Genomic DNA, 57671 nt, shown 5'->3' with positions numbered 1-57671 from the left:
CCATTTTTCGGAATCAATGACACCAGTTGTATCAAACTCATCAGACCAAACCAATTTTGTGAAATTTGTATTAATTTCTGGTTCATCCTCTTTTTTAGAAACTTTTAGCTGAAAATCGTCTATATACGCAACAACTTTATCATTATTGTTTTCACCATTTACTTGTATTAAAACTCTATTAAAATCGGTTCTTTCGGTTGGATTTTTAGAACTTGCATCTAAATTTTTAAAATTATCATTCTTAAAATCAAAACTAATTTCTTGCCAAGCATCTAAAGTTATTAGTTTAATTATTTCTGATTGAGTAGACCAAGGTGCCGCAATAGTATTGTTTTGTAACTTTAATGAAACCTGATTGGTTTGATTACCCGTAATTCCTGATGATGGAACATAAATTTTGATTAAAAAAGTACTTTTTGTTGATAAATCGAAATTTGTAGCAACATCAAATCGAACATTTGCATATTGCCCACCTGTGTCATTATATTTTAAAACTTTTGATGAAGAATTGATTCCTGTTTGATACGGATTTGAAAATGGAACTTCAAAATTACATTCATCTCCTACCCAAGTATTTACTGTAATATTTCCTTCAAAATCATCATCTACATTTTGAGAAAAACTTGTGAAATAAAAAATTGATACTAAAAGAAATACATAATTTTTCATAAACTTAAAAGTGATATCTTTAGACATCAAAGAAAACAAATCCTTTATCCTGCTCCAAAATTAACACCTATACATAAACAATACACGCAAAAAAAAGTCTCTGAAAAAACTCAGAGACTGTAATCTTTTTTATAAATAAATTAGACCTATTTATTGTCTTGCAAAGCAAAAACCTGACGTAATAAAGCTGTATTTCGTAATCCCACTTTTTCACGAATTCCTTTTTCTTCTATCTCTATCATCGTAAAAACTCCTTTTAAAGCTTGGTTGGTAACATACTGTGTTAAATCTGGGTTTACTTTCTTTACAAAAGGAATAGAATTGTATTTAGAAATTAAATTACTCCAAATTTTATCTGCTCCTACTTTAGCAAATGAGTTTTTTATAACTGGGCTAAAACTATTATACAAAGCAGTATTTGTTTTTCCTTGCAAATAAGAAGTTGCCGCATTTTGATCTCCTAAAAGAATATTTTTAGCATCCGTAAAAGTGATCTCTTTTACAGCATTTACAAAAATTGGTGTTGCCGTTTTTACAGCATCTTCTGCTGCTCTGTTTAAAACTTTTATTCCTTCATCGGCTAAATTACTTAAACCTATTTTGCGTAAACCTTTATCTACAGCTTGTAATTCTTGAGGTAACAAAATTTTAACCAACTGATTTCTATAAAATCCATCTTTTGATGTTAATTTAGAAACCTGATTTTTTATACCATTGTCTAAAGCTTGTCGTAAACCATTACCAATTTGTTCTTGACTTAAAACGCCTCCACTTGGTAAATTATTAACAACTTTTTGCAATTCAGCACATCCAGCAAACTGAATTGCCACAACTAAAACTAAAATTCTTTTTATCATTTTTATATTTTATCTATTTATTTAGAAACTTATTTACACTAAAAGTCACTTTATTTTTTTAAACGAATCTGTTTTTTTATCATAACCGTAAGGACAATGTTTACAGCCACTTTTACAACAATATCCTCTTTTTAAATGATACTTTTCTGTAAAAACTCTATAGCCTTGTTCATTAAAATAAAAATCTTCCTTTTCTAAAGGAATTCTTTGATTATACATCTTGCAAAAGTATTATTTTAATCCATAAAAAAAGCGTTCTTATAGAACGCTTTTAAATTTTATTTTTCTTGACCTGGAGGAAATCTTGAAATTATTTCTTTTACAAACTCTTTAATTCTAGCCTCTTTTTTTGCCCTATTCTGAAGCTTTAAAGCTCCTGAGCCAATTCCTTGCCAAACCAATTCTTTTTTTTGTTTGTCTATAAAATCTATAAATAAAGTTCCTTGTGTGTATTGACTAACGTTAATATTGTTATTCATTCCTCCCCACCAAGGATTCCAGCCCCAACCCCAGCCAAAACCTACATTAGCTTGGTTTACATTTACCTTTTGTCTTGATTTTGTAAAAATACCCACAAGCATATCAGGATTGTTAGATTTTGTAAATCCTTTAGCTAACAATTCTGTTTCTATGGCTCTTAAAATTCTTTTTTTATCTAAATCAGAAATTTCTGCTTTGTCTATTTCTGGTTTGTAAAAAGCAAATGTTTTATACTTGTTAAAATCAACTTTAGTATCATAATCAGTAACAACTTTTACAGTACTACAAGATGATAAAACTACAATACTTAATAATAGAAGGATACTTTTTTTCATAATGATAAGTTTTAAATTATTGAATTTATCAAAGCATCATCAACTAAATTAGGAAGTGTAACTTTTAAACTTTTTTCTGATTTCATTGCTCTTTTTATTGCAAAAATAGCTTCATCATTTCTTGCCCAACTTCTTCTTGAAATTCCGTTATTTACATCCCAAAAAAGCATTGATTCTAAACGCTTTGATGCTGCTTTAGTACCATCAAGAAGTATGCCAAATCCGCCATTAATAACTTCACCCCAACCAACGCCACCTCCATTATGAATAGAAACCCAAGTGGCGCCTCTAAAACTATCTCCAATAACATTTTGTATTGCCATATCTGCAGTGTAACGCGAACCATCGTAAATATTAGAAGTCTCTCTGTAAGGTGAATCTGTACCAGAAACATCATGATGATCTCTACCTAAAACAACTGCTCCAATTTTTCCTTTTTTAATGGCTTTGTTAAATGCTTTGGCAATTTTTATACGTCCCTCTGCATCTGCATAAAGTATTCTTGCTTGAGAACCCACAACCAATTTATTTTCTTGTGCGCCTTTTATCCATTGAATATTATCAGCCATTTGTTGCTGAATTTCTTTTGGAGAATTCTTTTTAATTTTCTCTAAAACTTTACAAGCAATAGCGTCTGTTTTTGCTAAATCTTCTGGTTTTCCTGAAGTACAAACCCATCTAAATGGACCAAAACCATAATCAAAACACATAGGCCCCATAATATCTTGCACATAACTTGGGTACTTAAATTCTCTTCCTAAAGTTGGATTTGGATTCATAACATCTGCTCCTGCTCTACTGGCTTCTAACAAAAATGCGTTTCCGTAGTCAAAGAAATACGTTCCTTTTTCGGTGTGTTTATTAATTGCTTTGGCGTGTCTTCTTAATGTTTTTTGAACTTCTTCTTTAAATTTCTTCGGATTTTCTGCCATCATTTCATTAGCATCATCAAAAGAAATATCAACCGGATAATAACCTCCTGCCCAAGGATTGTGCAATGATGTTTGATCTGATCCTAAATCTATATGAATATTCGCTTCATCAAACTTTTCCCATACTTCTACAATATTTCCTAAATAAGCAATTGATACAACTTCTTTATTTTCTTTTGCAACTTTTACACGTGCAACCAATTCGTCTAAATCCGTTATTTTTTCATCAATCCAACCTTGCTCTAAACGAATTTGTGTAATCTTCGGATTTACTTCTGCACAGACAGTAATACAACCTGCAATATTACCAGCTTTTGGTTGCGCACCAGACATTCCGCCTAAACCTGCCGTAACAAATAAGTTACCTTTTGGCTCTTTATTTATTTTCCTAAAACCGTTTAAAACAGTAATGGTGGTTCCGTGTACAATTCCCTGTGGGCCAATGTACATATAACTTCCAGCAGTCATTTGTCCGTATTGAGAAACTCCCAAAGCATTCATTTTTTCCCAATCGTCTGGTTTTGAATAATTCGGAATTACCATTCCGTTGGTAACCACAACTCTTGGTGCGTTTTTGTTGGATGGAAATAATCCCATTGGATGTCCAGAATACATCACCAAAGTTTGTTTATTTGTCATTTCAGACAAATATTTCATAGTTAGTAAATATTGTGCCCAATTTTGAAAAACAGCGCCATTGCCACCATAAGTTATTAATTCGTGTGGATGTTGCGCCACAGCATCATCTAAATTATTTTGAATCATTAACATAATAGATTTTGCTTGTTCAGATTTTCCTGGATACTCAGCAATATCTCTCGCTTTCATTGTATAATCTGGGCGAAAACGATACATATAAATACGACCAAATTTGTCTAATTCTTCAGTAAATTCGGGTAATAATTCTGCGTGATGTTTTTTATCAAAATAACGTAACGCATTTTTTAAAGCTAATTTCTTCTCTTCAGTAGTTAATATTTCTTTTCTTTTTGGAGCGTGATTTACTGATGCATCATACTCTTTTATATTTGGAAGTTTGGTAGGAATACCTTGGCATATTTGTTCTTTAAATGTCATTTTTAGGTGTTTTTGTTTTTTAGATATCACAATTTGTGATAAAAAAGTTTTACTTAATTGCACTAAAAAAAATGAAAAACTATGGATAGCGAATATCTGCTCTATGGTATTGAGCTTCAATTCTCTTTTTATATTTTAAGCAAACAAAATCCATTTTAATGAAGTTTTTACAAATATATTTATTTTGGGGTGATTATTGTTTACTTTTAAATAATGATTTTTATTTCTAAATATATTGTTCCAAAAGGCTTTACAGGAATCACTTTATTTCCTTTTATTTTTCTAAAAAGAAAAGATTTAAAAGAAGATAAGAACCTCATTAACCACGAAAAAATTCATTTAAAACAACAACTAGAACTTTTAATTGTATTTTTTTACCTTTTTTATGGCTTAGAATGGTTAATAAAATATGTAAAGTACAAAAATGGATATCTTGCTTATAAAAACTTAAGTTTTGAACGAGAAGCATATCAAAATGAAAAAGATTATAGATATTTAAAATCTAGAAAAATTTGGGCTTTTATTAAATATTTATAATTTTTAAAGATTTCTTATTTATTTTGAGAAATTCGTAAATTGCACATCTAAAATTAAACATTTATTACGAATGGAACAAATAACTCCTTATAAACCTAAACATAAAGTACGCATTGTAACTGCTGCATCATTATTTGATGGTCATGATGCTGCTATCAATATTATGCGTAGAATTATTCAATCTACAGGAGTTGAAGTCATACATTTAGGTCATGATAGATCTGTAGAAGAGGTGGTTAATTGTGCCATACAAGAAGATGTAAATGCCATTGCAATGACTTCTTATCAAGGAGGCCATAATGAGTATTTTAAATATATGTACGATTTGTTAAAAGAAAAAGGTGCAAGTCATATCAAGATTTTTGGTGGTGGTGGTGGTGTAATTCTTCCTGAAGAAATTAAAGATTTGATGGATTATGGAATTACTCGAATTTATTCTCCTGATGATGGAAGAGAATTGGGTTTGCAAGGAATGATAAATGACCTTGTTAAAAAATCGGAAAGCCCATCTTTAATCCTTCCCAAAGAGAAGGGAAAAGCCTCCCTTAATCCCTCCAAAGGAGAGAAGCACTCTGCAGGAAAAGTTTGCAATGAAGATGGAGATTGGTTACTAGATTTAGGAAAAGAAAAAGTTTTAGAAAATTTAAAAAACAAAGATATCAATACCATTGCAAGATTAATTTCTCTAGCAGAAAATAACCACAAAGATTTTCAGCAACTTTTCCCACAAGAGTATTTCTCCCCTTTGGGGAAATTAAAAGGAGATTCTCCTGTTTTAGGAATTACAGGAACAGGTGGTGCAGGAAAATCTTCTTTGGTTGATGAATTAGTTCGCAGGTTTTTAATCGATTTTCCAAACAAAACTGTTGGAATCATTTCTGTGGATCCATCCAAAAGAAAAACGGGTGGCGCATTATTAGGCGATCGTATTCGTATGAACTCCATCAATAATGAACGTGTTTATATGCGTTCTTTAGCAACGCGTCAATCTAATTTAGCCTTATCAAAATATGTAAATGAAGCTGTACAAGTTTTAAAAGCTGCTGAGTTTGATTTAATTATTTTAGAAACTTCTGGTATTGGACAATCTGATACAGAAATTATTGAGCATTCTGATACTTCTTTGTATGTAATGACTCCAGAATTTGGAGCTGCAACGCAGTTAGAAAAAATCGATATGTTAGATTTTGCAGATTTAGTTGCTATTAATAAATTTGATAAAAGAGGTGCTTTAGATGCAGTAAGAGATGTAAAAAAACAATATATGCGTAACAATAATTTGTGGCATATTCATCAAGATGATTTGCCAGTTTATGGCACAATTGCATCGCAATTTAACGATCCTGGAATGAATACTTTGTACAAAAGTATTATGGATAAGTTGGTTGAAAAAACCAATGCAGATTTAAAATCCTCAATGGAAATTACCAAAGAAATGTCTGAAAAGATATTTGTAATTCCGCCCAATAGAGTGCGTTATTTATCTGAAATAGCTGAAGACAATAGAGCTTACAATAAAAATGTAGACCAACAAGTTGTTGTTGCTCAAAAATTATACGGTATTTATCAAACTATTTTATCTATTCTAAATGTCACGTTGAGCGCAGTCGAGACGTCTTTCCTTTCTAAAAACGGAATTGACCAAGATGAGATTCTGAAACAAGTTCAGAATGACGAACAAGAGTTTGTTAAGCTTTTAATCACTCAATTTGATAAAGTAAAACTAAATCTTGACAACCATAATTGGGAAGTTATTCTAAATTGGCAAGAAAAAGTTCAGAAATACAAAAACCCAATTTACAAGTTTAAAGTACGTGATAAAGAAATTAATATAAAAACGCATTCTGAATCACTTTCACACACACAAATACCTAAAGTTGCGTTGCCAAAATACCAAGCTTGGGGAGATTTATTAAGATGGAATTTACAAGAAAATGTTCCTGGAGAATTTCCTTACGCAGCAGGTTTATATCCGTTTAAAAGAACTGGTGAGGATCCTACAAGAATGTTTGCTGGCGAAGGCGGACCTGAAAGAACAAACCGTAGATTTCATTATGTGAGTTTAGGAATGGACGCAAAACGACTTTCTACTGCTTTTGATTCTGTTACTTTATACGGAAATGACCCTGGACACAGACCTGATATTTATGGTAAAATTGGAAATGCAGGCGTTTCTATTTGTTGTTTAGATGATGCTAAAAAATTGTATTCGGGTTTCGATTTAAGTCACTCAATGACCTCTGTTTCTATGACCATAAATGGACCTGCACCAATGTTGTTAGGTTTTTTTATGAATGCTGCCATTGATCAGAATTGTGAGAAATACATCAAAGAAAATAAACTTGAAAAACTGGTTGAAGCGAAATTCAAAGAAGTATACGATGCTAAAGGTTTAGAAAGACCTGTTTATCAAGGAAAATTACCTGAAGGAAATGATGGTTTAGGCTTGATGTTATTGGGTTTAACGGGTGATTTAGTTTTACCTTCTGAGGTTTATCAACAAATAAAAAAAGACACTTTAGCGCAAGTTAGAGGAACCGTACAAGCAGATATTTTAAAAGAAGACCAAGCACAAAATACCTGTATTTTTTCTACGGAATTTGCGCTTCGTTTAATGGGTGATGTACAAGAATATTTTATAGAAAAACAAGTTCGTAATTTTTATTCAGTTTCTATTTCTGGATATCATATTGCAGAAGCTGGCGCAAATCCAATTACACAATTGGCATTAACATTGTCTAACGGGTTTACCTATGTTGAGTATTATTTAAGTCGCGGAATGGACATCAACAAATTTGGTCCTAACTTGTCATTCTTTTTCTCTAACGGAATTGACCCAGAATATTCAGTAATTGGTAGAGTTGCTCGTAAAATTTGGGCAAAAGCAATGAAAAATAAATACGGGGCAAATTCTAGAGCACAAATGTTAAAATATCATATTCAGACTTCGGGTCGTTCTTTACACGCGCAAGAGATTGATTTTAATGACATTAGAACAACATTGCAAGCTTTATACGCAATTAACGATAATTGTAATTCTTTACATACAAATGCCTATGATGAAGCCATAACAACACCAACTGAAGAATCTGTAAGAAGAGCCATGGCAATTCAATTAATCATCAACAAAGAATTAGGATTGACAAAGAATGAAAACCCAATTCAAGGTGCTTTTATTATAGAAGAATTAACAGATTTAGTGGAAGAAGCTGTTTTACAAGAATTTGATAGAATTACAGAACGTGGAGGCGTTTTAGGAGCTATGGAAACAATGTATCAGCGTTCTAAAATACAAGAAGAAAGTTTGTATTATGAGACTTTAAAACACAATGGAGATTTTCCTATTATTGGTGTAAATACGTTTTTGAGTTCTAAGGGTTCACCTACAGTTCAACCAGCAGAAATTATTCGTGCAACTGAAGATGAGAAGCAATTCCAGATTCAAACCAAAGAATTATTAAACAAAGTAAATCCGAATAAAGTTGTGGAACAAATCGCAATTTTGCAAGAAGCTGCCATTCAAAATAAAAATTTATTTGACAAGTTAATGGAAGCTACTAAAGTCTGTTCTTTAGGACAAATTACAGAAGCTTTGTTTAAAGTTGGAGGGCAATACAGACGAAATATGTAAGCAGAGAACCAATACTACTTTTTAGCGTTATTGCGTGAATCGCTTATTCCAAACTTAATTTAGAATCCATTATAAATAATAAAAATTCACACATTCTGTGTGAATTTTATTTTATTCTAAAGTTTTAATAAACCTTGTACAAAGTTTTTCCTGTCTTTAAATAATTAATCGCGTGATTAATAGATCTTAATTTTGCTTCTTGTAATGTTTTAGTAAAATTAAATAAGAAAACAGATTTTTCTCCTATAGAAACAAATTCTAAAATTTCTAACTTCTTTTTTATATCGTAAACCACAACTTTTACATTAACAATACAAAACTCTACAGAAGTTGTTTGCATTCCTCCAAATCCATTAGGTCCAGAAGCAGAATGTCTAGTTTCTATTCTATTTGTAATTTCGAAATCTGTAAAATAGATGATATAATCTGCAGCGTTTTTATTTATTGATGAAAACTCTTTATTAACAACATCTAACTTAACATCAGAAAAGATATTGTTACTTTTTAATTCTTCAGAAAATTTCTTTACATAACTCTCTGCAAAGATTTTATTAGTTTCAAAATTCTTTTTAAAAGTTTTAGTAAACTCAAGAACTTTAACATTATCTGATGCTATTATTTTAACTTTTTTAGCGGTAGGATTCAAAATATTTTCTTTCTTTTGAATATTCTGAACATAGTGTTTTGAAACTTGACAAGACGCAAGGCTAAAGCCAACAAGTAGTAATAAAACTATTTTTTTCATAATTCTTTTTTATAGTACAAAAGTAATAAAATCTTCAATTTATTACCTTATTTTTTGATTTAAAAAGTCTACTAAAAAACAAAACATTAAGATCTAAAAATCAATTAAAAACAGAATCTTAGAATCAACTAAAATTAGAAAAAAAAGCATTTATTTGTTTACTTTAATTTGGGTTTCACCAGGAAATACTGGAGGAACAAACATATCCCCCATCAAAACAATTCCTATTAGAAAAGAATTAAAAAAATATTTTTAATAGTTGATGCATCTTTTTTAATAACTTTATGTCTTATAAGTGAACATTAAAACAAACAAAATGGAAAATAAAAATTTAGAATGCACTTGTAATTGCGAAGGCTGCAAAACTGGAGATTGTAAAAATTGTACTTGCGAGAACTGTTCTTGCTCAAATTGTAATTGTTAACTAATTGTCACCTTGAGCGCAGTCGAAAGGTTGTATAGTTCTCTACTGCGCTCGAACTGACGTTAAAAGAAACTTAATCAAGTTACGTTTTTCGAATTATAAACAACTCTCAATGACCACAAAACAAGTTTGGACTTCTTACTCTGAAGATTTAAAACGATTTATCATCAGCAAAGTAAAAGATGTTACGATTGCTGATGATATTTTACAAGATACTTTTATCAAAATTCACACAAAACTTCATACTTTAAAAGACATCACTAAACTAAAATCTTGGTGTTTTACAGTAGCCAGAAATTCAATTTTAGATTACTGGAAAGCTACTAACAAAACTTTTGAAATTGCCAATTTTGAAAAAGAAACCACATTCATAGAAAATAAACATACAGAACAAGATTGCTTAAGAGGAATTTTAAAAAGTCTTCCAAAAAAATATAGAAATCCACTGTTTTTATCTGATATAAAAGGTTTAAAACAACAAGAAGTTGCCAATCAATTAAAGCAAAGTTTGCCAACTACTAAATCTCAAATTCAACGTGCAAGAAAACTAATTGCTCAAGGTTTTATGGATTGCTGCGGATTTGTATTGAATAAAGAGGGAAACTTGGTTGGCGAAATTAAAGAAAAAGACGATTGCAAAATTTGTAGTTAATTTTCTTTTGTCATTCCTGTAAAAACAGAAATCATTCTACATTTATTTATTTACTTTTACTTTACAAATAAAGTAGATTAATGAGCATTTTTAAACACTTTAAATTCAAAATAAATCTAAAAGCAATTTATTGTCCTAAATGCGGAAAAGAGCAACCAAAAGTTAGAAAACCAAAAGGTTGGACAGAAATTCTTTTTGGAGGAGCAACTTGCAAAAAATGTGGATGTAAAATGGATAGATTTGGGAATGAAAGAAAAAAATAAAAAATTGATTAGCAAAGAATTAGAAGACTTTTACAACAAAGCCTCTGAAGAAACCAGACTCGAAAAAGGTATGGGTGTTTTTGAATTTGAAAGAATTAAAGAGCTCATTAATCAACATATTTCTAAACCAAATTCAACAATTATTGATATTGGTGGTGGCACAGGAAAATATGCTGAATGGCTTTCTAAAAAAGGACATAAAGTTCATTTAATTGAGCCCGTTTTAAAACATATAAAACTCGCAGAAAAAAGAGCCAAGAAATTAAAAAACCCTTTTTCTGTTACTGTTGGTGAAGCTACAAAATTACCTTACAAAAACAATTCTGCAGACTTGGTAATTTTACACGGCCCTTTATATCACTTGCAAAAAAGAGAAGACAGAGTTGCCGCTATTTTAGAAGCAAAAAGAGTTTTAAAAAAAGATGGAATTATTTTAGGCTTCGCAATTAATTACACAGCTTCTACTCTAGTTGGTTTAATGAATGGAATGATTCACGCAAACTCCTTTTTTGAGATGTGTAAAGAAGAATTGACTACAGGAATTCACAATGCACCAAAAGATTTTCCTTTTTTATTAGCGGATGCTTTTTACCACAAACCTCAACAATTAAAAGAAGAATTTTTAGAACAAGATCTACAATTTATAAATTTGTTTGCCGTAGAAAGTATCATTTGGTTAGACAATGAATATTTTGCCAATATGTTAGATAAAAAGAAATCGAAAACTTTAAAAGAGTTGCAAAAACTAACTCAAAATGATGCCTATTTATTGCCTTTTAGTCCTCATATGATGATTGCTGTTAAGAAGTAATTTAGTTTGTTTTTAAATTTATTTTCTGATAATTCTGATAACTTCGCTAACTGCGGATAAAAACATTTAAACATTGAATACGCTTGATAACATTAACCAAAGTAACAAACTATCTCCTCTTTTTAGCTCTACTCGCTTTCTTCTTCCTCCTGTTAAAAGGCACAGCATCATCAAAAGTATTCTTTGTTTTTTTGGCTTGTTTATTCTTTTTCCAAGAATTATTTTCGGGCAATAATTTTTGTAACAAATCTTGTCTTCCAACTTTGTTTAAAGTATTTCGAATCCAATCTTTGTTTTCCTTTTTGTACCAAAAGAAAAAACGATGTTGGTCTTCACGTTCTCTTTTTGTTTTCGGAGTTTTGGTAGGTTTTAATGTATAAGGATGATAACCTGAATAATAAATAACGGTAGCTACCGTCATTGGCGTAGGCGTAAAACCTTGCACTTGCTCTAACTGAAAGCCCATATCTTTGGTTTCGGCTGCTAGATTTGCCATATCTTCTACTTCACTTGCTGGGTGACTAGAAATAAAATACGGAATTAATTGTAGGTTTAATCTTTTCTTAATATTGATCTTGTCAAAACGCTTTTTAAATAAGTGAAAATATTTAAAAGAAGGTTTACGCATCAACTTTAAAACAGGATCAGAAGTATGTTCTGGCGCAACTTTTAATCGGCCCGAAACGTGTTTTGTCATTACTTCCTCTGTATAAGCATCCAACTCTTTTGGGTCGGCATTTTTATTGAATTCAGGCACTAACATATCGTGTCTAATTCCGCTTCCAATAAAAGATTTTTTAATTTTCGGATGTTTATCTACAGCTTGATATAATTCTGTTAACGGTTTGTGCGAAGTATCTAAATTAGAACAAATTACTGGCGAAATACAACTAGGAGCCACACATTTGTCGCAAATAGATTGTATCTTTCCTTTCATCTGATACATATTTGCAGAAGGTCCACCAATATCAGATAAATAGCCTTTAAAATCGGGCATATTTGCCACTTTATCCACTTCTCTTAAAACCGATTCTTTACTGCGACTTGCAATAAATTTACCTTGATGCGCAGAAATGGTACAAAAGCTACATCCACCAAAACATCCTCTATGAATATTGATAGAGAATTTAATCATTTCAAACGCAGGTATGGGACCACGTTTATTATATTTTGGGTGTGGTAAACGTGTAAAAGGCAAATCGAAAGAACCATCAATTTCTTTTTCTGTCATTGTTGGATAAGGTGGATTTATCACTAAAGTATTCTCAGAAATTCCTTGTAAAACTCTACGCGCTTTTAATTTATTAGATTCCTGTTCTATTACTTTAAAGTTTGCAGCAAATGTTTTTTTATCATCTAAACAAGCTTCGTGAGAATTAATAGTTACATCATCCCAATCATTTACAACTGGAAGCTTCTCTAGTTTCTCATTAATTAAAACTGCAGTCTGCTTAATATTTTTTAAACTCGAAAAAGGCACTCCTTTTTGCAATAACTCTACAATTTCTCGCAAAGGTTGTTCTCCCATTCCATAAACTAACATATCTGCTTTCGAAGTTTCTAAAATTGAAGGTAATAACTTGTCTGACCAATAATCATAATGTGTTACACGCCTTAAAGAAGCTTCAATTCCGCCAATTAAAACAGGGATTTCAGGAAACTTTTCTTTTAAAATTTTCGAATACACAGAGGTTGCATAATCGGGTCTAAAACCTTTATCACCATTTGGTGTGTAGGCGTCTTTATCACGTCTTCTTTTACTAGCAGTATAATTAGAAACCATAGGATCCATACAGCCACCAGTAACTGCAAAAAACAAACGAGGTTTTCCTAATTTTTCAAAGTCTTGTAAATTATCATTTACATTAGGCTGAGGCACAATAGCAACCCGCAAACCATAACTTTCTAAAATTCGTCCAATTACAGCAGGTCCAAAAGAAGGATGATCTACATATGCATCTCCACTAAACAAAATAACATCTAATTGTTCCCAACCACGAATTTTTACCTCTCGGTTTGTAGTTGGTAACCAATCTGTTAATTGATGTTTTTTCGTTTCTTGCATAGTTTGCAAAAGTACGAGAATTTTAATTGAATAAAATAGTATTCTTTTTATCATCTTTAGATAGACATTCTACAGCAATAATCATCAATAAAACAATCTTATTATTTATCTTTTATTTATAAATTCTATAATAGCCAAAATTCATTTTAATACAACATCCTTTTTAATAACTCTTTTTTGTTTTGTAGATTTATCGAATACTAACCCAATCTATATATGAAAAAATATTTAGCGTTTATGATCCTTGGTTTTTTGGCTTTAACCGCCTGTAAACCATCCAAAGAAAAAGAAAATACTTATGTAGCTGATAACTATACAAAACAAGAAGTTTATATTACAATGCGAGATGGTGTAAAATTACATACAACAATCTACTCTCCAAAAGACACAAAAGAAAAATATCCAATCTTAATGCAAAGAACACCTTATAGTTCTAGCCCTTATGGAAAAGGGAAAATGAAAACCAAAATTGCACCCAATAAACATTTAATGAAAGATGGCTATATTGTAGTATATCAAGATGTTCGTGGACGCTGGATGAGTGAAGGTATTTATGACAATATGCGTGCATACAAACCCAATAAAAAAGAAAATGAATCTGATGAAGTTTCTGATACTTATGACACCATAGATTGGTTGGTAAAAAATGTAAAAAACAACAATGGTAGAGTAGGTACTTGGGGAATTTCTTATCCTGGGTATTATGCAACTGTTTCTACAATTAATGCGCATCCTGCTTTAAAAGCAGCTTCTCCACAAGCTTGTATTGGCGATTTTTTCTTTGATGATTTTCATCATAATGGTGCTTTTTTATTGAGTTATTTTAGAGCAATTTCTTTGTTCGGCACTTACAAAGACACACCAACTGATTCTGCTTGGTATTCTTTTCCGAAAATGAACACACAAGATCAATATCAGTTTTTCTTAGACAAAGGTCCTTTAAAAAACTTAAACGAATATTTTCAGTATGATAAATTAGATGTAAAATCACCAAACAAAAAGAATAAAATTGATGACTTTTTCTGGAAAGAAATTGTTGAGCATCCTAATTACGATTCCGTTTGGAAAAGTAAAGGAATTATACAACATTTAGATAAAGTTCCTTCTAATGTTGCAACTATGATTGTTGGTGGTTGGTTTGATGCTGAAGATTTATATGGGCCTTTAGAAACCTATAAAGCCATAGAAAAACATCAACCAAAAAACTATAACACATTGGTTTTTGGTCCTTGGGATCATGGACGTTGGGCTAGTACAGAAGTTAGAAATGCTGTGGGTAATTATTATTTTGGAGATTCTATTTCAGTAAAGTTTCAAAAAAAAATAGAGAATAATTTCTTTCATCATTTTTTAAAAGGAAGTGGAAATCACCACACAAATATACCAGAAGCTTATGTGTATGATTCTGGTAAAAAAGAATGGAAATCGTACAATGCTTGGCCACCAAAAAATGTAGTGAAAGAAAATTGGTTTTTATCTGATAATCAAGAATTAACATCAGAAAAAAAAATAACCAAAGAAATAAAATTTATTAGTGATATAAAACGTCCTGTTCCTTATTCTGAAGATATTAAAACCGTTTTTACGCCAAGAAAATATATGACAGATGACCAACGTTTTGCTGCAAGGAGACCTGATGTTTTGGTTTTTGAAACAGATATTTTAACAGAAGATTATACTTTGGCTGGAGACATTTTAGCCAAATTAAAAGTAGCAACTACAGGAACTGCATCAGATTGGATTGTAAAAGTTATTGATGTGCATCCTGCAGATATAGAAGAAAACAATGACAAACTTCAAAATCATTTAAAAATGAGCAATTATCATTTAATGGTTAGAAGTGAAGTTATGCGTGGACGTTTTAGAAATAGTTTTGAACATCCAGAACCATTTATTCCTAATAAAAAAACAGATGTAAACATAAAGTTACAAGACGTTTTTCATACGTTTAAAAAAGGACACAAGCTACAAATTCAAATACAAAGCACTTGGTTTCCTTTGATAGATTTAAACCCGCAAACCTATGTAGATAATATTTATAAAGCTGACAAAAAAGACTTTAAAACACAAACGCATACCGTTTTTACAAATTCTAGTATAGAATTTTCTGTATTAAAATAAATTTATCAAATTCTTTTTTAAAGTACAAAGTTTAAATCCGCCAAGGCGGATTTTTTCTGTTTTTACCCGCTTTGTAAAGAATAATTTTATTGCCGTCTAAATCGTACAAATACGCTTCTCTCCAAAGCCAAGATTTATTGGTTGGTAATAAATGAAACTCAAAACCTTTTTCTAGAAGTTGCTTTACTATATCATCTAAATTATCGTCTTCAAAATAAACTACAGTTCTATTTTCTTTGGGTAATTCATCTACTTTATGAATAGAAAATGTTGCATCTCCATCTGGCAACTCAAAACGAACATAATTAGGTTTTGCATCAACAATTAAAATCAATCCTAATTTTTGATAAAATTCTGTTGCTTTTTTAACATCTAAAGAAGGTATTGTAACTTGATTTAAATTCATACTATTAAATTTTTTCTCTATTTAAAACTCGTAACAGATACATTAAAATAATTACTCCTAAAAGTGCAAAAATTGTAATTGCGTTCCAAGTAAACTCAAAGCCAAATTCATCAACTAACTGCATACCAACATTATGGCTAAAAATATGTGACAACGAAAAAGCAATGCCATACAAAGCCATATATTCTCCCTGATTTCCTTTTTTTGCGCGCTCTACAACAAATGCGTTCGAAAACGGAAAAGCTATCATTTCTCCAATGGTCATCAATAACATTCCAAAAATTAAGATGCCAATCCAACCCGAAAGGTTTAAAACTATAAAACTTAATGCCACTAAAAATAAGCCCAAAGTAATTAGTTTTATTTTAGATTTTTTAGAATCTTCTAACCACTTTATCAATGGCATTTCAAACAAGAAAATAAAGAATCCGTTAAACCCCATTAACAAACCTATTTCGAATTCAGACAAAAAACGATTGTCTTTATAATACAAAGGCATTGTAGAAAAGTATTGTAAGAATACAAAACCGAAGATGAACATTGCTATAAAGAAGATCCAAAAAGCTTTGTCTTTATAGGCAGAAATTGGGTTTTCAGCTTTTACTTCATCCAACACTTTTACTTTCTTCGGATGCAAAACTATCAACAATAAAAAAGAGGCTAAAACACAAGTTACACCATCTGCCCAAAACAAACCTTGATAACCAATTCCTGTAATTATTAAACCGCCAATTGCGGGTCCTGCAGAAAAACCTAAATTAATTGCCAAGCGAATTAAAGTTACTGAACGTGTTTTATTTTCTGGTGTACTATAAGCACTTAACGCAACAAACATAGCTGGTCTAAAAGCATCTGCCACTAACATTACTAAAAAAATGCCTATACAAAATCCTTGAAAAGTTGTAATATATTGTAATAAAACAAATAGAATTCCTGTAAGAATTAAGCTCACAAACATTACTTTGTAATATCCTATTCTGTCGGTTAATTTTCCGCCAATCCAAGTTCCAACAACAGAGCCTACTCCAAAGAAAGTCATAATCCAACCAACATCAGACAAAGAAAAATTGAGGCTTTTTGTAAGGTATAAAGATAAAAAAGGAATAACCATTGTGCCAGATCTGTTTATAAAAGTGATTAATGATAACCACCAAACTTCTTTAGAAAGCCCTCTAAAAGTGTTTATGTAATTGCTATATAATTTCTTCATTTTTGGTTGTAGTTGATATTTAGATACTGAAACTAGTTCAGTATAAGTGCCACTAATCAATTCTGATAAGAATTGAAGTTTTCTAATAATAAAAAAGTCCGGCTAAATAGCCGGACTTTTACAATTGTTTGATTTTATATTGATATCATCAAAACATATAAATACACCGACTTTTTTGTGAGAAACACGATTGCTTGGTTGTATATGTAATGACTTTTTTCATTCTATTAATTGTTAAATCTGCGGTAAAACTACATAAAATTTTTGAATATTGTATTTTTGATGTGTAAATCTTTATAAAAATGAAATTTAAGAAAAGAATTTTATATTCAATATTCATCCTTTTACTGCTTTTTATTGCCAATATTTTTATTTCTACAGGATATTTTAAAACCATAGAAAATAAGTTTGATGGTAAGATTATTAAAAAAATAAACTTGCCTGGTGCTGAAGATATTGTAGTAAGTAGGGTTGATAGTTTTGCCATTATTTCATCTACTGCAAGAAATAAATTCCCTAACAAAAAACAAGAAATTGGCGGTTTGTATTTTATCGATTTAAAAAACAAAGATTTTACACCAATCCATTTAACTAAAAACTTAAAAAAACCATTTGCACCTCACGGAATTTCTATTTTTAAGAAAGATAGTGTTTATACAATTGCAGCTATAAATCACACAAGAGAAGGAGAACTTATTGAGATTTTTCAACTTAAAAACAAAGAATTAATTCATCAAAAAACATTAAAAAACGAACTTATATTTAGCCCAAATGATGTTGTTTTATTAGACGAAACCAGGCTTTACTTTACAAACGATCATAAATACAAAGAAGGTTTACAACGTTTGGCAGAAGATTATTTAGGCTTATCAATTTCTAATGTTGTTTATTTTGATGGTAAAAATTATACAGAAGTTGCAGACGGAATTGCCTATGCAAACGGAATTAATTTTGATAAAAACCGTAACTTACTTTTTGTAGCATCACCAAGAAAATTTTTGGTAAAAGTGTATCAAAAAAACAAAGATAATTCACTAGATTTTATAGAAGATATTGATTGTAAAACTGGTGTTGACAATATTGAGTTTGATGCTGAAAATAATTTATGGATTGGTGCACATCCTAACTTATTGCATTTTGCAACCTATGCAAAAGGTAAAAAAGAAATAGCTCCATCAGAAATTATAAAGATTAATTACCGCAAAAAAGGTGATTATTCTATAGCGCAAATTTATATGGAAGATGGCACAGCAATGTCTGCATCTACAGTAGCTGCAACTTTTGGCAGTCTTATTTTAACAGGAAATGTGATGGACAATAATTTTCTAATTTTAGAAAGAACCAAAAACTAATTTTATACTTTAGCAACTATGAAAAAAATAGCTACAATAATATTATTCTTATTGATGTTTACTTCTTGCGGAAGTAGAAAATCGTTTCAAAGTTTTTTTAACAATCATAAAAAAGATATGGGCGTTACTGCTTTTCAGGTTCCTAATTTTATGAGAGCTTTGTTAACCAATATTTCTCCAGAAATAAACCGTTTATTTGGCAATGTTAAAGATTTTAAATTCATTACTTTTAAAGATATTTCTACAGAAAAACAGCAAACTTTAATTCAAGAAATAGATTTGATTACTGCAAATAGTTTTACAGATATTTTAAGAACAAATAGTGTAGAAAAAACGAAAATAATCTCTGTAAAAGAAGCAGGAACTGTGGTTACACAAGCCATTATTTTTAATTCTACATTGGCAAAAAGTTCGGTAATTTATTTAAAAGGAAATTTTGATTCTAATAAATTAAAAGAATTATCAGAAACCAATCAGTTTGAAAATTTATCAAATAAGTTAATACAAAACTATAATACCACACCAAAAACGTCAGGTTTTTAATCCAAATTAAAAATGAAAAAAATACTTTTATACTTCGCTTTATTACTAATGATTTCTTGTAATTCTCAAGACAAAAGACCACTTCTTGGAGAAACTCCTTATCAACAAAAAGAAAATGCTCGTTTTAAAGATGCATCAAAATCACCTTTAAAAAAGAAGGATTTAAAAAACTTTAAAAGCTTAGATTTTTTCCCTGTAGATTCAACTTTTATTATAAAAGCCAACTTTACCAAAACAGAAAATGCGCCAACTTTTGAAATGGCAACCACCACAGATAGAAAACCTTTGTACAAAGAATATGGCGTTTTAACTTTTTTATTAAAAGGAAAAAAATGCCAATTAACCATTTACCAAAATCAAGATAATTTGCGCAATGAAAAATACAAAAACCATTTATTTTTACCTTTTACAGATGCAACTTCTGGCAACGAATCTTATGGTGGTGGGCGTTATATGGATGTGCTAACCACAGACATTACCAAAGAAAACACTATAATATTAAATTTTAACAACACCTACAATCCTTATTGTGCTTATAATGACAGATATTCTTGCCCTTTAACGCCAAGAAAAAATCATTTAGAAGTTGCTATAAAAGCTGGTATTAAAGTGTTTAAAAAGCATTAATTTTTAGAAACTATTTCCTGCTTTCACTACTCGCTTTTTTCGTTCCTCAAAAGAGCTCAAACAAACCGTTCAATCAGGGTTAGACCTGTTTGCTAACTTTTACCAATTAAAAAAGGAAATTAAGAATTTATAGAAATATCACTTTTTAAATCTAACTCAATAGCATTTTCTAAATCTAATAAATGTTGCTTTCTAACTTTTAATTTGGTTTCAGAATGTGCTTTTTTATTCACTTTAAAAAACATTTGGACAACTTTAATAGCAGTTGGTAATAACTGATTTTGGGGCACAATTATATCTAAAAATCCAGCATCAATAGCTTGTTTCGGATTATAAATTTCTGCATTATTTACACTTCTGTTTACATAAACTTCAGACAAACGTGCTTTGGCAATGGCAATTCCTGCATTGTGCATTGTCATACCAATCATTACTTCGTTTAAACCAATTTTAAAATCGCCTTCTGTACCAATTCTATAATCTGCAGACAATAATAAAAATGCGCCTTTTGCAATGGCGTGACCAGAACAAGCTATAATAATTGGTTGCGAAAAAGACAGCATTCTGAGTGATAATTTAGAACCTTTTGTAACCAATTCTTTAGCAGATTCAGCTGATTTTGTCATCACTTTTAAATCGAAACCTGCAGAGAAAATTCCGCTCTGACCTGTTAAGATTACAACTTTTTTTTCTTGCTCTGCTTTGTCTAAGCTTGTAGATAATTGGTCTATAACTGCGTGCGAAATTGCGTTAGCTTTTCCGTTATTAATAGTAATTATTGCGTAATTTTCTTCAGATTTATAAGTAACCAATTTATTCATAAGTTGTTCTTTTTATTTAGTTTTCGATATCAATTTATTCATTTTTTATAAATTTATAGAACTGATATTATATAAATTTAACCAAGTACATTCCTGTAAAAACAGCTAAAAAACCAATCACAAAACTTGCTATTGTGTAGAAAGCAAAAGAGGTAAAATCTCCAGATTTTAAGAATATGTGATTTTCATAAGCAAAGGTAGAAAAGGTAGTAAAACCTCCACAAAAACCTGTTGCCAACAATAAAGTATGATTGTGAGAAAGTGCTTCATTTTTTGCAGCATATCCTAAAATAACTCCTATTAAAAGGCTTCCTAAAATATTGGCAGCAAACGTTCCGTAAGGAATTCCATCTTCGGTATTATTTAGTAATTTTCCAATAATATATCGTAAAACACTACCAAAACCTCCTCCAATAAAAACAAATAATAATTGTTTCATTATAATTTAATTTCATCAACATCTACCCAATTTTTCTTTTGAGTAACTGTTCCTTTATTTAAAATCATAACTCCAGGATTTGCACGAATCATTGTTTTTAAAGTGGTTTCATCGCAAAACAAAAAATTGAAAGGTAAGTTGTGTTTTTCTTTTGCAGCAATTAAATCGTCTGAAAAAGAAGCTGAAACTCCGTAAACTGTATACCCTTTATTTTTAGCTTTTGTTGCAATTTCTTTTATAGAAGGATACCCATTTTCATCAATCTTATCTAAATTATAAATAATGATGAGCATCACTTTTTCTTGCTTCAATAATTCTGGTGCTAAATCTGATTGCTCATTTTCTAACATAAAATCGTGTACAGGAGGAATACCACCATCTTCTGGAAATTCCATTCCTTTTTCTAAGTTTTTACCCACTGCATAAGGTCTGAAATCGACAATTGGTAAATGTGTTAAAACGTGTTGTACAATAAACATAAAAACCGCTAACGAAACCAAAGTGATTAACTTCGGAATTTTACCTTTAAAAATGGGTTTTATCAATGCTACTTTTATCAATAAAATGATGATGAATGCAATTAAAATTACATTTTTATAAAAGGTTTCCCAAGGCGAAAGTTTTATAGCATCGCCAAAACAACCACAGTCTGTTACTTTGTTATAATAGGCAGAATACCAAGTTAGAAATAAGAAAATGAGGGTTAGAATTAGCAAACTCCAAACTGTAAATTTTGGTTTGTAGCCAATTAAAATCATTACACCTAATAAAATTTCTGCAACAATTAACACAATGGCAAATGGCAAAGCAAACGGAATTAAAAATTCTATATTTAAAACTGATTCAGAAAAATATTCTTGAAACTTGTATTGAGAACCAATTGGGTCTACCAATTTTACAAAGCCCGAAAAAATAAATAAGGCTCCTACTATTATTCTTGAGAGTTGGACTAGTATTTTCATATTCGATTTTTAATTGAATTTATTTTGAAAACTTACAGATACAATTTTACAAAGAGATTGCTTCATCCTTCGCAATAACAAAACTTTAAAACTTAGTTCCTCTGTAACTTTGCAACTTAATAAACTTTGTAACTTTTTTAACTCAAATGTATCATCGCAAAAACAGCATAGTTAATCATATCTTGATAATTAGCATCTATACCTTCAGAAACTAACGTTTTTCCTTTATTGTCTTCAATTTGCTTAACCCGCAATAATTTTTGTAAAATTAAATCTGTTAAACTAGAAACACGCATATCTCTCCAAGCTTCACCATAATCGTGGTTTTTATCCATCATTAAATCTTTGGTGATTTTAGCGTGTTTATCATACAAAACTGTTGCTTGCTCAGTATTTAAATCAGGGTTTTCTACAACTCCATTTTCTAACTGAATTAACGCCATAATAGAATAGTTGATAATCCCAATAAACTCAGATTTTTCTCCTTCATCTACTTTTCTTACCTCATTTTCTTGTAATTGACGTATTCTTTGTGCTTTAATAAATATTTGATCAGTTAATGATGGTAAACGTAAAATTCTCCAAGCTGAACCATAATCGCTCATCTTTTTTATGAATAAACTTCTACATTCATCTATTGCTGCATCATATTGTTTTGAGGTATCTTGCATTTTTGTAAAAAAGTATTTCTTCAAATGTAGTAAAACTTCAAAGCATTTCATTTATTTTTACAATGAATTTATCAACCATTATTATGAACTCTCTTAGAGAGGTTTCTCTAAAAAAATGAAGAAGATTGTCGTTTTTTGTGGCTCAAGTTTAGGCTTTAATCCTATTTACAAAGAAGCTGCTATAGCATTAGGAAACTATTTTATTAAAAATAAAATTGGATTGGTTTATGGTGGAGGAAAAATTGGAATGATGGGTATTCTTTCTGATACAATTCTAAAACAAAATGGCGAAGTTATTGGTGTAATTCCTAAATTATTAGAAAAAGAAGAAGTGATTCATACTGATGTAGAAGAAATGATTGTTTGCAAAAACATAAGCGAACGCAAAGTAATTATGAGTAAATTAATTGATGGCTACATTACACTTCCTGGTGGTTTTGGTACTTTAGATGAACTCTTTGAAGCCTTAACGCTAAACCAATTACATATAGAACAAAAACCTGTTGGGCTATTAAATGTAAATGGTTTTTTTGATGCAATTTTGTTACAATTAAACAAAATGGTTGCAGAAGGTTATTTAAAACAAACCAACAAAGATTTGCTATTAGTTGGCAATTCTGTAGATGAATTAATGCAAAAAATGAATAATTACAAGGCGCCAGAAATTAGCCACGTAATTAATAAAGTAGTGAGTTAATGACCATAAATTGCAAAGGAACTTTAGTAAATCTATCATCACCAAAAGTTATGGGTATTTTAAATATTACACCCGATTCTTTTTTTGACGGAGGTAAATACAAAAACGAATCTAATATTTTACATCAAACAGAAAAAATGCTTTCAGAAGGCGCAACTTTTATTGATGTTGGTGCCTATTCTTCTAGACCTGGAGCTAAACATATTTCTGAAAATGAAGAACTCAAAAGAATTGTTCCTGTTATTAATTTGTTGATTAAAAACTTTCCTGAAATTATCATTTCTGTAGATACTTTTAGAAGTAAAGTTGCCCAAGAAACCATACAAAATGGAGCAGCAATAGTTAACGATATTTCTGGCGGCAAAATGGACGACAATATGTTTAAAACTGTTGCCAATCTGCAAGTTCCTTATATTTTAATGCATATGTTGGGCACACCACAGAATATGCAAAAAAATCCTGTTTATAAAGATGTTACTAAAGAAATTATTTCATTTTTTGCAGAACAAATTTTTAAATTACATCAACTAAAATTGAATGATATTATTATTGATGTAGGTTTTGGATTTGGAAAAACCATCGACCATAATTTTGAAATTCTAAAAAATTTAGAACTCTTTAAAAGTTTGGATGTACCAATTTTAGCAGGAATTTCAAGAAAATCTATGCTGTACAAAACCTTAGATATTTCTGCACAAGAAGCTCTAAACGCCACCACATCTGCCAATACAATTGCTCTTTTAAATGGCGCAAATATTTTACGAGTTCATGATGTAAAAGAAGCAGTAGAAGCTGTAAAAATTGTAAATCAAATTTCTTTTTAGAAGCTTTTTCCTGCTTTCGCTACTCGCTTTTTTCGTTCCTCAAAAGAACTCAAACAAACCGCTTAATCAGGGCTAAACTTGTTTGCCAACTTTTGGCTAGTAAAATCTGGCATCTTTTTTGTTAAAATTATGTTAACACCAAAACTCAACTTAGTTAAACTTTAAAAGTGATTTTCAATATTTCTTGAAAAGAAAATCAATTTATTAATTTTTAAAACTTACTATTATGAGTAGAAAACATTTGCCAGAAATTAATGCTGGCTCAATGGCAGACATCGCATTTTTATTATTAATCTTCTTTTTGGTAACCACAACATTAAATGTAGATTCTGGAATTATGAGAAAGCTTTCTCAAAAACAAGAAAACCCTCCAGAGGTTTTCATAAAAGATAAAAACATTTTAGAAGTTAATATGAACAAAAACAACGAATTATTTGTAGAAGGTAGTATAATTCAATTAAAAGAATTAAAACAAATTGCAATCGATTTTATAGATAATGGTGGTGGCTTAGACAGTAACAAAAATATGTGCGATTGGTGTACAGGCAAGAAATTAAAAACTTCTTCAGACCATCCATCAAAAGCATTTATATCAGTAAAAACAGATAGAGCAACTAATTACGAAACGTATATTTCTGTATTAAATATTTTAAATGCTTCTTATACGCATTTACGCAATAAACTATCCGTAAAAATGTATGGTAAAAATTATGTGAGTTTGTTAGAGGATGCTAAAAATGATTCTAAAAACAAAGAAATAATTGAACAAAAAATAAGATTGATTCGAGAAAAATATCCACTTTTATTATCGGATGCAGAAATTAAAAACTGATATTGTAATCAGCAAATTTATTAGTACTTTAGCCTAAAATCAAGAAACTTTATGTTCGATTTTATAGAATTTTCTTTATTAGATGTTTTAGATATTTTATTGGTGGCAACACTACTCTATTACATTTATAAATTATTAAAAGGTACTGTTGCCATAAACATTGTTATTGGTATTGCATTTATTTTCTTAATCTGGAAAATTACACAAGCTTTAAAAATGGAAATGCTAAGTGGCATTTTAGGCTATTTACTTTCTGGTGGAGTTATTGCACTCATCATTGTTTTTCAACAAGAAATAAGAAAATTTTTATTAATGATTGGTACCACAAACTTTACCAATAAAAAAAGTTTTTTAAGTCAACTTAAATTTTTACAAACAGAAATTGGTTCTGACATTGACACTGAAACCATTTTAGAAGCTTGTAAAAAAATGTCGAAATCTAAAACGGGCGCATTAATTGTTATTGAACGTACAAATGCATTAGATTTTTTAATTAATTCTGGCGACTCAATAAATGCACAAGTAAATGAAGTGATTTTAGAAAGTATATTCTATAAGAATAGTCCTTTACATGATGGCGCTTTAATTATTAGAGATAATTTTATAGTTGCCACAAGAGTGGTTTTACCAATTTCTGATAGTGCAATCCCTTCAAGATTTGGTTTAAGACACAAAGCTGCCATTGGTGTATCAGAAAAAACAGATGCAGTTTGTTTATTAGTTTCTGAAGAAACAGGAGAGATTTCTTATATAAAAGATGGTGGATTTGTTTTGTTTTCTAATTATGACGAACTTAATGAAAAACTTAAAAAAGATTTGATGTAAATAAAAAAAGGTTCTCAAAATTGAGAACCTTTTTTATTGTAAAATTTATCTAATTATTTAGAGGGTGCCATTTTAGCTTGAATTTGCGACAAAACACTTTTATATTTTGTTAACTCATTTGCATCTAATTTAGAAGCCAACTCTTTACCTTGCTTTAATAAAGAAGCTCCTTTTGCTGCCATTGCAGTAATCTTAGCAACATTACCTTTAGCATCTACATAGTTTTTAGCATACTGTGCATATTCTAATAAGTTTTTGGTTACAGCCTCATTAGAAAAACTAGGAATAGTAATTCCTTCTAAAGCAGAAGTTAAACTTTTCTTAACCTCTGTTTCTACTTCTTTTACAGCATCTTTAACACTTTTCTCTGTTTTTTCAACAGTTTTTTCTACTTCTGTTTTAACTTCTTTTGCATCTTTTTTTTCAGATTTACAAGAAGTAAAAACGAATGCTCCCATTACGAAAATTGATAATACGATTTTTTTCATCTTTTTTGATTTGTTTTTGATTTGTTTTTGATTGAATAACAAATATAATTGAAAAAAATTGTATAAACTAAAAAGTATTTAAGAAGCGTTCTCTAAACTGAACTGTTTTTCGTATAAGTTTTTGTAATAACCGTTTTCTTTCTCAAGCAATTCATTATGAGTTCCTTTCTCTACAATTAAGCCTTTATCCATTACAATAATTTTATCAGCCTGTTTTATAGTTGCCAATCTATGCGCAATAACTATAGAAGTTCTACCTTTTGTTATGGTTTCTGTTGCATACTGAATCATTTGTTCTGCATGCGCATCTACAGAAGATGTTGCTTCGTCTAAAATTAAAATACTGGGTTTACTAACATAAGCTCGTAAAAATGCAATTAACTGTCTTTGACCAGAAGATAACATTGCGCCACGTTCTTTTACATTATAATGATATCCTCCTGGAAGTGTCATAATAAAATTGTGAATACCAATTTGTTTTGCTGCTTTTTGTACTTCTGCTAAAGTGATATTTTTATTCTTTAAAGTGATGTTATTTAAGATAGAATCTGAAAATAAAAATACATCTTGCAAAACCACTGTAACTTGATTTCTTAAACTCTCTAAAGTGTATTTATTGATAGATACATCATCAACACAAATGGTACCACTATCAATTTCATAAAAACGATTGATTAAATTGATAATGGTAGATTTTCCTGCACCAGTTGCACCTACAATTGCAATGGTTTGTCCGCTTTTTACATCTAAAGAAATCCCTTTTAAAACTTCTTCATCTTTTATATAACTAAATCTAACCTCTTTAAAGTTGATGTTTCCTTTTAATTTTTCTGCTTTAATAGTTCCGTTTTTAACAATGCTGCTTTGCGTATCCATCACTTTAAAAACGCGTTCACCAGAAACAATTCCCATTTGTAATTGATTAAATTTATCTGCAATTTGGCGTAAAGGTCTGAATAACATTTGTGCCATTTGTACAAAAGCCATTACTGTTCCTGGTCCTGCAACTTCGTTTCCAATAATTTGTTTGCTACCAAACCAAACTATCAATCCAATTCCTATAGAAGATAAAATTTCTGCAATGGGAAAGAAAATTGAAAAATACCAAATGGTTTTTACATACGCTTCTTTGTGCTTATTATTAATTTCTTTAAAGTTTTTATATTCAATTTTTTCTCTGTTAAAGAGTTGTACAATTTTCATTCCTGTAACTCTTTCTTGCACAAATCCGTTTAAATTTGCTACCTGATTTCTAACTTCCTGAAATGTTGCTTTTATGGCTTTTTGAAAAATTCTTGTGGCATAAATTAAAATAGGCAAAACTGCTAAAGCTATTAAAGCTAATTTCCATTTTAAATAAAACATTAATGCAGCTACTGCAAACATTTGCAACACATCACTTACAATTGTAAAAACGCCACTACTAAAAAATGCCGCAATTGTTTCGATATCAGAAACCACTCTTGTTACAAGTTTACCAACAGAATTGGTATCGAAATAAGACATTTTAAACTGTAAAATATGCCTAAAAATTTTTGCTCTTATATCTCTAATAATATGTTGCCCAACCCAATTTGCAAAATAAATAAATGTAAAGCGTAATAATACTTCTAAAAGTATAACACCAAACATTAACATTACATTATTTATAAGCCCTTGTGTATCTTTTTCTGTAATGTATTTATCTACAGTTTCTTTAATTAAATAAGGGTTTATTAAAGAAACGCAAGCCAACAAAATTGTAGCAGCAGAAGCAATAAAAAAGTTTAATTTATAGCGTTTTGCAAAAGACATTAGTCTTAAAAAAATTTGTAAATCAAATGCTTTTCCTGTTTTATCTGCCAAAATCTAATATTTTATTTTTGTTAAAAATAGTCCTTTTGCAGGAACTGACAATCCTGCATTACTCCTGTTTTTACTTTCAATAATTTTTCTAAAATCTTCTTTGGTTATTTTACCTAAACCAACATCTACTAAAGTACCCACAATGGCTCTTACCATATTTCTTAAAAAACGATTTGCAGAAATATAGAAAGTAAGTTCTTTTCCTTCTAATTTCCAAAAAGCTTCTGTAACATCGCAATTATAGGTATAAACATCTGTTTTTACTTTAGAAAAAGTTTGAAAATTTGTGTAATCTAGCAATAATTTTGCTGCGTCATTCATTAAACTAATGTCTAATTTTTGCGAATGAATTTGCCAAGAAAAATCTAATAAAAAAGGATTTCTGCCTAACCAAATTTTGTATTCGTAACTTCTACTAGTTGCATTAAAGCGAGCGTGTTTTTCATCATCAACTTTAAAAACATTATACACTACAATATCTTTTGGCAACAGTGAATTTAATTTATGCGGAATGTCTCCTTTTAATTCTTTACCAACATCAAAATGCGCAAACATTTGTGAGGCGTGAACGCCAGTATCTGTTCTTCCTGCACCCACAACTTCGATGTTTTTTTGAGTGATGGTACTCACTGCATGATTCAATTTTTCTTGCACAGAAATTACATCTGGTTGAATTTGCCAACCGTGATAATTTTTTCCGTTATAAGAAAGTTCTATAAAATATCTCAAGAAATATTGTTTTTGAAGACTTCAAAATTACGGAATTTATTTTGTTATCCTTACTTTTGACCATTAAGTAACTTTAAGTATTTATACTTTTTTAAAATAAGGTTTCTTTTTTACTACTCAAATGAAAAAAATTCTATTATTATCAGACACTCATAGTTATATAGATGCCCAAATATTAAAATTTGTAAAACAAACAGATGAAGTTTGGCATGCAGGTGATATTGGCGATTTAAAAGTTACAGATTCTATAAAAAAGTTAAAACCTTTGCGTGCTGTTTTTGGTAATATTGATGGTAAAGATGCTAGATCTGAATTTCCTTTAGACGCCAAATTTAAGGTAGAAAATGTTTCAGTTTGGATGACACATATTGGTGGATATCCTAATAACTATTATCAAAGAATTCGTAATGAGATAAAGATAAATCCACCTAAAATATTTATTTCTGGACATTCTCATATTTTAAAAATTCAGTTTGATAAAAAACTAAATTTATTACATTTAAATCCTGGTGCAGCTGGCAAACACGGTTTTCATAAAGTAAGAACAATGTTGCGTTTTGAGTTAGAAAATGGGGATATAAAAAATATGGAAATTATAGAATTAGAAAAAAGATCTTAAGCATTTTGTTGCTCTAAAACTGGCAATTCTACATAAATAATGGTACCGTTATTTTTTGATGAATCTATTTGAAACTTTCCTTTCATTATTTGAATTCTAGCATCTATTTGGTTTATTCCTAAACCGTCTTTAACTGTAATTTTAGTTTTATCGAAACCAACTCCATCATCAGTAATTTTAAAAGACAAATTACCATTTATTTCTTCTAAATTAATAGTTGCATTTTTTGCCTTACTATGTTTTAAAATATTGTTAACAAACTCTTGAATTATATTATAAACCTTTATTTCAAAATTTTGGGGATATCTGCTCACCTCACCAATTTCTGTTTTTATTTCTATTTGAGAATTAGAATACTTGCTAGCCATATCTTTAATTGCAAATGCTAATCCGAATTTTAATAAAACAGAAGAAACAAGTGTATGAGATAAGTCTCTTATTTTTTGTGATGCTTCTGTAATAATCTTCTGAGTTTTATCAATTTCTACAGGAGCTTTTCCGTTAAATTGCCCCCTTGATGCTTGTAAATGTAGATTTGCTGAAGACAATAATGCGCTAACACTATCATGTAAAGTTTCGGCAATTTGTTTTCTTTCTGATTCTTTACCATCTATAGTAGCATTTAAAATTCTTGTTTGAGAATCAGATCTAATTTTTTCTATTTTTTGATTTTGGAGTAATTGAGACTGCGTTAGTTTTAATCCTAAATTTTTTTGCTTTAGTTTATAAAAATTTACCCAAAATAATAATGAAACAATAACAATAAGTCCTCCAATTCCAATAATCCAAAAAGTTCTTTGCGCTTTTAATCTTTTGTTTTCTTCTTCTCTTTTTATTCCTTTAACATCATATTCAGCAGCAACAGTTTCAATCATTGTTCTTATTTCTTTATCTTTTATTCTATCTTCTATTTCAAAAGATAATTCTTGAAAATCATACGCTTTATAATCTTTTAAATTTCTCATTGCCCAAGCTAAATTAGAATACAAATTCGCTTTATACCTTATGGCTATTGCACTTTCGTCATTTTTTATTAATTCAATTCCTTCTATATATAGTTCTTTAGATTTTTTAAAATCTCCTAAAGATAAATATATATTACCCAAATTATTTAATGCAATTGCTTGACTTTTTTTCTTTTTTCTTAATTTATGGATATTAATAGCTTTAATTGCATAGTTCTTTGCTTGATCGAAAAGAGAATCTCTTTCATAAATTCCTGATAAATTACCAAAAGAAATTGCCTTATAACCTAAAATATCAGGATTTAAAGAAGAAATATTTTCAATTTGTTTGTAGTAGGTTTTTGCACTATCTTTTTTAGCTATTTTTTGATAAAAACTACCAATTCTTAAAATAGTTCTTGCATAACTTGGGTTAACAAAAATACTTTCATTATTAATATCTGCTATTTTATATTTTAAAACAGATAAAGCTTTTTTTTGATACTCAATAGCTTTTGAATATTTATTGGTTTTATCGTAAATATCAGCTATTAAAGTTGATACTTTAAACAATGAATTAAAGTTTTGACTTTCTTTTAGTGTATCATAAAGGTTTAAAGCTTTTTTTAAAGCATCAATATAATTTTCTTCCTTATATATTTTAACAATATTATTATAATGATTATCTAATATAGTATCTTTTTGAAATAAGAAAATTGAAGAAGCTTCTTTAAAAGAAGCTTCTTCAATTTTTATTTTACTTGTTTTTGCGTTTATATAATTTAAACTAAAAAAAAAAGTAAAAAAGTATATTATTAATCTAAATTTACTCAAAAAAATATTCTTTTGTAATTATAAACTTATTATTACATTTCTTCGCTTTCGCCTGTACCTATAATCACTCTTGGTTTTCTTCTAACAGCAAAATCTTCTCCTTTAGATTTTGCATTTGAAATATGATTTACAAAATCGAACTTTAAAGCTTTACCATTTTCTTTTTCTAATACTCTCGAAAATTTATTTGCAGCACTTTTACCGCTTTCTAAATGTATTTCGTAAGTATCAATATCTTCATTATAAACAAAATCTACTTTTACATTATTACCTACTTTAAAATCAAGATTAAAAGTTCCATCTCCATTACTAGAAATGCTATAATCTTTTAACTTGTTACTTTCGCTTTTCTTAGCTAATCTTATATCATCATCAGTTAATGTTATTAAAGGTAAATTATCAGATTTTCTATCTACAAAACCAACTTTTAATTGATTCCCTTCAATATTTAAATCTTGAGTTACTTTTTTAACTGACTTATTGTCTGACGAATATAAGTGATATTTATTTGTTTTTGTAGCATCATCAAAAACTTTATTTACTGTTCCTCCTTCGTTTAATACTAAATCTAAAGAATATGCTCCAGATGCATCTCTATTAATTTTAAATGTTTTTAATAAATCTACTGATTGCTCTTCTGGAATAAGAGTTTCATTTGAAGAACAAGAGGAAAGTACAAATGCAATTGAAGTAAATAATACTAGTAAATTTAAATTTTTCATGGTAATAATGTTTAATAATTTTGTTTAGGTTAACTAGGGGTTGGGGATTATTTATATTTATATTTAGTAGATTAACAATGTATGCTTACAATAATTGTATTATTTGGGGGAATAGAATAGCAGGTTTTTTAGGGGGAAGATATTAAAATCAAAACCTGAAATAGTCTTATTTGGGGATAGGACTATACTATATTGTTTTTTACTGCATACATTGCTAAACCTACTGCATTTTTTACATTTAATTTTTTTAATAAACTCTTTCTATATGTTTCTACTGTGTTTACACTAAGGTTCATTTTGTCTGCCATTTCTATTGTGCTATATTCTTTGGTAATTAACCTCAACACGTCTAACTCTCTTTCTGTTAATGTGTCTAAGAGAAAATTATCTGGCATATCTCCTTGGGGTACCATCTGACCTGTGAATGATTTAAGTAAACTGCTTTGAATGTCGTTACTAAAATATTGTTCTCCTCTTGCAACAGCTTTAATAGCGTTAACTATGTGCTCTCCTGCATTATTTTTAGAAATATATCCTCTACAACCAAGGTTTAATACTTCTTGAACAATCTTAACATCATCATAACTAGACAATATAATTACTTTTTGGTCTATTTTTTCCTTCTTAAAATGCTTTAAGACTTGAAAACCATCTAATTCTGGCATTGTAATATCTAATATTAAAACGTCAGCAGAGTTTTCTTTTTTACTAAACCAGTCTACAACTTCTTGTCCTGTTAAAGAGTAACCTCTTATCTCAATTTCTTTGTCAGTATTTATTACAGCTATGATTCCTTCTATTAATATTTTATGATCATCAGCTACGTGAACGTATATCTTTTCTTTCATTTTTACATTACAAATTTAAAGTACATCTAAAGATCTTACAACCCCCATTTTCAGTGAAATTTTCTTCTCACGGAAAACCGTGAGAAGCCTCACGGAAAACCGTGAGAAACACCTTGTAAATAACTGATAATTAAGCTTTTAAAAAAACACAAAAATTAACTCTTTTTACATAAAATCTATAATGTAAAAATACGGCTTTTATCTTTTTCTTCTTAAAGTTTATTAAAAATAAAAAAACCGAGAATAAATTCTCGGTTTTTTTTCGCACTAAATATACTAAGATGTTAGGCTTATCGTAATCTATCTACAGATTTTACAAGATCTTCATCCTTTTTAATAGCTTTATTTGCCAAAACAATAAGCAAAATAGCTAAAATTGGTAAGAACATCCCAATACCTTTCTCCGAAATCGAAACTCCTCCAGGTAGCGTTAGCGATACATAAATCAACAATCCTAATAAAAAAAGGTTTATCAAAATTATTATTCTACCTACTACAAATTGTAGCTTTCTATTTTTAAATAAAAATATTGTTACAATAGAAATAATTGCAGAAAGTAAAAATAGTAATGGAATTACTTTTAAAAGTAAAGATTCTCTAGAAAATAAATCCAAAACAAAAATTTCTTCTTTAAGGTTTTCCCATAAATCGAACACAAAAATTAAGCCTCCAGAAACTGCGGATGCTAATAATAAATAGATACTTTGTATTCTTTGAATCATCTTAAAAAATAGGTTTACAAAAATAGAACTTTCTTTTTTAAAAAGAAAACCTAAAACTTAAAAAAAATGTATATATTTGTATTATAATAACCGCACAAGAAATATTGTATAGTACTATATACAATAATTAAAAATCAAAATAAATTATAATTAATCTTACACAATTTAAGATTTACTTTTTAACTTAATATATAACAAATGTTCGAAATCTCTGAACTAAAAGCAAAAAAACTTGCTGATTTACAGGTAATTGCAAAATCTATTGGTCTTACAAAAACAAGTCAACTTAAAAAATTAGATTTGGTGTATCAAATATTAGATACACAAGCTGCAAACCCTACAAAAGTAGATACTTCTAAAACTGAAGTAAAACCAAAAGCTGAAAAACCAAAAAGAAAACGAGTAGCAAAACCAAAACCTGTTCAAAATAAACCTACTGCAAAAGAAGAAACTGCAAAAGAAGAAACTGCTGAAAGTGTTTCTAAAAATATAAAAGTTGAACAACAACAACAGCCAAGAAAAACTGAGAAAGTTGAGGAAAAACAGGTAGCTAATCCTACTAAAAAAGTTGAGCAACAGCAACAAAAACCTGCTGCTAACAATCAAAATAAACCGCAACACAAAAATAATCAGCAAAACAACAAGAATAAACATAACAATCAAAACAGAGATAAAAAATCTACGGTTAGTAGAGGTAATAAATCTAACAACAGATACAGAGACCCTGATTTTGAATTTGATGGTATTATAGAAAGTGAAGGTGTTTTAGAAATGATGCCAGATGGTTATGGTTTTTTACGATCTTCAGATTATAATTACTTATCATCACCAGATGATATTTATGTATCGCAATCTCAAATTAAATTATTTGGTTTAAAAACAGGCGATACTGTAAGAGGTAATGTTCGTCCGCCAAAAGAAGGCGAAAAATATTTTCCTCTAATTAGAGTATCAAAAATAAACGGATTAAACCCAAATATTGTTAGAGATAGAGTTTCGTTTGAGCATTTAACACCTTTATTTCCACAAGAAAAATTTAATTTAGCCGAAAGAGGAAGTTCTTTATCAACAAGAATTATAGACCTATTTTCTCCTATCGGAAAAGGACAAAGAGGTATGATTGTTGCCCAACCAAAAACGGGTAAAACAATGTTACTTAAAGATGTTGCCAATGCAATTGCACAGAATCATCCAGAAGTGTATCAAATTGTTTTATTAATTGATGAACGACCTGAAGAAGTAACTGATATGCAAAGAAGTGTTCGTGGAGAAGTGGTGGCTTCTACTTTTGATGAACCTGCAGACAAACACGTTAGAGTTGCTAATATTGTTTTAGAAAAAGCAAAACGTTTGGTAGAATGTGGTCATGATGTAGTAATTCTTTTAGATTCGATTACGCGTTTGGCAAGAGCTTATAATACAGTTGCGCCAGCTTCTGGTAAGATACTTTCTGGTGGTATAGATGCAAATGCATTGCACAAACCAAAACGTTTTTTTGGTGCTGCTAGGAACATAGAAAATGGCGGTTCTTTAACTATTATTGCAACTGCACTTACAGAAACTGGTTCTAAAATGGACGAAGTTATTTTCGAAGAATTTAAAGGAACTGGTAATATGGAGCTTCAATTAGACAGAAATATTTCTAATAGAAGAATTTATCCTGCCATCGATTTAATTAAATCTTCTACAAGACGTGATGATTTATTATTAGATGATAAAACCGTACAAAGAATGTGGATTTTACGCAAGTATTTGGCAGATATGAATCCTATAGAAGCAATGGAATTTATTAATGAAAGAATTAAATTCTCTAAAAATAATGATGAGTTTTTAATTTCTATGAACGGATAAATAAATTGAATCTTTTTTAAATATAGACAAAACCTTTTTGAGCAATCAGAAAGGTTTTTTATTTTGAAGCTTTTTCCTGCTATACGTTTTATCTTTTCTTTATTCTTCAGTCTTCAGAAAAGGAGATCACTTCTATCTGGGCTCAATATCTTTGTTAACTAATAGAGCTATTTAACGTGAGTTCGACATACTATTTGCTGATAATCAATTAGTTATTTGTTTTTTGATGCGCAGATGTCATTCAGACGAAGAATGAGGAAGAATCTCATTAAGATTGAGATTTCTCATCACTCGTATCTCGTTCTTTCGAAATAACAAAACACTGATAATAAGAAATATAGTACCTCAACATAATTCTATGTTATATCGAATTCACGTTATTTAAAGCCTATTATTTTTAAACAATGTATAAGCATTAAATATTGAACAAAAAAAATCCGTTCAGAAAAAACTGAACGGATTTAATATTTTTTAATTGTACATCTAATTAATTAGACACATACATATTTGCTCTATAATCTTCAATTTTAGAAGCTTCTTTTATAGCTTCATAGATTTTGTATGTTAATCTTTTTCTTGCATCAGCAATCTTTTTTCTTGCTGCATCGTAGTTTGGTAATGCTGTAGGTAATTCTTTCTTAGTTACAACAAATGCATACACACCTCTATTACCTTCAATATTATTATACAATTTATTTAATTCTGCATAATACATTGCTCCTACAACTTTTGGTTCTGAGCCTGCACCCGAAAGTGTAGGACTTTGTAAAGTTACTCCATTACCATTTCTAACAGTAGTATTGTTGGCTTTAGCAATTTCTTGTAAAGTAGCTCCGTTTAATTTTTTAGAAATTATTGCAGCTTTCTTTTTATTTACTAAAATTGGTCTAACTTTATTAATTGCCGTTTTTACTGGCATTAAACCTTTTTCTGTTTTTTCTTTTAGAGAAGCAATTACATAACTACCTTCTAAATCAAACTGTTTAAAATCTGCAACATTAGTATTGCTACCAAAAGCCCAACTTACAATTTGTCTTTGATTACCCAAACCAGGTATGTTTTCGTCTAAAACTTTTAAACCAATTGCAGGCTGGATTGCATATTTATTTTCTTTAGCAGCTTCAGCAAAACTTTTTCCGTTGGTAATTGCTAAAGCAAATTGCTGTGCTTTTTGAAAAGTTGCATTCTCAGTAGCTTCTGAAGGAACAATTTTTCTTGCAAAAGTAGCTAACTTAATTACTTTTTGAGTGTTTTTTGTATCATCAACTTTAATAATATGATAACCAAAAGGAGTTTCTACAACATCTATAGTTCCTTTTTTATTTGTAAAACAAAAGTCTCTAAAAGCAGGCGTCATTCTGTTGTAGTTAAACCAGTCTAAATCTCCGCCTTTGGCAGCAGAACCTTTATCTGAAGAAAAATCTTTTGCTAAATCTGCAAATTTACTTCTTCTTCTTTTTACAACGTTAAGAATACTATCTGCTAATTTTTTTGCTTGTTCTTTAGTTCTTGTTACATCTGGAGCGACTCTTTGCGAACCTACAAAAGGAATTAAAATATGACTCGCTTTTACTGAATCTGGCATTTGAGCAATTTCTGTAACTTTAGATATTTTAAAGAATCCTTGGTCTTTATATGGGCCGTAAACATCTCCTTTTGCAGTTTCAAAAATTTTGTCTGCTACAGTTTGATTGATGCTGTTTTTGTATTTAAAACCTTCATCCAAATTAATATCAGAATCGTTTTCTGCTAAAAACTCTTTATAATTAGTAGCATTTTTTAATCCTAAAACTGTTTGATTATTTCTATCTGTTGAGTTTTCTATGAATTTAGCAACTTCATTTTTTATATTTGTTTCATCTTCTGGAGTTGCAGTAATATTAAACTTTACATAAGAAATGTCTCTAGAAGCTTCTACTTTAAAATCAGACTTATGATCTTTAATATACGCTTCTACTTCAGATTTTTTTATTTTAACTAAACTATCTGCAACAGAAGTATAAGGAATAAAAACAAACTGACTGTTTAACTTTGTGTTGTTAATAAAATACTCATTTTCTCCTTCTTTTAAAGATGCTCCTAAACCAGCAGTTATTAAGTTGTTATAGGTATTTCTTTCTGCATTGTCTTTAATCTGATTCATATAATTAGACCAAGCACTCCACATTTGTTTATTGTTCTCTTTAGTGTCTGCTAAAAATTGTTTAAATTTTGCTTCATCAAACAAACCTGCTTCGTTTTGAAACTGAGGATTATTACTTACAGATGGTGCATTTACAATTTCGCTCCAAACATCGGCTTCACCAACAGAAATACCAGCTTCTTCTAATTGATTTTTATATATTTTTTGTCTTAAAATATTGTCCCAAACTGTTTTTACAGCTTGCATTTCAGACACTCTATTGCCTGTTTGTTGTTTGTAAGCTTCTAAAGCAGAAACAAATTCTTGTCTAGAAATAGATTCTCCATTTACTTCACCAATTTCATTAACTTTATTAGAGTTAAAAAAATCTCCTAAAGTAGAAGGGTCTAACACAAAAGCAAATAATGCTAAACCAATTATAATGATTAAGAACATTGAACGTTCTCTAATTTTTGATAAAACTGCCATACGTCATTTATTTAATTTCAGTTGGCGAATATACGATTTGGCTTTTAAAACTGCAACCGATTTTACAGTTAATAATAGGAAGTTTTAGACGATTTCTTTGATGTAAACGTTTTAAAGCAAATTAATCTTCTTTGTCTTTAATTTCTAGACAAATTTCATCAATTTTTGCGCCACTCATTTTTAAGATTTTAATTTCATAATCTGCTACATTTATGACTTCTTTTTCTTCTGGAATATTCTCTGTGTGTTCTATAATAAAACCTCCTAAAGTTTCGTAAGCTTCAGATTTTGGAATCTCTAAATTATATTCTTCATTTAAATAATTTATTTCTAATCTAGCCGAAAAGTTAAATGTATTTTCATTTACTTTTTCTTCTAAATAAACTTGTGTATCGTGTTCATCTTCAATTTCGCCAAACAGCTCTTCTACAATATCTTCTACAGTTATCATACCAGATGTGCCTCCATATTCATCAACAACTACAGCAACACTTTTACGTTTTTTCATTAAGATATTTAAAACATCATTAATCATCATAGATTCTGGCACAATTTCTATAGGCAATAAAATTGATTTAATGGTTTTTGGTTTTTTAAACAACTCAAAAGCATTTACATAACCAATAACATCGTCTAAAGAAGTTTTATAAATTAACACTTTTGATAAACCTGTTTCTATAAATAAATTTTTTAGGTTGTTTACTTTTTCGTGAATTTCTAAAGCTACAATTTCGGTTCTTGGAACCATAATTTCTCTAGCTTTTACATTATGAAACTCTAATGCATTCTGAAAAATCTGTATTTCAGAATCCATTTGATCATCTTCATTACCTGTTTCTAATTGTTCAGAAATGTAATTACCCAGTTCTTCTTTGCTAAATTCTGTTTGTTGTTCATCTGAATTTGTTTTGAAGAAAACTCGTAAAAAAAAGTCTGAAATTGATGTTATAAATTCTGAGAAAAAATGAAACAACACATAAAAAATATAGGCTGGTACAGCAAATATTTTTAATACTTCGTTTGCATAAATTCTAAAAATAGTTTTGGGCAAAAACTCTGCTGTTATTAAAATAACTATGGTAGAAATAATTGTTTGAATTAAAAGAATCGAAAAATCATTATAACCATCTAAAGGTAAAATATCTACCAAAAATTTACCCATATAATAACTATACACAACTAAAGAAATGTTATTACCTACCAACATTGTGGTAATAAATTTTGATGATTTTTGTGTAATTCTATTAAGTATTTTTGGTATAAAACCTTCTCTCTTTTTTTCTAATTCTATATGCAATTTATTGGCAGAAACAAAGGCAATTTCCATACCCGAAAAAAAGGCGGAAAGTATAATTGAGATACCAATAATGATGACTTCAATTTCCATTAAGAAAACTTGGTTCTATTTATTTTGACTATTTCTTTTTTCTACTTTTTTCCTAAAATTTCTTTTAAAGAAAAAGACTAAGATAATAAAAAAGGAAAATCCAAGAAATATATAGCTTCTATTTCTATCTGTGTTCCATCTTATTACACCTTCAATTAAACAAATAATGGCAACAATTAAGTAGCCATACTGAAAAAATTTCCAAACTTTATTCATCTTTTTTATTCTTCTGTTGTTTCTAATATTCCTGTAGTTTTCTTTGCCAAATGCTTACTTAAATCCTCTTTACATTCAAAGCCAACACCAGAAATTGTATCTTTTTGCGTAGTTAAAGTAAAAGCTTTATCAGAAAAAAAATACTTTGTATTTTGATCCCAATACAATTGTTCTGTTGTTAACTTAGATTTTTCTGTGTGATTAATTACAACTACGTTTCCTTTAATTTCTGAAACTAAGGTTTTTGAATAAGAAAGCGCATAATTACCAGTAATAGTAACAGAATCTAGCCCTTTATTTTCAAAATTTATAATTTTTATTCCTTTAGGAAACTCATTATATGGATGTTCTTTTCTGTTACTAAAATCATACAATAAAGGAGTTATCAATTTAGAAGTTATTCTGCCTGAATCTTTATAAACGTGATATGCATTTGTGGCTTTACCAATTGGCAAGTTTTTTGAAGCTAAAAAATCTCTAACTTCTTTTGTATTATTTGTACAAGAAAAAAGCATTACTGTTGCAATAAGAACAGTAATGCTTTTAACTATTATTTGTTTGTATAATTTCACAAGGTTATTTAACTGGTACTCTTACAGTTAAGCCAATCCAACATTTAATTGTGTAACTACTTCCTGGTTTTACACCAGCTGTAAAAATATCTTTTTTACTTGGCATATTTGCTCTGTAATTTCTAATGTATTTACCAGCAACTCCAGAAATACTAGGGTCTACTCTTGCAGCTCTTTGAGCTTCATTATATGCAGCTACATAAACCATTCTTTTTTCAAAAAGCTTTTTACCACATGAGTTGGCACTAGATTGATACAATCTTGCAATAAACAAATGTGCTTTACCATAATTTGGATTAAATCTAAGAGCTTCTCTAGCTAAACTTCTTGCTCTAGACTTTTGACCTCTTGCTTTTGCAGCTTGCGCAAACTTTAATTTATACTTCGCTTTCTTTAATGGATCAGTTTCTAAGTCGAAAGATCTTTGTCTCATTTCTCTTGCTCCAGAAGTGTCTCCATTATCTTCTAAAACATTTGCTAAGAAAGAATATGCCTCTGGCGATGGTGAAGATTCAGCAAAAGCTCTTGCCAATTTTTCGAATAATGGGTCTGTTTGACATCCTTTATTAAACATTCTAGAAACAGCTCTTTTTAACCACTGAGGATTTGCTTTGTTTGCTTCAAAATCTCTTTGATATAAAGGTACTAATCTTTCACAAGTTGCAATTTCAGAAATAATAGCATCTAAACCACTTTCTACAGTACCTAAAGCTTTAGAGTTTATTTTATAAGCTCTCAATTTTTTTAATCCTTTTTTATCTAAAGTAAGAGAGTCTTTTCTTAACTTAACAATATTAGCAGCATATCCATCTAATTTCTTATTTACATTATCTAAAACATCATCATAAGTATCAAATACTTTTTGAGGATTCGTATTTTTATTTCTATCGGTAACTCCTTGAAAATATTTATATAAGTTTTTAACCCCCATTTTAGTAGGATCTATGCTATATCCTTTTTCTAAAATTAAAAAAATATCTTCATCTGAAGCTAATTTGTTTTTTGCTAAATAAGTCGCATAATCACTATGAACTTTGGCTGGGTTTTTTTTAGGAAAATATTGTAATCTTTGCTCGTAAACTCTTTTGGCTAAAACAGGATCTTTTCTAACATCTTGTGCTAATTCTGCACCAAACTTATAAATATTTACAGATAAATTTTTACAGTTATCCATTAAATATATCCAATTGATGTATGCGTCATCGTATTTTTTTGATTTGAAATCTCCTTTAAAAAGGTTATACTTAATTGTACATTCTCTTTTAGCATCATCCTGAGCATTTGTTTTTACTGTAACCATAAAAAAAGCTGCAGCTAATAAAAACGTAATTTTCTTCATTTTGTCTGTTTTTTGTTAATCAATCTTTCTTTTTTTGAACCAATTGGTATCTGTCAAAGATAAACTTAATCTAAAATTAAAATAATTTTCTTGAATTAAATTATTAGAAGGGGTTCCTCTTTTACCAAATTCGAACCCTAAATTAACATTAGATAATTGTTTCAATGGTAAACCTAAACCAAAAGATATGCCAAAATCGTTTACAGACGAAAAATTTGTAATCGAATCTGGAGTTCCATCAATTAAAAGTCCTGTTTTTTCAATTCTAACTCCTGCTCTGTAGGTAACTCTTTCCCAATAACTAGAAATAGAGTTTATTTTTGGAATAATAAATCCTCCAAAAGAAAACCTATTAGATTTTCCGTATTTAAAAGAAGCATTCGTTGCATTAGCCAAACCAATGGTTTTAAAAGCATCTTGAGTTTCATATTCTGCACCAACATACCATTTATCAAACTTACCAAAACCTGCTCCTAAAATTGTTTTTAGAGGTAATTTATATTTTCCAGAAACACTAACATTCGAAATTGTATTTTTTATCACTTCTGTACCGTTATTAAAAATAAGTGAGTATAAATGATCATTTCCTGTAACTTTTAAATCATTTCCTAATTTAAGAGTAGTACCTGCATTAACAATAATATTATTCTTTAGCAGTTTTTGGTATTGAGCACCTAAAGTTACAGAACCTCCTCTAATATTTAAAGATTCTTTATTTTTGGTATCTCTACTAACATTTAATCTTTTCTTTATTATACTATTTTCTAAGTTACCAAAACTATAATCTGCCTCAATACCTAAAGAAAGTTCTTTTAATATTTTAATTCCAAAACTCCCATAAATTCTATTAATGCCCCCTTCTCCAATATAAAAAGTTTTTTCTTTTACTTTACCACTAACATCATCTAAAATACTTTTAGACAAAGAATAACCTACAGAAGAAATTGGTTGCAATCCTACAGAAAAACCTGCTTTTTTTCCAATAGGAAAAGCCAAAGCTATATAACTTAATCTTGTTGAGTTAACACTTTGTTTAGTGTTTCCGTTTTTTATAGTTAAATCATTATTTAGCAAACCAAAAGCATACGTGGTATATCTTAAATCTGAATATGCTGCTGGGTTTGTAAAATTTAAGTACTTATAATGATTAAAAGCAACTCCTATACCTCCCATACTACTTTGTTCAACTGTTTTTGAGCTAAACTCATCACCAATACCAAAAAAAGAATATGGAGATGAACTTGTTCTTTGCGCTAATAAATTTGCAGAAGTAATCAGTAAAAAAGCTACTAAAATATTTCTTATCATTTGTTTTTATTAAAAATCAATATTTTATTTAATCCTTCTAGGAGAAAATTTTGATTGGCAAATATGCTAATTTTTAATTGTTTTGACAAGAATTTTGTGTCTCCTCCTGTTAAAACAACTGTTAAATCTCGAAATTCTTGTTTATAATCTTCTATAACGCCATTTATCTCTTTTAAAACACCATTAATAACACCAGAGTTCATACTTTCAATAGTGCTTTTTCCAACAAAATCTAATAACTCATTTTTTTTTAATAAGGGTAAATTAGCTGTAAAATGCTTTAAAGATTTAAATCTCATTTCTATACCAGGAGAAATTGCACCACCTAAATACTCTTTTTTATAATTTACAAAATCGAAAGTAATACATGTACCTGCATCTATAACCAAAACATTTTTGTTTGGAAACTTTTTTACTGCACCTGATACCAAAGCAATTCTGTCTACACCTAATGTTTTTGGTGTTTTATACAAATTGATAAATGGAACTTTTGTGGTATCTGAAACTATTAGAAGTTTTACTATTTTTTGCAACTTCTGCAACTTACTTTCTGAAATTGCTGCGACATTTGCTATGATTGCATCTGAATTAGGATATTTTTTTATTATTTTTTTTAATGTTGATAAAATTCTTTTTTTATCAAAAACATAAGTTTCAATAAATGTATCATTCTCAAAAACAGCAACTTTACCTCTTGTATTGCCTATATCTATTGTTAAATTCATCTATTTTTTAGTTATAATTCAAATGTACGTTAGATTTTTTTTAAATTTTATTTAGTAGATATCAAAAAACATTTTATATTTGCATCCGCTAAGGCAATGGTACCTTAGCTCAGTTGGTAGAGCAAAGGACTGAAAATCCTTGTGTCCCTGGTTCGATTCCTGGAGGTACCACTTAAAAACCCTTTAAACGTAATGTTTATAGGGTTTTTTGTTTTTAGGATGTTAAATAGGGTGCAAATAAAAACCGTTACAAGTTAATGCAACGGTTTTAAAAGTGATATTTATTTTCTAATAATTAAGCCACCGTACCAGAACCTAAATAAACACTATTTGATACTATGTTTCCATTTTCAGAAACAAATGCCATAAACAACTCTACTGTTTCCCCTGTGTACGATGCAGGAAGTATTAATGTTTGCGTTGTTACTGTTCTTATTGCTCCATCTAATAAATAGATTGATTCTTTTTTTGATGGATTGTAAGCCAACACCATCGCTTTATCTGTTGCATTTGCATTACCATCTGTAGAATTATCATCCCATCCAAAAGTTACTTGACCAGCAGTTGCTAAATCACTTGTTGGATTTAAAGGTGTAGATAAACTACCTCTACTTAAAAGAGCTAAAGAATAATCAACATTAAAGTTTGGTGCTGTGCCTGTAATCGCATTTCCTAAAATGTATGACATTGCAGAGTTAAAAGCAGTTTTCTTTACCGCAAATGATTTATAACCTACATTTAAAAAGTCTTTATTCGGTTGCAAGAATTGAATAGTTGCAGAAAACTTATTTCTTTGATTTACTTGACCTACTGTTCTTGGATTTGCAACACTTGACGGTTTGATTCTTAAATAATCAATCCCTTTCCAATTTCCACCGATTACGTTTCCTACTTTACCAGATAATCCTCCTAAAATTCCTTGAGATATTTTCCCCATTACTATATAAATTTAAAATTAATACTCCTTTGGACTTGGTACGGATTTGTTATAGCTTTAATATGTATCAATAATACGTAAATCATCTTTTGAAGATGCTTTTTACACTTACTTTGCTCTTTTTTGTCCTACTTTACTTGTTTTTTGTTAGCGAAATGAGGCAAACAAAGAATTTTGATAAAGAAACTAAATGAATTTAGCAGAATTTTTGTGCAGATGAATGAGATAAGAAAAAATGAGATTTATCGTTTTTAAAGATTGATAAACAGAGGCTGGTTTGAGCGTGGGGTTTATCAATTTTTAAAAATGTTAGCCTAATGGCGATTGAATGCCGGAGTATGAGTGAAAATTTTGAGTTATCTAAAAAAATAGTATATTTAATTTCTTTTTCAAAAGAGTCTTTTATTAGACTTTTTCATAGCAATTTTCCAACCTCTCTACGATGTGGGTTTTTCTTTTAAATAATTTCATTTAAAATAATTAAAGTACGTAGTGCGCTGGAAGAAGTGGCTGCAAAAAGCGTTGGAAGAGCGGCTATTTTACATAATAGCAGTTATAACTACGAAAAAATAAACATTTAGCGTAGCGTACCTTTGAAAAGTTTTTTGCTATTATAACTTCTATTATGTAAATATAGCTTTGGGGAGTTTAATGTTTTATGAAAAAATAATAACGGATTGCTTTTTATAGTTGTGAATGAGGTTACGAATGAGCAAGCTATAAAATGCAATAACCTTTAGAATATTAAAACTTTAAACTTGTGGCTGGAAAGCGGAATAACACAAAAGACAGAGGTTTTTGAGGTACGAAAATTCTGGGTTTTGTGTTGTGGGGATTTTATAAAAAAGAAAAACCCAGAGCAAGTCTGGGTTTATAATTATTTTTTTTACTTGCAGCATTAAAGCAAATGAATAATGGTGCAATTGAAGTACAAAGGTACTAAACATTATTTAATTAGCAATATCTGTGCCTAATTAATATTTATGACCAATTTTATTTTCAATTATTTCTTTTATAGAATTATTGTCTTTGTAATTGTCAAAAAGCCTTTTAATTTCACTCTCTAATTCTAATTTTCTATCATTAGAAATTTTATCAAGGATAAATAGAATGATTTTTATCGAGGAATCTAAAGTACTCCTGTTATTGTTATTAAATTCTATACCTGGTACAATAGAAATACCTCTTGGTGTATTTAAATCAAAAATAACTCCACTATGTGCGCAAGTATTTCTTATAAAAACTATTGTTTCCATTAGGTTAGTAAATTTCTTCAAGTTCCTAATTCCATATATGTTTGATATACGTTCTTTAATTGAGTTGTCATTTAAGGACTTAAATATTTTTAATATAGCTCCAAAAGTAAAAAATTCAAGAGTTTTCCAAGATGGAGCATATTTATCGTTTATATATTTTCTATGGTGTAATTTTATTTGCTTGTTTTTACTTTTAAATTCCGAATTGTAATGGACGTCAAAAGAATCTATTAAGTTTTGGTTAACTACTTTTGAATCTATAAACCAAGTTGGAGAGTCTTTGTATTTATTGGAGACATAATAAACTACTTTTGTTCTAAAATTTATTTCAATTCTTTTAATGTATTTTAAAAGTAGATTTCTTAAATCTACATCTAAATAATATAAATTAACAACATCAGAAAATTTAGTACCTTCTTTAAATTCGTGTTTTTCATTTATTTCAAAAGGATTCCAATAAAAACCAAGTCTATAATAACCAATATCTAATAAGATTTCTTTAACTTTCTTTTCAGGAAAGTCCAATATCATACCTCTTTCCGTTAGTTTTTCTAATTGTTGATTAGAGTTTGTTGCAATGTTACCCATTTTTATTTTTGTGTTACTTTTTCTTTAAACTTACTAAATATTTCATCTGCAATAATATGATTTTCTCTTAAACCATTTTTATCTAAAATATTTATAAAACCCAATTTACATTGATTAGTTTCTTTTTCATTTGGAATATGATGGTAACTTCCAAAGATACTATCTTCTTGACTTATTTTAGGATACAATAGTATACTCTTTTCTGCTTTCCAGAATAGATTATAAGCAAACATTTGTTTTAAATCATCATCAGATGGTTTGTAAGAACTTACTATTTTCCATTTAGTATCTATGATATACGTTTCTTCTTTATGTTTAATTACTATATCTGGTTTTATTCTTTTTGTTTCCCAAAATTTTGTTGAATTTTGAGGAGATACATAATAATCTTTAGGTTTGTGCTTTTGTAATATTCTATACACATACTCTTCCCATAATTTATTCATATCAAATAATAGCGTTAGCATATTATCATTACCAGAATTAAGGTTAGGAGAATAATTTAATATTATCATTTTAGCAATATCAATAGCCTTGTTATAAGGTTGTGTTTTTCTATTTGGTATTATTTTTGAAAAATGAGAACTATTAATATTTACTTCTTTAAAATCAGAAAAGTGAAATAGAATTCTATTCAATTTATCTTTAAGATTAGAACTTATAAAACCATCTAAAATCTTTAAGCCTTTATATAATATTTGATGTAATAAGTGATCTTTATCATAGACTTGATGTTCACAATAAAAACGTTCTTTATGTATACTATTCTTTTGAATATTTTTTGTAAAAACTAACTTACCTTTTAAAGCTAATTGATTTTCTTGAACTCTTCTATATTTTTTAATCAGTCCTTTTTGAATGAGTTCTTCAATTTCATTTAAATACATTTCAAAATACACCTCTAAAATTGAATTGTATCTCTTCTTTAAAGCTGTTTCAGATATATTATCTACATTGATATGCTTACAAACTTTAAGCATATTTAATAAGACATTTTGCCACGTCTTTTTTTGTGCTTCAATATCAGAATTGTCCTTATCTGCTTTTGGAAGAATTTCAATGGTTAAACCGTTAATTTGAATTACACCGACATAACTATTTAATTTTATTCCTTTATGAATTATTGTATAATATTTGTTATCGTTCTTCTCATTAAATTTTACCATAGCATTAAAATGACTTTCTGTAAAATCATTCTCTTTGCTATCAAATTTTAATTTTTGATATTCAAATACTTGTATAAGGTTTTTCTTACCCACAATTATTGTTCATAAATTGAAATAAAAGAACTTGCTTCCCAACTATCTTCATCTGTAAAAGTATATACTGCTTTTTCTCTTAAATTTTCTGCATCTTCATATTTTTCTTTAAAGTTTTTGGCAAATGAAACTTTAACTTCATCTTCTTTTAGTTTTATAAAATCACTACCTAAAACCAATCCTATTTTACCATAATCGCCAAAGAAATACTCCTCTAATAATGGTATTACTTTGTTTTTAAAGGTTTGTTTTAAGTCTTCAAGAGTTTCAATATTTAAGAAATAGGAATGCCCAATTTTATGGTCTTTGTCAATTAATAATTCTATTCTATCATTAATAGTTTGTAATAGTGTTTTTAATTCTATTTCTTCAACTTCATTATCTTCTAATAATGTTGAATCTGGAGCAACTTCCGTAAATGAAAACCTTCTTCTTAAAGCGGTGTCTAATGCTTCTACACTTCTGTCTGCTGTATTCATAGTCCCAATTATATATAGGTTTGAGGGAACTTTAAAAGGTTCTTTAGAATATGGTAAAATAACTTCAATCTCTTCAGCTTGACCACTTCGTTTATCTTCCTCGAGTAATGTTATTAGTTCACCAAAAATTGATGAAATATTACCTCTATTAATTTCATCAATAATTAGAACATAATTAGGAGTCTTTTTAATTTCTTCTGCTTCAGAAAAATATTCTTTAAAACTTTCTATCTTAATATCTTGCTTATTAAATTCATAAATAGACTGTTGAGAAATTCCTTTATCAATGAAAATTTCAGGTGATGCGCTCATATTAGTACCTAACCATTTCACTTTTCTGTAGTGATGAAAACCAAATTCATTTTCTGAATCGTATTCATAACTTCCTTCAATTATACCAACAGCGTCAAGAATATGATTGCCTAATGAGACTAAAACAATATCGCCAATTTTCATTTTTTGAAATGTGAACATTGCTTGAATATTGTATTTAGAACTCTCTACCAAGTAAGGGAATTCTTTTTTAAATTTATCTCTAAATTCATTCCAATTATTAATGTTATTATATTCAGAATAATCCTCATTATCGCCCCATCCTAAAGCTACTAAATTATTTGCCACACACCAATTATGGACGTCTATTCTATGCTTACCCCCAATACTCATTTTAAAATAGTTTGATTTTGAAAAATCAATAGAATTAACTTTCTGTTTAGAACCTGAAATGCCTTTTGACCTATCAGCAATCTTTTTAAAAATTCCTTTTTCAATCTGATATTTTAAGGTTTCATCATCATCTTCCATTTTAGGCTTTATACCTTCAACAAAATCTTCATAGCTCATACTTTGGTGAAAAGTTGTAAAACTTATTTGCTCTTTACTTAACAGTTCATCATATAAGTTTAGAATTTCGGCTCTACTTCTTTCTTCTTTACCTAATATAATATCAACAGCTAATTTTTTAGTTGTGTAAGTTTTTCCTGTACCAGGAGGACCATAAAGAATTTGGTTTAAAGGTGTTGAATTTGTAGGGAATTCTTCGATTAATTCATAAATAAAAGGTCTAAAAGAAGTGTAACCCGAAAAGCCTTTTTCAATAAGTGGTTCTAATTTTTTTAAACTATCTAAACTAAATTCAAATTGTTCAAAATCTTCACTATATGTCTTTTTCCATCTTTTAGGAATTTCATAAAGGGCAGTTTGAACGTAGCCATCTATTGTGGTATCTGCAATTTCATTTCTTCTTGTTTCGTATAAGTAATCTTGGTAAAGGTCAAATATGTTTTCTTCTAAAGAGTCTGTCATTTCATTTTCTGTTAAATCGTTTTTCTTGCTTTTTTTAAACTCAATAAATCTGCTAAAACTATTTATTATTTTGTTATTCCCTGTGTTGTTTTTAATTACAACCTCTTCTATATTAAAATAATCTCTATGTAAAGCTTCTAATACCTCTATATCATTAATAATAAAAAGCTGATTTTTTTCTAATAAATCTCTTTTATATAAATCTCTTGCAATTGACTTTACACCCGATAAATAATTAGTAATACTACCTTTACCTAAAGGTGTACCATCTTTTTTACGATAGACTTTTTTTAACCACTTTTCAAATTTTGAGAGTATGTTATTTATATCCTCTTCTTTATCTCCATAAGTTTCTCTAATTCTGTTAGAAAAATCGAAGAAATCTTCATTAATTGGTTTTTTAGCTAAAATTAAATTGTTTAATTCAGAAACTTCTAAATTTTCCTTACCAACATCTAAACCATAAACAATATTAACTAACCAAGATTTTTTAAAAATATTTAAACAATTAAAATCACTATATAAAAATGCAATTTTCCATTTATATGCATCTCCAAGATCTATACTATCAATTTGTGAAAGACTATCTTGTATAGCATAATTTGCAATATTCAAAATTAGGCTTCTGATAGATTTAAAAGCATCTTCTTTAGTTTGACCATATTTTGTGTGCCACGCATAAAGTCCATCATTTGTTCGGTTGGTTGCAGATTCCGTTTTAGAAGTAGCACCCATTTTATAAATACCAAACTTATATGAACTACCACCAACAATACTTCCTAAATCTCTTGTAAGATGCTCCAACCAATAACAAAAAGAATTTTCTCTTTTTGTATCTGTGTATTCTTCCAGAGTCATATTTTGCAATCTGTCTAAAGTCCAATAGTCTAAAAAGTCTTGCTTTAGTTTGTGTAAATTTTCGTTCATTGCGTTCTTTTTCTTTTCAATTTTAAAATTATTTCTTTCAAATGCTTTAAAGCAATCTGTATCTAAACCACCTTTAAAATAGCGTTCTATTTTTCTGTCAGAAGCATAAAAATTAGCATAAGCCATAATTGCTTTTGGTGGATATGTTTTATTTTCAAAGATTAAATCATAAGTTGAAGATGCACCAAAACCATTTGGCAATCCTTTTTCTTCAAAATCTTTAATACCTTTTAATATGTGTTCTTCTTTTACCTTTTCAAATAGCATATTTATTCTTTTTAAACAATTAAATCTTTATACCACAAAGCCAATACAACATCCATCTGTGAGTTATGAGATTTATTACCAATATTTATTTTACTCCATAGCTCTTTTGAAGATATTAATTCTACATTATTTTCTTTTAAAAATGCTACAGCTTCAATAGCGTGGGTTTTGTTTATGGTTGAATTACTGCTGTATTCTCCTTTAGAAATGCCTTTAATTAAACCTTCTTCACACAAACCTAGAAATGTACTTCTTGGGCATCCTTTGTTTTGAGAACTTTCACTATCAAAAAAATCTGTAATTGCTGTATTCCAAGAAACTCTTAAAGGGTTATCTGCTTTATGAATTTCTAATGTTCTAATAGCCGTTTGTCCATATTTGTTATACTTTTTCATAATTGTATATTATCTATTTCATCTTTGTAAGTTGTCATAAACCAATCTAAATTTTTATTCTTTTTCCCAAGTTCTCTTTGCAAGAAATTTTCGTGCTCTTTTATAACTCTCTTCTTTGCGTTGAGCATCTTGGAAATCGTGTCCCACTCTTTGTACTTCCAATAGATTTGTAAATTCTTTGGAAAGTCCTCTGGCATTGTTTTTAATTTCTCTATCAAATTCTTTTCCAGCTGATTCTTCAATATTTTCTTCTTCTCTTCTAATTCTTTTAATTTCAGATTCTTCAATTTGGATTTCTCTGCTAAACTCACTGAATATTTTATCCTCAATCCCTCTTTCTTCTTCGTCAAGCTGTTCAATTTCTCTGTTTTCAAGTTCTTTAGGGAACTCAAATTCATCTGCTGTTGCTCTTGGTATATCATCGTATAATATTCCAAGTGATTCGATAGTGCTATTTGTAGTAACCAATTCTCTATCAATGGTGGTTCGTATTTTTTCTTCAAGGTTGTCAATTTCTCTTCTTTCTCTTTCAATAGTAAAGCTAAATTCATTTTGTGCTCTTTCTCTAATTTCAACTTCAAAGCCAATTGATTCTTGTCTAATTCTTTCAATTTCTTCTTCTTCTCTTTTGATACTTTCGATAATTTCTGCTCTAAACTCTTGGTCGACACTTGCGTTGTAGATAGCATCTTCAAGTTCTCCATTTTTTGCAATATATCTTTTTTCCAAATCTGTGTATTCTCTATCCTCTTGGTCTTCTTCGTTTTGATTTCTTGCAAGTGCGTCTCTTCTATTTGATTCTTCCAAATCTCCCAATCTCTGGTTTGCAGTTTCTGTATTTCTCTCAACCTTTTGTATTTGCTGGTTAAGTCCGAGTTCAATTGCTCTGTGTTGTTCTGATTGTAAACTTCTTTTAATGCTACGTATGAGCCAATTAATTTCTGCTTGTCTGCATTTGAAATCTTCTTCAAAAAAGATTCTCTCGTTATCATTAATCTGTGGTAAGTCTTCTGTATTTTTTCTGAATACTGGAATGTACTCTGTGTTGGCTTCTTTTTCATTATAGACCCATTTATATGTTCTTGATGATTTTAATGCTTTTTCAATGTCTGCTTCAGATTTTCTTGGAATATTTATTTGAAGTGTATCAATACCTAATCTTGATAACTTTAAAAATTTATCTGGTTTTATTTTACTGTAAACAATAAATTCAATAAATAATATTGGTTTATTATCTTTATTAAAGAATGTAACATCTGGTCTAATTAATAAATCTTTATCAGGAATCGTAGGGTTTTTGCCCCATTTAATTACTCCATCTTCATTTTCATAAAAGGATAATTCTGCTTTTGTATAAGCTGCTTCAATTTTCCTTCTACTTTCAATTTTCATTGGAAATAAATTTTCATCAGCACCTATAGGAGGGTTTTTATATATAGCAGGTGCATTTACATATTTTAGTCTGTTTAAAATTGTTCTTGCAATTCTTTCTCTATAAACCTTACTTGCTCTTACACATTCAACTTTTTCTTTATTAACATCTGATGCGTGATGTCTGAAATAAGAAAGCCAATTTGGGTTTTTCTTTTGAATGTTTGCAACCATTAAAGAATGACATCCTAAACATCTATATCCTTTTAAACCACTTTCAGCTTCAGATATATGAATGTTTTTACCAAGCTTTTCAGAATAAGCCCAATCACTTTTAAAATCTTCTTTTTTTTCTTTTGCCATAGCAGTAGCAATTTTTCAAATTAGCTCTTTAGTTCAATTTTTAAATATAGTTTCATATCAATTACGTACGTTCTATTTCCTTCTCGAAATAAATTTGTAGACCTTCTATTAAATTCATAACTTACATTGAAATTGTTATAAAAGTCATTATTCTCTTGGATTATAATTCTAATTTCTTTTAAGAATCTGCTTTCATTTTCATTTAGGGTATTAATACCTATTTGTTCTGTTATTTTATTTTTTGGTCTAAATGACACCCAAAAAAGTTGACCAGAGTTTGTTTTATTAATTTTTTCAACTGGAGTTTCGGCATCATTATATTCGATTGTAAACTTTAATTCATTAATAGTAATCTCTTTTTGCTTTTTCATATTTATTATCTCTTATGCTTTTTCGACAATCGCAATTTCCTCTTCTGTTAAACCATACAATTCATACACTATTGCATCTATTTTTTTATCAGTTTGGTTAATTTGGGCTTGTAAGTCTTGTGCTTTTTGTTTGTTATCTTCAAAGAGGTCTAACCACTCAAACTCATCTTTTTTAGTTAAGATTGGTATTGTTTCTAAACTTTCTTTAGTACGGTTTTTATTATTGGCTTTTATGGCTTTATTGAGTTCTTTAATAAACTCACCAAATTCTAACTCGTGCCAATTTTGTAGTTTTTTTGATAACTTCTCCAAACTGAATTTTTGTTTGAGATAGTTTTGGAATTTAGATGTTAGTAATTGGTAATTATTATTAAAAGTTAAATTTTTATCAGCATTATCAACTAAAGACTTGTCTTTATTAGTTTTTGAAATTTTAATTGGAATTTTTTCCATATATGGTCTTCTAAAATCATAATAACCACCTTGTAGTGTTGAGGATATATTTTTTAAAAAGAAAAAGACTAAACGTGAATTAAGTAAACCTAATAATTCTTTACTATCTGAACTAATAAAGAAATTGTTATCAGATAAAGAATACTCTCCTTTAGAGTCTATAAAAAAATTTGATTGATTATTAATTCTTGGGTAAATAATTTTAGGTTGTTGTAAAAGGTGTGAGTTTTTACTACCATACCTACTTAAACACCACCAATTAAATCGACCTTGTTTTACTTCTGGTCTTTTTTCTAATTTTGTTTTATTTTCTATTAAGTATTCTTTGATATTTTGATTTGAATCTATATCATAATCCCAAGGAATAAATAATAAATAGGTGTTTTGAAAATCTACTGTGTTTCTTTTGACTTCTTTTCCCATTAATATCTTGACAATATTATTAGATTCTCCAAGTCTATTTTTTGTTTCTTGATTAATGATAAAAACCTCATTGCAACCTGTAGAAACTCCTCTGTAAATTTTATTGGAAACAAATGTTTTAAGAGTTAAAGAGTTTTTTTGAATCTTTTCAATTATATCATTAATATTTTCATTAATAAAGATCCAATTATCTTCATTAAGTGAAGATTTATTTACTTTATATTTTTTTAACTCTAAAGTATTTATTGGGTCATCTGTATTATCTCTTTTATTTATTTCAGAATATAAAAAGGTTTTAGCCTTATAGTTATTTTTTTTATTTAAAACATAGATTATTGGATATGTTGTAGCATCAGCAAAAACAGGGTAATCATCAAAGTCTAATAATAGCTCTAAATTAGATTCTTCTTTTATTACTTTCCTTATGTTTTTACCATAAGTAGCTTTTAAAAATTTATTAGGTAGAATGAAAGAAAATAAACCTTTTTCATTCATTAAATTAATTCCTTTTTCAATAAAGTAAGTATATAAATCTGCGATACTATTATAACATTTATAATTCTTTTCTAAATAAGGTTTTATGTCTTTAAATAATTCTTGCCTAACATAAGGAGGATTCCCGATAATAACATCAAAACCACCTTTTTCAAATACTTTCGGGAAGTTTTCTTCCCAATTAAAAGCTTTGTTACCTGCAACTGCTTTACTATCAATTAAGGAATTACCACATTTAATATTGCTACTTAAATCATTTAATTTTCTTCGTGGTTGTGCTGTACGTAGCCATAAAGAGAGTTTGGCGATTTCTACAGATTCTTCGTTTAAATCTACACCAAAAATGTTGTTTTCTAAAATGGTGTTTTCTATATCAGAAAATTGAAATCCACCTCCTAAAACCTTTGTTTTTAGTTCATCTATATAATTATGTTCTTTAATTAAAAAATCTAATGCTTGGTTTAAAAATGCACCAGAACCACAGGCTGGGTCGCAAATTGTTAGTTGTAAAAGCCAATCTCTGTAAGCGTCTAATAAATCTACTAATTTGGTAATAGTAGTTTTGTTTCTATTTTTACGCCCTTTAAAGTATTCTTCTTCTTTAATACCAAGTTCAGTTTTCTTTTCAGTACAGAGTTTACCAACCGTGTTTTCTACAATGTATTTGGTAATGTACTTGGGTGTATAGAAAACACCATCTTTTTTACGTTTGCTTTTTTGCTTGTCGAAATCTGCACCTTCAATTTCTGCATTTACACTTTCTATTTCATTTAAAGAGTTTTCGAAAATATGCCCTAAAATATTAACATCTACCTGACTTTCAAAATCATAACCTGCTAATTTGTGGGTGTGTTTGTAGAGTAATTCATTGTCTATTTCTAAACTATCTAATAAAGTATCTTCTTTAAATAACCCTCCATTATATGCGTAAATTTCACCTCTGCTTTTTGTGCCTTGTCTTCCTTTATCTAAAAATTTAAAGTATTGTTTAAAAAGGTTGTATAGTGGTCTTTCATCACCAAAATCGATGTCTGCTTTCCATTTTTGTAAAATGAGTTCTGTACTATTTGCAGGTAATAAGCTTCTGTCTTCTGCAAAAAAGATAAATAAGAAACGATCTATTAATTTTTGTGATTTTTTGAAGAGTGTTAGTTTTACATTTTTTTCTAATCGTTGTTGAAGTGCTATTTCTTCTTCAGATTTTTCAACTCCTTCAGAAAGGACATTAGAGTTTTTTAAACGTTTTGCATTATTTTTTACTAAATCTCTGTATAATTCCCTTTTAAAAAGTGAGTAATCTTTGTAAAAATCTTTGGTTATTTTTTCTTCTTGTATAATTGAGGCTTCCTTAATTTTTAAGGGAACATTATTTATAAGACTGTCTTTTTGCAAACACAAGTAAAATAATTCAAAACGCTCTTGGGTAAGTTCAAATAGATTAAACTCTTCAAACTCGGTGGCATCATTTATATAAAAACGTAACTTCTCGAAATTAGAGGTAATTACATAAACGCATCCTTTTTGATTTGCTTTGTAATCAAAAGCTTGTTTTCTTATGCTTTCTAAATCTTTTGTTTTTGTGCCTTTTAATTCGATTACTCCAATAGCTGTATCATTATGTAATATTGCGCCATCTGCTTTACGTGAGTTGGTTTGGTTTTTATATTCGGCTACTAAATTAAAATTTGCTTTGGGTTTTAAGGTGTATCCTAAAATATTTACAAATAATTCTGTTAAAAAAATACCCTGATATTCTTCTTCTTTAGAACTTCTTATATTTTCTTGAATAGTAGGATTTAAAAAGTATTTTACATATTTCTTATATGCTTTATCTACTACATCCTTTTCTTGGAGGTTGATATAATTCTTTAGAACTGATGTTTGGTATAGTGGCATTTATTTCTTTGCAATTTATAAGAGCATTAAAAATATAAATATTAATTGAACATTTCCATCATTTTACGATTGAATTTTAAATGTATGATAATGATTGTTAAGTAGTAATTGAATATCAGTTAATCTATAATAGATTTTATTTTCTATTTGTGAGTAGGCAATTAAACCTTTGTTACGCCAATTTCTTGCTGTACTATTGCTAATATTCATTAACTGAATAAAATCTGAATTGTCTATTATTTGCGTTTGTAGCTTTTGTTTTTGAATCTTGTTAATTCTTTGTAATAGTACTTCTAACTTTTCTTGAATTTGTTTTAATTCTATTTGATTTTTTTCTGTGGTTTTCATTTGCTTACTTTTTACCCCTGTTTTAGACTATACTACAAGTTGAAAAACATTAGTTGTTAATACTGTAATTTATTTGTTGATTAACCTTTTTTATTACTTGGTCTTGAAATATTGATTTTTGAGAATTTTGAACAATTTTATTGTATTCTTTTTTGTCTTTTTTATAAGAATCTGGATGTTGTTTTCTAATACTTTCTTTAATTTCTGCATTTGTAATAGAAGCAATTAATCTTTTTTGTTTGATGTTTAGTTTTGAGAAATCTAATTTTGTTTGTTTCTCTATTTGTAGATATTTATCTTGAAGAAGTTTTCCTAATTTTTTGTATTTGCTATAGTCTATTAAATCGTTTATAGTATAGATTCCAATATTATTGGTTTTGTTGTTAAAAACCTTTGTTCTGCCTTCAATTTCAAATCTGAAATAGTTATCATTCAGTTGTATTTGATTGTGTTTTTTTACTTCATAAGTTTTATCGTATCCTTTTATGGAATAATCTGTGAGATAGAATTTTGCTCCATAAGTTTTGTTGTAATTTTTCATAGGCGTAAAAGGTTTACCTAAATAATATAGCCATTCATTAAATACTAATTGAGGGTTCTCTTTTATAACGATACCAACACTTAATTTTAAAACTTTAGAACTATAAATATTAATTGGTAATTGATTATCTAATAGAATAATTGCTTTGCAAACTTGTCTGTAAGAAAATGTACTGTAATTATTTCCGTGATATAATTTATGTAATGAATTTGCTATATATAGTTGATTACCGACTAAACGCATACTTAAATTTTTGAAGTTTGATTTATAATAGAGAGGTGTATTACTATCTTTAAAATGAGGAATCCATAAGAAGCCTTTCCAATCAAAAGGAGTTTGTTGTAGCTCTCTTGCTTGTTTTGGAATCTGTTCCAATTCATTCATTATTTTGATAGTATCATACATTTACTATTTTTTATTGATAGCAAT

At 28.9% G+C, this 57671-nt stretch carries 53 protein-coding genes and 1 tRNA gene (2 of these 54 running past the window's edge); 17 read left to right on the top strand and 37 right to left on the bottom strand.

Annotation, left to right across the window (positions count from 1 at the left end; genetic code table 11):
* From ACY2RX_RS06000 to hutU, 5 genes are all read right to left on the bottom strand, one after another.
* Positions 1–669: the beginning of a family 16 glycosylhydrolase gene (locus tag ACY2RX_RS06000; protein ID WP_490103066.1), read on the bottom strand. It extends 945 nt beyond the left edge of the window; only the first 669 of its 1614 coding nucleotides appear in the window; it begins with the start codon at positions 667–669; its stop codon lies beyond the left edge, outside the window.
* Positions 670–815: 146 nt separating this feature from the next.
* The gene (locus tag ACY2RX_RS05995; protein ID WP_490103065.1) at positions 816–1526 is read right to left on the bottom strand and encodes a DUF4197 domain-containing protein; all 711 of its coding nucleotides are present in this window, start codon (positions 1524–1526) and stop codon (positions 816–818) included.
* A 45-nt stretch (positions 1527–1571) separates the two neighbouring features.
* On the bottom strand, positions 1572–1745 hold the full coding sequence (locus ACY2RX_RS05990; RefSeq protein ID WP_490103064.1) for a C1orf53 family protein: 174 nt from the start codon (positions 1743–1745) through the stop codon (positions 1572–1574).
* Positions 1746–1804: 59 nt separating this feature from the next.
* Positions 1805–2341, bottom strand: coding sequence for a DUF4136 domain-containing protein (locus ACY2RX_RS05985; protein WP_490103063.1), 537 nt, complete (start codon positions 2339–2341; stop codon positions 1805–1807).
* Between the two features lie 11 nt (positions 2342–2352).
* Entirely contained in the window at positions 2353–4350 is a 1998-nt protein-coding gene (gene hutU / locus ACY2RX_RS05980) for a urocanate hydratase (protein ID WP_490103062.1), read from the bottom strand.
* A gap of 213 nt (positions 4351–4563) precedes the next feature.
* Here hutU and ACY2RX_RS05975 point away from each other — a divergent pair, with 213 nt between their 5' ends.
* Together ACY2RX_RS05975 and ACY2RX_RS05970 are read left to right on the top strand one after the other, a co-directional pair.
* Positions 4564–4887 carry a hypothetical protein gene (locus tag ACY2RX_RS05975; RefSeq protein WP_490103061.1) on the top strand — a complete coding sequence of 108 codons (324 nt, stop codon included), beginning with the start codon at positions 4564–4566 and terminating at the stop codon, positions 4885–4887.
* 70 nt (positions 4888–4957) lie between these two features.
* The gene (locus ACY2RX_RS05970) at positions 4958–8518 is read left to right on the top strand and encodes a methylmalonyl-CoA mutase family protein (protein WP_490103060.1); all 3561 of its coding nucleotides are present in this window, start codon (positions 4958–4960) and stop codon (positions 8516–8518) included.
* A 124-nt stretch (positions 8519–8642) separates the two neighbouring features.
* Here ACY2RX_RS05970 and ACY2RX_RS05965 read toward each other — a convergent pair whose 3' ends face one another.
* Complete coding sequence (locus ACY2RX_RS05965) at positions 8643–9263, bottom strand: hypothetical protein (RefSeq protein ID WP_490103059.1); 621 nt, start codon at positions 9261–9263, stop codon at positions 8643–8645.
* 154 nt (positions 9264–9417) lie between these two features.
* On the opposite strand from ACY2RX_RS05965, the gene ACY2RX_RS05960 reads away from it, so the two are divergent.
* From ACY2RX_RS05960 to ACY2RX_RS05945, 4 genes are all read left to right on the top strand, one after another.
* A complete protein-coding gene (locus ACY2RX_RS05960; RefSeq protein WP_490103058.1) occupies positions 9418–9519 on the top strand; it encodes a DUF3703 domain-containing protein in 102 nt (33 codons plus the stop codon).
* Between the two features lie 280 nt (positions 9520–9799).
* Positions 9800–10339 carry a sigma-70 family RNA polymerase sigma factor gene (locus ACY2RX_RS05955; RefSeq protein WP_490103057.1) on the top strand — a complete coding sequence of 180 codons (540 nt, stop codon included), beginning with the start codon at positions 9800–9802 and terminating at the stop codon, positions 10337–10339.
* A gap of 80 nt (positions 10340–10419) precedes the next feature.
* Positions 10420–10602 (top strand): hypothetical protein, encoded by a 183-nt coding sequence (locus ACY2RX_RS05950; protein WP_490103056.1) that lies wholly within the window; start codon positions 10420–10422, stop codon positions 10600–10602.
* Positions 10586–11413, top strand: coding sequence for a class I SAM-dependent methyltransferase (locus ACY2RX_RS05945; RefSeq protein ID WP_490103055.1), 828 nt, complete (start codon positions 10586–10588; stop codon positions 11411–11413). Before ACY2RX_RS05950 ends, ACY2RX_RS05945 begins: the two co-directional genes overlap by 17 nt.
* Positions 11414–11522: 109 nt before the next feature.
* Here ACY2RX_RS05945 and ACY2RX_RS05940 read toward each other — a convergent pair whose 3' ends face one another.
* A complete protein-coding gene (locus tag ACY2RX_RS05940; protein ID WP_490103054.1) occupies positions 11523–13478 on the bottom strand; it encodes a YgiQ family radical SAM protein in 1956 nt (651 codons plus the stop codon).
* Positions 13479–13694: 216 nt separating this feature from the next.
* Between ACY2RX_RS05940 and ACY2RX_RS05935 the strand changes: the two genes are divergently transcribed.
* The gene (locus ACY2RX_RS05935) at positions 13695–15599 is read left to right on the top strand and encodes a CocE/NonD family hydrolase (RefSeq protein ID WP_490103053.1); all 1905 of its coding nucleotides are present in this window, start codon (positions 13695–13697) and stop codon (positions 15597–15599) included.
* A 31-nt stretch (positions 15600–15630) separates the two neighbouring features.
* On the opposite strand, the gene ACY2RX_RS05930 is transcribed toward ACY2RX_RS05935, so the two are convergent.
* Both ACY2RX_RS05930 and ACY2RX_RS05925 read right to left on the bottom strand, forming a co-directional pair.
* Entirely contained in the window at positions 15631–16005 is a 375-nt protein-coding gene (locus tag ACY2RX_RS05930) for a VOC family protein (RefSeq protein WP_490103052.1), read from the bottom strand.
* Positions 16006–16009: 4 nt separating this feature from the next.
* Positions 16010–17215 (bottom strand): MDR family MFS transporter, encoded by a 1206-nt coding sequence (locus ACY2RX_RS05925; RefSeq protein WP_490103051.1) that lies wholly within the window; start codon positions 17213–17215, stop codon positions 16010–16012.
* 302 nt (positions 17216–17517) lie between these two features.
* Here ACY2RX_RS05925 and ACY2RX_RS05920 point away from each other — a divergent pair, with 302 nt between their 5' ends.
* The 3 genes from ACY2RX_RS05920 to ACY2RX_RS05910 are packed head-to-tail and all read left to right on the top strand — an operon-like array spanning position 17518 to position 19737.
* Positions 17518–18567 carry an SMP-30/gluconolactonase/LRE family protein gene (locus tag ACY2RX_RS05920; protein WP_490103050.1) on the top strand — a complete coding sequence of 350 codons (1050 nt, stop codon included), beginning with the start codon at positions 17518–17520 and terminating at the stop codon, positions 18565–18567.
* Between the two features lie 18 nt (positions 18568–18585).
* Complete coding sequence (locus tag ACY2RX_RS05915; protein WP_490103049.1) at positions 18586–19110, top strand: DUF4252 domain-containing protein; 525 nt, start codon at positions 18586–18588, stop codon at positions 19108–19110.
* A gap of 12 nt (positions 19111–19122) precedes the next feature.
* On the top strand, positions 19123–19737 hold the full coding sequence (locus tag ACY2RX_RS05910; RefSeq protein WP_490103048.1) for a DUF1684 domain-containing protein: 615 nt from the start codon (positions 19123–19125) through the stop codon (positions 19735–19737).
* Positions 19738–19856: 119 nt separating this feature from the next.
* Here ACY2RX_RS05910 and ACY2RX_RS05905 read toward each other — a convergent pair whose 3' ends face one another.
* The 4 genes from ACY2RX_RS05905 to ACY2RX_RS05890 all read right to left on the bottom strand — a co-directional run bounded on the left by ACY2RX_RS05905 (position 19857) and on the right by ACY2RX_RS05890 (position 22630).
* Positions 19857–20558, bottom strand: a complete 702-nt coding sequence (locus ACY2RX_RS05905; protein ID WP_490103047.1) for a crotonase/enoyl-CoA hydratase family protein — start codon at positions 20556–20558, stop codon at positions 19857–19859.
* A gap of 67 nt (positions 20559–20625) precedes the next feature.
* On the bottom strand, positions 20626–20997 hold the full coding sequence (gene crcB, locus ACY2RX_RS05900; RefSeq protein ID WP_490103046.1) for a fluoride efflux transporter CrcB: 372 nt from the start codon (positions 20995–20997) through the stop codon (positions 20626–20628).
* On the bottom strand, positions 20997–21959 hold the full coding sequence (locus ACY2RX_RS05895; RefSeq protein ID WP_490103045.1) for a BT_3928 family protein: 963 nt from the start codon (positions 21957–21959) through the stop codon (positions 20997–20999). The genes crcB and ACY2RX_RS05895 overlap by 1 nt, the downstream gene beginning before the upstream one ends.
* Positions 21960–22096: 137 nt before the next feature.
* Positions 22097–22630, bottom strand: a complete 534-nt coding sequence (locus tag ACY2RX_RS05890; RefSeq protein ID WP_490103044.1) for a DUF1599 domain-containing protein — start codon at positions 22628–22630, stop codon at positions 22097–22099.
* A gap of 115 nt (positions 22631–22745) precedes the next feature.
* Between ACY2RX_RS05890 and ACY2RX_RS05885 the strand changes: the two genes are divergently transcribed.
* From ACY2RX_RS05885 to cdaA, 4 genes are all read left to right on the top strand, one after another.
* Positions 22746–23327: an LOG family protein gene (locus tag ACY2RX_RS05885; RefSeq protein WP_490103043.1), complete on the top strand. Its 582-nt coding sequence runs from the start codon at positions 22746–22748 to the stop codon at positions 23325–23327.
* On the top strand, positions 23327–24151 hold the full coding sequence (gene folP, locus ACY2RX_RS05880; protein ID WP_490103042.1) for a dihydropteroate synthase: 825 nt from the start codon (positions 23327–23329) through the stop codon (positions 24149–24151). Before ACY2RX_RS05885 ends, folP begins: the two co-directional genes overlap by 1 nt.
* A gap of 226 nt (positions 24152–24377) precedes the next feature.
* Entirely contained in the window at positions 24378–24983 is a 606-nt protein-coding gene (locus ACY2RX_RS05875) for an ExbD/TolR family protein (RefSeq protein WP_490103041.1), read from the top strand.
* 51 nt (positions 24984–25034) lie between these two features.
* Positions 25035–25808 carry a diadenylate cyclase CdaA gene (gene cdaA / locus ACY2RX_RS05870; protein ID WP_490103040.1) on the top strand — a complete coding sequence of 258 codons (774 nt, stop codon included), beginning with the start codon at positions 25035–25037 and terminating at the stop codon, positions 25806–25808.
* A gap of 53 nt (positions 25809–25861) precedes the next feature.
* Here cdaA and ACY2RX_RS05865 read toward each other — a convergent pair whose 3' ends face one another.
* The 3 genes from ACY2RX_RS05865 to truA form a co-directional block, all read right to left on the bottom strand.
* Positions 25862–26296 (bottom strand): hypothetical protein, encoded by a 435-nt coding sequence (locus ACY2RX_RS05865; RefSeq protein ID WP_490103039.1) that lies wholly within the window; start codon positions 26294–26296, stop codon positions 25862–25864.
* 78 nt (positions 26297–26374) lie between these two features.
* On the bottom strand, positions 26375–28141 hold the full coding sequence (locus tag ACY2RX_RS05860; RefSeq protein WP_490103038.1) for an ABC transporter ATP-binding protein: 1767 nt from the start codon (positions 28139–28141) through the stop codon (positions 26375–26377).
* 3 nt (positions 28142–28144) lie between these two features.
* Complete coding sequence (gene truA / locus ACY2RX_RS05855; protein ID WP_490103037.1) at positions 28145–28870, bottom strand: tRNA pseudouridine(38-40) synthase TruA; 726 nt, start codon at positions 28868–28870, stop codon at positions 28145–28147.
* Positions 28871–28991: 121 nt separating this feature from the next.
* On the opposite strand from truA, the gene ACY2RX_RS05850 reads away from it, so the two are divergent.
* Positions 28992–29489 carry a metallophosphoesterase family protein gene (locus ACY2RX_RS05850; RefSeq protein ID WP_490103036.1) on the top strand — a complete coding sequence of 166 codons (498 nt, stop codon included), beginning with the start codon at positions 28992–28994 and terminating at the stop codon, positions 29487–29489.
* On the opposite strand, the gene ACY2RX_RS05845 is transcribed toward ACY2RX_RS05850, so the two are convergent.
* The 4 genes from ACY2RX_RS05845 to ACY2RX_RS05830 form a co-directional block, all read right to left on the bottom strand.
* Entirely contained in the window at positions 29486–31267 is a 1782-nt protein-coding gene (locus tag ACY2RX_RS05845) for a tetratricopeptide repeat-containing sensor histidine kinase (protein ID WP_490103035.1), read from the bottom strand. The genes ACY2RX_RS05850 and ACY2RX_RS05845 overlap by 4 nt on opposite strands.
* A gap of 32 nt (positions 31268–31299) precedes the next feature.
* A complete protein-coding gene (locus tag ACY2RX_RS05840) occupies positions 31300–31989 on the bottom strand; it encodes a hypothetical protein (RefSeq protein WP_490103034.1) in 690 nt (229 codons plus the stop codon).
* 182 nt (positions 31990–32171) lie between these two features.
* Positions 32172–32837, bottom strand: coding sequence for a response regulator (locus ACY2RX_RS05835; RefSeq protein ID WP_490103033.1), 666 nt, complete (start codon positions 32835–32837; stop codon positions 32172–32174).
* 290 nt (positions 32838–33127) lie between these two features.
* On the bottom strand, positions 33128–33559 hold the full coding sequence (locus ACY2RX_RS05830) for a DUF4293 domain-containing protein (RefSeq protein WP_490103032.1): 432 nt from the start codon (positions 33557–33559) through the stop codon (positions 33128–33130).
* 198 nt (positions 33560–33757) lie between these two features.
* Between ACY2RX_RS05830 and rho the strand changes: the two genes are divergently transcribed.
* On the top strand, positions 33758–35410 hold the full coding sequence (gene rho, locus ACY2RX_RS05825; RefSeq protein ID WP_490103031.1) for a transcription termination factor Rho: 1653 nt from the start codon (positions 33758–33760) through the stop codon (positions 35408–35410).
* A gap of 487 nt (positions 35411–35897) precedes the next feature.
* Here rho and ACY2RX_RS05820 read toward each other — a convergent pair whose 3' ends face one another.
* The 6 genes from ACY2RX_RS05820 to ACY2RX_RS05795 all read right to left on the bottom strand — a co-directional run bounded on the left by ACY2RX_RS05820 (position 35898) and on the right by ACY2RX_RS05795 (position 43568).
* Positions 35898–38021, bottom strand: a complete 2124-nt coding sequence (locus ACY2RX_RS05820; protein WP_490103030.1) for a peptidylprolyl isomerase — start codon at positions 38019–38021, stop codon at positions 35898–35900.
* A gap of 121 nt (positions 38022–38142) precedes the next feature.
* Positions 38143–39408 carry a hemolysin family protein gene (locus ACY2RX_RS05815; protein ID WP_490103029.1) on the bottom strand — a complete coding sequence of 422 codons (1266 nt, stop codon included), beginning with the start codon at positions 39406–39408 and terminating at the stop codon, positions 38143–38145.
* A 221-nt stretch (positions 39409–39629) separates the two neighbouring features.
* On the bottom strand, positions 39630–40196 hold the full coding sequence (gene lptC / locus ACY2RX_RS05810; protein ID WP_490103028.1) for an LPS export ABC transporter periplasmic protein LptC: 567 nt from the start codon (positions 40194–40196) through the stop codon (positions 39630–39632).
* 4 nt (positions 40197–40200) lie between these two features.
* Positions 40201–41535, bottom strand: a complete 1335-nt coding sequence (locus tag ACY2RX_RS05805) for a tetratricopeptide repeat protein (protein ID WP_490103027.1) — start codon at positions 41533–41535, stop codon at positions 40201–40203.
* Positions 41536–41550: 15 nt separating this feature from the next.
* Positions 41551–42843, bottom strand: a complete 1293-nt coding sequence (gene bamG / locus ACY2RX_RS05800) for a BamG family beta-barrel-assembly machinery protein (protein WP_490103026.1) — start codon at positions 42841–42843, stop codon at positions 41551–41553.
* On the bottom strand, positions 42840–43568 hold the full coding sequence (locus tag ACY2RX_RS05795) for a type III pantothenate kinase (RefSeq protein WP_490103025.1): 729 nt from the start codon (positions 43566–43568) through the stop codon (positions 42840–42842). Before ACY2RX_RS05795 ends, bamG begins: the two co-directional genes overlap by 4 nt.
* Before the next feature lie 98 nt (positions 43569–43666).
* Between ACY2RX_RS05795 and ACY2RX_RS05790 the strand changes: the two genes are divergently transcribed.
* Positions 43667–43739 (top strand) — tRNA-Phe (locus ACY2RX_RS05790).
* Between the two features lie 124 nt (positions 43740–43863).
* Here ACY2RX_RS05790 and ACY2RX_RS05785 read toward each other — a convergent pair.
* From ACY2RX_RS05785 to ACY2RX_RS05735, 11 genes are all read right to left on the bottom strand, one after another.
* Positions 43864–44505: a DUF6266 family protein gene (locus ACY2RX_RS05785; RefSeq protein ID WP_490103024.1), complete on the bottom strand. Its 642-nt coding sequence runs from the start codon at positions 44503–44505 to the stop codon at positions 43864–43866.
* 974 nt (positions 44506–45479) lie between these two features.
* Positions 45480–46349, bottom strand: a complete 870-nt coding sequence (locus ACY2RX_RS05780) for an Abi family protein (protein ID WP_490103023.1) — start codon at positions 46347–46349, stop codon at positions 45480–45482.
* A gap of 2 nt (positions 46350–46351) precedes the next feature.
* A complete protein-coding gene (locus tag ACY2RX_RS05775) occupies positions 46352–47608 on the bottom strand; it encodes an McrC family protein (RefSeq protein ID WP_490103022.1) in 1257 nt (418 codons plus the stop codon).
* Positions 47609–47610: 2 nt separating this feature from the next.
* Positions 47611–50586, bottom strand: a complete 2976-nt coding sequence (locus ACY2RX_RS05770; RefSeq protein ID WP_490103021.1) for an AAA family ATPase — start codon at positions 50584–50586, stop codon at positions 47611–47613.
* 11 nt (positions 50587–50597) lie between these two features.
* On the bottom strand, positions 50598–50981 hold the full coding sequence (locus tag ACY2RX_RS05765; protein ID WP_490103020.1) for a DUF6979 family protein: 384 nt from the start codon (positions 50979–50981) through the stop codon (positions 50598–50600).
* A 54-nt stretch (positions 50982–51035) separates the two neighbouring features.
* A complete protein-coding gene (locus ACY2RX_RS05760; RefSeq protein WP_490103019.1) occupies positions 51036–52715 on the bottom strand; it encodes a hypothetical protein in 1680 nt (559 codons plus the stop codon).
* A 20-nt stretch (positions 52716–52735) separates the two neighbouring features.
* Positions 52736–53086: a hypothetical protein gene (locus tag ACY2RX_RS05755; RefSeq protein ID WP_490103018.1), complete on the bottom strand. Its 351-nt coding sequence runs from the start codon at positions 53084–53086 to the stop codon at positions 52736–52738.
* 12 nt (positions 53087–53098) lie between these two features.
* Positions 53099–56353, bottom strand: a complete 3255-nt coding sequence (locus tag ACY2RX_RS05750; protein WP_490103017.1) for an Eco57I restriction-modification methylase domain-containing protein — start codon at positions 56351–56353, stop codon at positions 53099–53101.
* A gap of 63 nt (positions 56354–56416) precedes the next feature.
* Entirely contained in the window at positions 56417–56701 is a 285-nt protein-coding gene (locus ACY2RX_RS05745; RefSeq protein ID WP_490103016.1) for a helix-turn-helix domain-containing protein, read from the bottom strand.
* Positions 56702–56750: 49 nt separating this feature from the next.
* Positions 56751–57626 (bottom strand): hypothetical protein, encoded by an 876-nt coding sequence (locus ACY2RX_RS05740; protein ID WP_490103015.1) that lies wholly within the window; start codon positions 57624–57626, stop codon positions 56751–56753.
* 24 nt (positions 57627–57650) lie between these two features.
* A protein-coding gene (locus ACY2RX_RS05735; RefSeq protein WP_490103014.1) for a helix-turn-helix domain-containing protein crosses the window boundary here: on the bottom strand, positions 57651–57671 show its end. Its footprint extends 270 nt past the window's final position; 21 of the gene's 291 nt are visible here — the last part of the coding sequence; its start codon lies off the right edge, out of view — the gene reads right to left on this strand; the stop codon is at positions 57651–57653.

This window comes from Polaribacter sp. 2405UD43-2 (assembly GCF_058147125.1).
Note: the sequence above shows the minus strand (reverse complement) of the source record. Positions and strands in the feature narration are given on the sequence as shown.

What these genes read in the sequence shown, in the direction of transcription:
- ACY2RX_RS05995 (WP_490103065.1), bottom strand. Translation starts at nt 1,526, where the DNA reads ATGATAAAAAGAATTTTAGTTTTAGTTGTGGCAATTCAGTTTGCTGGA.
- ACY2RX_RS05990 (WP_490103064.1), bottom strand. Translation starts at nt 1,745, where the DNA reads ATGTATAATCAAAGAATTCCTTTAGAAAAGGAAGATTTTTATTTTAAT.
- ACY2RX_RS05985 (WP_490103063.1), bottom strand. Translation starts at nt 2,341, where the DNA reads ATGAAAAAAAGTATCCTTCTATTATTAAGTATTGTAGTTTTATCATCT.
- hutU (WP_490103062.1), bottom strand. Translation starts at nt 4,350, where the DNA reads ATGACATTTAAAGAACAAATATGCCAAGGTATTCCTACCAAACTTCCA.
- ACY2RX_RS05975 (WP_490103061.1), top strand. Translation starts at nt 4,564, where the DNA reads ATGATTTTTATTTCTAAATATATTGTTCCAAAAGGCTTTACAGGAATC.
- ACY2RX_RS05970 (WP_490103060.1), top strand. Translation starts at nt 4,958, where the DNA reads ATGGAACAAATAACTCCTTATAAACCTAAACATAAAGTACGCATTGTA.
- ACY2RX_RS05965 (WP_490103059.1), bottom strand. Translation starts at nt 9,263, where the DNA reads ATGAAAAAAATAGTTTTATTACTACTTGTTGGCTTTAGCCTTGCGTCT.
- ACY2RX_RS05955 (WP_490103057.1), top strand. Translation starts at nt 9,800, where the DNA reads ATGACCACAAAACAAGTTTGGACTTCTTACTCTGAAGATTTAAAACGA.
- ACY2RX_RS05950 (WP_490103056.1), top strand. Translation starts at nt 10,420, where the DNA reads ATGAGCATTTTTAAACACTTTAAATTCAAAATAAATCTAAAAGCAATT.
- ACY2RX_RS05945 (WP_490103055.1), top strand. Translation starts at nt 10,586, where the DNA reads ATGAAAGAAAAAAATAAAAAATTGATTAGCAAAGAATTAGAAGACTTT.
- ACY2RX_RS05940 (WP_490103054.1), bottom strand. Translation starts at nt 13,478, where the DNA reads ATGCAAGAAACGAAAAAACATCAATTAACAGATTGGTTACCAACTACA.
- ACY2RX_RS05935 (WP_490103053.1), top strand. Translation starts at nt 13,695, where the DNA reads ATGAAAAAATATTTAGCGTTTATGATCCTTGGTTTTTTGGCTTTAACC.
- ACY2RX_RS05930 (WP_490103052.1), bottom strand. Translation starts at nt 16,005, where the DNA reads ATGAATTTAAATCAAGTTACAATACCTTCTTTAGATGTTAAAAAAGCA.
- ACY2RX_RS05925 (WP_490103051.1), bottom strand. Translation starts at nt 17,215, where the DNA reads ATGAAGAAATTATATAGCAATTACATAAACACTTTTAGAGGGCTTTCT.
- ACY2RX_RS05920 (WP_490103050.1), top strand. Translation starts at nt 17,518, where the DNA reads ATGAAATTTAAGAAAAGAATTTTATATTCAATATTCATCCTTTTACTG.
- ACY2RX_RS05915 (WP_490103049.1), top strand. Translation starts at nt 18,586, where the DNA reads ATGAAAAAAATAGCTACAATAATATTATTCTTATTGATGTTTACTTCT.
- ACY2RX_RS05910 (WP_490103048.1), top strand. Translation starts at nt 19,123, where the DNA reads ATGAAAAAAATACTTTTATACTTCGCTTTATTACTAATGATTTCTTGT.
- ACY2RX_RS05905 (WP_490103047.1), bottom strand. Translation starts at nt 20,558, where the DNA reads ATGAATAAATTGGTTACTTATAAATCTGAAGAAAATTACGCAATAATT.
- crcB (WP_490103046.1), bottom strand. Translation starts at nt 20,997, where the DNA reads ATGAAACAATTATTATTTGTTTTTATTGGAGGAGGTTTTGGTAGTGTT.
- ACY2RX_RS05895 (WP_490103045.1), bottom strand. Translation starts at nt 21,959, where the DNA reads ATGAAAATACTAGTCCAACTCTCAAGAATAATAGTAGGAGCCTTATTT.
- ACY2RX_RS05890 (WP_490103044.1), bottom strand. Translation starts at nt 22,630, where the DNA reads ATGCAAGATACCTCAAAACAATATGATGCAGCAATAGATGAATGTAGA.
- ACY2RX_RS05885 (WP_490103043.1), top strand. Translation starts at nt 22,746, where the DNA reads ATGAAGAAGATTGTCGTTTTTTGTGGCTCAAGTTTAGGCTTTAATCCT.
- folP (WP_490103042.1), top strand. Translation starts at nt 23,327, where the DNA reads ATGACCATAAATTGCAAAGGAACTTTAGTAAATCTATCATCACCAAAA.
- ACY2RX_RS05875 (WP_490103041.1), top strand. Translation starts at nt 24,378, where the DNA reads ATGAGTAGAAAACATTTGCCAGAAATTAATGCTGGCTCAATGGCAGAC.
- cdaA (WP_490103040.1), top strand. Translation starts at nt 25,035, where the DNA reads ATGTTCGATTTTATAGAATTTTCTTTATTAGATGTTTTAGATATTTTA.
- ACY2RX_RS05865 (WP_490103039.1), bottom strand. Translation starts at nt 26,296, where the DNA reads ATGAAAAAAATCGTATTATCAATTTTCGTAATGGGAGCATTCGTTTTT.
- ACY2RX_RS05850 (WP_490103036.1), top strand. Translation starts at nt 28,992, where the DNA reads ATGAAAAAAATTCTATTATTATCAGACACTCATAGTTATATAGATGCC.
- ACY2RX_RS05840 (WP_490103034.1), bottom strand. Translation starts at nt 31,989, where the DNA reads ATGAAAAATTTAAATTTACTAGTATTATTTACTTCAATTGCATTTGTA.
- ACY2RX_RS05835 (WP_490103033.1), bottom strand. Translation starts at nt 32,837, where the DNA reads ATGAAAGAAAAGATATACGTTCACGTAGCTGATGATCATAAAATATTA.
- ACY2RX_RS05830 (WP_490103032.1), bottom strand. Translation starts at nt 33,559, where the DNA reads ATGATTCAAAGAATACAAAGTATCTATTTATTATTAGCATCCGCAGTT.
- rho (WP_490103031.1), top strand. Translation starts at nt 33,758, where the DNA reads ATGTTCGAAATCTCTGAACTAAAAGCAAAAAAACTTGCTGATTTACAG.
- ACY2RX_RS05820 (WP_490103030.1), bottom strand. Translation starts at nt 38,021, where the DNA reads ATGGCAGTTTTATCAAAAATTAGAGAACGTTCAATGTTCTTAATCATT.
- ACY2RX_RS05815 (WP_490103029.1), bottom strand. Translation starts at nt 39,408, where the DNA reads ATGGAAATTGAAGTCATCATTATTGGTATCTCAATTATACTTTCCGCC.
- ACY2RX_RS05805 (WP_490103027.1), bottom strand. Translation starts at nt 41,535, where the DNA reads ATGAAGAAAATTACGTTTTTATTAGCTGCAGCTTTTTTTATGGTTACA.
- bamG (WP_490103026.1), bottom strand. Translation starts at nt 42,843, where the DNA reads ATGATAAGAAATATTTTAGTAGCTTTTTTACTGATTACTTCTGCAAAT.
- ACY2RX_RS05795 (WP_490103025.1), bottom strand. Translation starts at nt 43,568, where the DNA reads ATGAATTTAACAATAGATATAGGCAATACAAGAGGTAAAGTTGCTGTT.
- ACY2RX_RS05785 (WP_490103024.1), bottom strand. Translation starts at nt 44,505, where the DNA reads ATGGGGAAAATATCTCAAGGAATTTTAGGAGGATTATCTGGTAAAGTA.
- ACY2RX_RS05780 (WP_490103023.1), bottom strand. Translation starts at nt 46,349, where the DNA reads ATGGGTAACATTGCAACAAACTCTAATCAACAATTAGAAAAACTAACG.
- ACY2RX_RS05770 (WP_490103021.1), bottom strand. Translation starts at nt 50,586, where the DNA reads ATGCTATTTGAAAAGGTAAAAGAAGAACACATATTAAAAGGTATTAAA.
- ACY2RX_RS05765 (WP_490103020.1), bottom strand. Translation starts at nt 50,981, where the DNA reads ATGAAAAAGTATAACAAATATGGACAAACGGCTATTAGAACATTAGAA.
- ACY2RX_RS05760 (WP_490103019.1), bottom strand. Translation starts at nt 52,715, where the DNA reads ATGGCAAAAGAAAAAAAAGAAGATTTTAAAAGTGATTGGGCTTATTCT.
- ACY2RX_RS05755 (WP_490103018.1), bottom strand. Translation starts at nt 53,086, where the DNA reads ATGAAAAAGCAAAAAGAGATTACTATTAATGAATTAAAGTTTACAATC.
- ACY2RX_RS05750 (WP_490103017.1), bottom strand. Translation starts at nt 56,353, where the DNA reads ATGCCACTATACCAAACATCAGTTCTAAAGAATTATATCAACCTCCAA.
- ACY2RX_RS05745 (WP_490103016.1), bottom strand. Translation starts at nt 56,701, where the DNA reads ATGAAAACCACAGAAAAAAATCAAATAGAATTAAAACAAATTCAAGAA.
- ACY2RX_RS05740 (WP_490103015.1), bottom strand. Translation starts at nt 57,626, where the DNA reads ATGAATGAATTGGAACAGATTCCAAAACAAGCAAGAGAGCTACAACAA.